Below are 56915 nucleotides of genomic sequence, written 5' to 3'. Positions count from 1 at the left end.
CGTCACCGACCGGCTCTCGCATTTCTTCCTCAGCAGCCTCTGATCCGATGCCGTCCCCAGCGCAGACGGGCTACGCTGCAGCAATGCAACTCAGCGGTGGACCGCTGGCGCTTCTGGGTGAAGTGCGCACCGGCCTGCTCCCGGAGTCGGCGGCACTGAGCCGCGGGTCGGCCGCGGAATTGCTGACCCTCGTACGGGGCAGGCGCGTGCAATCACGGGAACGGCCGGTCAGCTGGGCGCGGTCACCGGTGATCTCCGAAGGCGTCGACTGCCGGCTCGCCACCCCGACGCGCACCCGGGTGCGCGCGGTCGGGACCGTCGCTGCCCACGCCGTGGTCCTGGGCGGGCGGATCTTGCAGAGCTCGGCCACGGCCACCGTCACCGCCGGGCAGGGCACGCACCGGCGCGGCTGGGGGCACTACCTGAGCCGGATCGGCATCGTCGAGATCCTCACCCGGATACCGCCGGACATCGGCGCGCAGCTGGCCGACGGCTTCCTCGGTCCCGGCGACGCGGCGACGGCCACCCTGGACCCGGGCGCGATCGCGGCCCGGCTGCACATGCGGGTCCGCACCGATCCGATGCTGAATCAGAAGCCGCCGATCCAGACCAGCGCGTCGCGGCTGCGCTGGGCCGCGCGGGTGGACCGCGAGCAGGCGCCGAGCATGTCGTTCGTGCTGCTCGACGAGGAGACGCGGCTGGCCTCGGTCGTGGTCGGCGACGAGGCGGAACTGGCGGCGGTGCAGGGCTTCTGTGAGGACCTGGCCATGCACGACTGGCTGTTGACGGTGCTCACCGAGGTGATCGACGAGGCCGAGATGGCCGAGCTGTCGCGTAGCTCGCCCGCCCAGGTGCTCACCCCACTGCTGGAACACCTCGTGCACCTGTGGCTGCCCGGTGCGTTCACCCCCGCCCCGCTGCGTGGCCTGTGGACGGGGTTGGAAGCCGATCCCGGCTTCACCGTGCAGTGGAATTCCCGGATCGGGCAGCTGCGCGACCGGGTCGCGGTGGCGACCCTCGGGGCGCTGACCCGCAGCCAGTCGCGGTGGTGATCACAGCCGGAACAACTGGCGCACCAGCAGCGCGAAGAACACCGAGGTCGACACGATGCCGGCGTAGGACTCCACGATCAGGGTGGCCTGCGCGAACGATCCCAGCTTCGGCAGATCGTCGGTGCCTACCGGATTCAGGAAGTTCAGCAGTCCCACCCGCACGGCGGTGTTGACGCCGATCCCGGTGCTCGACAGATAGAAGACCCCGACGAACAGCGCGATCTCCACCGCGATCCAGGCCAGCAGCAGGAACGGCCGATAGCCGTAGCCGCACAGCAGATCCGAGGTCATCCCGGGCAGCCGCCGCCAGCGCGGACTGCGCGCCCTGGTCTTGGCGCGGGCCATGTTCAGGCCGCAGCGGTCCTGGCCACGCGGGTTCTCGGTGGTGGTGTGCAGGCGGTAGGCCTGCCGGTAGGCGAGCGCGGCGTGCGCGGGCAGCTTGTGCGCCGAGAGTTGTGCGCCGAGTTCCTCGTACACCTCGGCCAGCAGGATGGACTGGGTGCGGCTCAGGCGCAGCGGACCGCGGAATTCGACCTCGGCGGCGAACAGCGCGGTGAGCACGGTCTCGCAGGACAGCTCGCGCCCGGCGTTGTCGAGCATGTCCGGATCGGCGTCGCGGTAGAGATGGGCGAAGACCAGGCTGTCGCCGACCCGCCGGGTCGAGGGCGGCACGTAGTCGGCCAGGAACTGCTCGACGCGATGGTTGAGCTCGTCGAGCAGGGTGTATTCGCCCGCGGGTCCGGGCGCGCGCAGGAAATCGGCGACGACCTCGGCGAAAGCGCCCGCGTGCCTGCGGATCAGGGTGGTCTTGGAGGCGACGAAGTCGCCGAGCCGATCGTGTTCGGCGTAGTCGGTCATCCCTCGTCGACCGGCCCACGGTCCTTGTACCACCGGCGATCGGTGGGATCGGCGTTCGGCCAATCGGGAACGATGCGGTGCACCAAAAGATCTCGCGGTTCCCCCACCCCGAAATACTGGTCCTCGTAGCCCGCCCAGACGAAGCCGGAATTCTTGTACAGCGTCGCCGCGGGCACGTTCGACGGGCGAACCGTGATGAAGACGGCATCGACCTGCGACGAACGACATTGCGCGACAGCGAGATCGAGCAGCGACCGGCCCAGTCCCCGGCCCTGATAATTCGCCGAGACGGCCAGGCCGATCAGCCAGGCGGAATCCGGTCCGACGGCCACCATCGCGTACCCGCAGAGCGAACCATCCACATCGGCCACCAGCCAATGTGATCCGTGGATATCGAACAATTGCCGAATGGCGAAATAGGGGTAGGCCAGTGGCCTGAACTCGCTCGATTCGAGCTCGGCGATGGCGGCCAGATCATCGACCGTTGCGGATCGGAATCGTAACTCTGCCTGCTCGTTCGAGATGTTCAATACCGCTCACCTCTGCCGCCCCGGTGCAAGTCTGGACTCCAGGGTAAGCGCAGATCGGTGATCGCGGCCACAACCACGGACGAAAAGTGTTGTCACACAGCCGAAAGCCACGTTCGGTGAGGGGAGCCGAACGTGGCTTTCGGGGTCGCGCTGGGTGGATCAGACGCTGGCGTAGGCCAGCGAGGGCGCCCGGTCGGTGGCGAAGCTGGTGCGCAGGTAGCACCACCAGGTGACCGCCGCCATCACCAGGAACACCACGGCGTAGGCCCAGAAGGCGGGGGCCATGGTCTTGAGGTGGACGTTGGACAGGCGCAGCGCCTGCTGGACGACGAAGCCACCCGCGGCGCCGACCGCGCCGATGACACCGATGGCGGCGCCGGCCTGACGCTTGGCCGAGATGGCGGCTTCGGCGATGTCGATGCCGTGCTCGGCGGCGTACTTCTTGGAGGTGGCGTTGAAGATCGACGGGATCATCCGGTAGGTGGAACCGTTGCCGATGCCGGCCAGGACGAACAGCGCCAGGAAGGCGACCAGGTAGAGCGGGAAGCTCTTCAGGTCCACCGCGAGGACGATGAACGCGACCGAGATCGACATGCCGCCGAAGACGTAGACGGTGATCTTGGCGCCACCGCCGACCTTGTCGGCGACCCAGCCACCGAACGGACGGCTGAACGAACCGACCAGCGCGCCGAGGAAGGCGAGGTTACCGAGGGTGGTGATCCAGCTGATCTTGGCCAGGTCCGGGAAGGTGGCCTTGATCAGGGTCGGGAAGGCGAAGGAGAAGCCGATGAACGAACCGAAGGTGCCGATGTAGAGGAAGGCCATGATCCAGGTGTGGCGGTTGGTCAGGGCCAGCTTGTAGGACTTGCCGTCGGACTTCGCCTCGGCGATGGAGTCCATGAAGTACAGCGCGCCCACGGTGGCGACGGCGATGAACGGCAGCCAGAACAGCACCGCCAGGGTGATGCCGAAGCGGTAGCCGCCCGCGTCCTTGGCCATCACGTGGGTGCCGAAGGTGATCAGCAGCGGCACGATCAGCTGGGTCTGCGCGACGCCGAGGTTGCCACCGGCGGCGTTGAGGCCCAGCGCGGCGCCCTTCTTGCCCTCGGGGAAGAAGAACGAGATGTTGGCCATCGAGGACGAGAAGTTACCGCCACCGACACCGGCCAGCGAGGCCAGCACGAGGAAGACCCACATCGGCGTTCCGGGCTGGTTGACGAAGTAGAGGATGCCCAGGGTCGGGATGAACAGCATCGCCGCGCTGAAGGCGGTGAAGGCGCGACCACCGAACTTCGGGACGGCGAAGGTGTAGGGGATGCGCAGGGCGGCGCCGACCAGGGTCGGGATGGAGGTCAGCAGCAGGGCGTTGCTGACCGCGGTCGGGTTGCCCTTGCCCAGTCCGGCCAGGAAGTCGAAGCCGGCCGCGCCCATGGCGGTGACGATGGAGCCCCAGATCACCCAGATGCTGAAGCCCAGGTTCTCGGCGAAGACCGAGAACCAGAGGTTCTTGCGGGCGGTCTGCTTGCCGCCGGCTTCCCAGAACGCCGGATTGTCAGGATTCCACTGGGTCAGCCAGCGACCCTTCTTCTGATATTCGAAGGACGGGGATTCCGTCTCCTGGCCGGTGGCGGCGATTGCGGTCATCGGCTTCCTCTCGATCGGGCTCGATAGAGGCGCATCGGATTTCGTGGCGTTCGATGCGCTTCTTGCGGGGTCGAGATAAAGGTAGAAGCCGGTTGTTGCGTGACAATGGCCTCAGGTGACGTTCCAGCCAACTCACGCTCACCGTGGAAAACGCGGACCGGTGACCGGCCGGAAACCTGGATGTAGGACAGCCGCCGTTCGCTGTACTCAGCGATCGGGGTACTCGGCGATCAGCGAGCCGAGGAAACAACGGGTCGCCTGCATCGCCTTGTCGGCGTCACCGTCGATCACGGCCTGCACGAGTTCGGCGTGCTCGGTGTCGTAGGCGTCGTCGGAGCGGGCGGTGCGCGCGTGGATCACCTGCTCGATGATCGGCAGCAGCGAATCGTAGAACTCCAGGTATACCGCGTTGTGGCTCGCGACGACGATCGCGCGGTGCAGTTCCACGTCGGCGGCGATGGCGACCGGGTCGGGTTCGGTCCAGTTGCGGTTGCTGCGCTCGGCGAGCAGTCGGCGCAGGGTGGCGATGTCGGCGTCGTCGCGGCGGCGTGCGGCCAGGCCGGCGGCGGTGGTGTCGAGCGCCTGGCGGAGTTCGAGGATGTCGCGCTCCTCGGCGTCGGCGAAGAACTTGCCCAGGGTGCCGCCGACCTCGGAGGTGGCGATCACATAGGTGCCCGAGCCCTGCCTGCGTTCGAGCATGCCCGCGTGCACGAGGGCCTGGACGCCTTCGCGGACGGTGTTTCGCCCGGTCCCGGTGAGCTCGGTGAGTTCCGGTTCCGTGGGAATTCGCTGGCCCACGGGCCAACGGCCGGAACGGATCTCGGCCCGAAGCTGCTCGGTGACCTGAGCGATGAGGCTGGTTCGCCGGACGGGTTGCACGTCAGCCAGGGTACTCACCCGCCGCCCCGCGAATATCGGCCAGACTCAGGTGCGTGCAGATCTGGGGCCGCGGCAAGCCTTGGGTGCGGGGTCGGGTGAGCCCGTCCCCGTTGAGTTATCCATGTTCTCGCGTTGGAGATCGCTCACAGTCCCTTGGCGTTAGTCATCGGGTCATCCTATGATTTGTCGGTGACCGCGACCCTCCCCGATGCCCGAACTCTGCCCGATTCCGGTACGCGCAGTCGTACCCGCGCGCTGATCGAAGGCCGCCTGCTCGTGCTGGCGGCCATTGTCATGTCCGCGCTGACGTTGCGGGCCGCGGTCACCGCGTTCAGCCCGCTGGCGGAGGAGATCGGCGCCGATATCGGGTATGGGACCGCGATCGTCGGCGTGTTCGGCATGCTGCCGACCGCGATGTTCGCCATCGCCGGGCTGGTGACGCCGCTGCTGGTGCGACGGTTCGGGCTGGAGCGCACGGTGCTCATCGCGATGCTGCTGGCCGGGACGGGGTCGCTCACCCGCGTGTTCTCCGCGGGCACGGGCGAGCTGCTGGCCTTCTCCGGTGTGGTGCTGCTCGGGATGGGTATCGGCAATGTGGTGATCCCGCCGCTGGTGAAGCGGTATTTCGCCGATCAGCTGGCCGCGATCAGCTCCTTGTACATCGTGATGGTGCAGTTGAGCACCGTCGTCCCCGCGTTCGTCGCGGTGCCGCTGGCGGAAGACCACGGGTGGCGGATCTCGATGGGTGTGTGGGCGCTGGTCGGCTTCGCCGCCGCGGTGCCGTGGGTGTTCGTCCTGCGCGACCGCAAGGGCCGCGACCGGCACGACGTCACCGCCCTGCCCGTCGATTCGGCGACGGACATCGGCAGGATCTGGCGTTCGCCGGTGGCCTGGGGGATGGCCGCGATGTTCGGCATGACCTCGCTGACCACTTACGCCATGTTCGCCTGGCTGCCCAAGATCCTGTCCGACGCGGGGGCGAGCGCCGGTTTCGGCGGCAGCATGGTCGGCCTGTTCGCGCTGATGGGCCTGATCCCCGCGCTCGGTGCGCCGACCGTGGTCTCGCGGATGCGCAATCCGTTCCCCGTCGTGGTGGCCTGCATGGTGCTGTTCGTCGTCGCCTTCGCCGGTCTGCTGATCGCGCCCATGGGCGCGCCGGTGCTGTGGGTGGTGCTGCTGGGCCTCGGCCCGAGCACCTTCCCGATGGCGCTGACCCTGATCAACCTGCGCACCCGCACCCCGCGGGGCTCGGCGGCGCTGTCCGGGTTCACTCAGGGCGTCGGGTACGCCGTCGCCTGTGTCGGTCCGTTGCTGTTCGGCATGCTGCACACCTGGACCGGCGGCTGGCCGGCCCCGTTCGCCCTGCTCCTGGTCGCCCTCGGCGTGCTGCTGGCTGGTGCCTGGCAGGCCTGCAAACCGCGGATGCTCGAAGACACCTGGAATTGAGCCGAGAAAATCTCACCGCTCGAGTTGCACGCGTGTGCGTCGAGAGTAATGCTGTGTAGGTCACACCCTCACGGGTGATTCCGACGATTTCTGGCCGCTTCCTTACCTGCGGAAATCGTTGTGTCACACGCCGGAAACAAACGGGCTGATCTCACCTACCCGAAGCGCGGTAGGTGAGAAACCGTTGATTCGCGCGACATTTCCCGCAGCATTCCGGCAATACCCATTTCCTACCGTTGGGCCATCGCACTTTTGGGAGGCCCAACTTGAGCACGCTGAAGCGTAACCACGACATCGAGCACTGGGATGCCGAAGATGTCGCGGCCTGGGAGGCCGGCGGCAAGGACATTGCCAAGCGCAACCTGATCTGGTCGGTCTTCGCCGAGCACATCGGGTTCTCGGTGTGGTCGATCTGGTCGGTGATGGTGCTGTTCATGCCCGCCGACAAGTTCGGCATCGACCCGGCGGGCAAGTTCTTCCTGGTCGCCATGCCGACCCTGGTCGGTGGGTTCCTGCGGATCCCCTACACCGTGGCCACCGCTCGCTTCGGCGGTCGCAACTGGACGATCTTCAGCGCGCTGCTGCTGGTGGTCCCGCTGCTGCTGACGCTGTACTTCGTCACCCAGCCGGGCACCTCGTACACGACCTTCCTGGTCGTCGCCGCGTTCGCCGGTGTCGGCGGCGGCAACTTCGCCTCGTCGATGACCAACATCAACGCCTTCTATCCGCAGCGGCTCAAGGGCTGGGCGCTGGGCATGAACGCGGGCGGCGGCAACGTCGGTGTCCCGGTGATCCAGCTGCTCGGTCTGTTGGTGCTGGTCACCCTCGGCGGCGACTACGCCTACCTCATCTGCGCGATCTACCTGGTCCTCGTCGCTCTCACCGCGGTCGGCGCGGCGTTGTACATGGACAACCTGACCAACCAGAAGGCCGACCTGTCCTCCATGGGCACGGCCCTGCGGGTGCCGCAGTCCTGGGCGATCGCCTTCCTGTACATCGGCACCTTCGGTTCGTTCATCGGCTACAGCTTCGCCTTCGGCCAGGTCCTGCAGATCAGCTTCAAAGCCGGTGGCGACACCGCCGCCCAGGCCGCCGTGCACGCCGCCTCGATCGCCTTCATCGGCCCGCTGCTGGGTTCGCTGGCTCGCCCCTACGGCGGCAAGATGGCCGACCGGATCGGCGGCAGCAAGGTCGCGCTCGGCACCTTCGGCGCCATGATGGCCGCCGCGCTGATCGTGATCTCCGCTTCGACCATGGCCGACCGCAACAACGGCGTCGCCTCCGGCGCCACCATGGCCTTCCTGGTCGTCGGCTTCATCGCCCTGTTCGTGCTCTCCGGTTTCGGCAACGGCGCCGTCACCAAGATCATCCCGTCGGTGTTCGAGGCCAAGTCCAAGAGCCTGCCGCTCCCGCGTGCCGAGCAGGCCGCGTGGTCGCAGAACGCCGGCGGCGCCCTGATCGGCTTCGTCGGCGCGATCGGCTCCCTGGGCGGCGTCGGCATCAACATGGTGCTGCGCTCGTCCTACTCCGCCACCGCCTCGGCCACCACCGCGTTCTGGGTGTTCCTCGCCTTCTACGTGGTCTGCGCGGCCGTCACCTGGACGGTGTTCCTGCGCCGTCCCCGCCTGTCCGTGCCTACCGACTCCGATGTCGTGGTCGAGGCCGAGTCCCTGGTCCTCGAGGCCGAAACCAACGCTTCGTCGGCCAAGACGTCGGCTCGCTGACTACCGACCACTACCAAGGAGGTCACTCTCATGAACAGCACTCGCAAGACAGTGGTCGTGGTCGGCCACGGCATGGTCGGTCACCGCTTCGTCGAGGCCCTGCGCTCGCGCGACGAGGCAGGCGAATGGCAGATCGTCATCCTCTCCGAGGAGAAGCTGCCCGCCTACGACCGCGTCGGCCTGTCCTACTACGTCGGCAGCTGGAAGGCCGAGGAGCTGGCGCTGCCGGGTAACACCTACGACGGCGACGCCCTGGTCGAGCTGCGGCTGGGCCAGCGCGGCGAAGCCATCGACACCGCGGCCAAGACCGTCACCAGCTCCAACGGCGACGTCATCGCCTACGACGCGCTGGTCATGGCGACCGGTTCCTACCCGTTCGTCCCGCCGGTGCCCGGCCACGATCTGCCCGAGTGCTTCGTCTACCGCACCATCGACGACCTCGACGGCATCCGCGCCGCCGCCGAAGCCGCCGGTCCCGGCGCGCACGGCGTCGTCGTCGGTGGCGGTCTGCTCGGCCTGGAAGCCGCCAACGCGCTGCGGCTGATGGGCATGACCCCGCACGTGATCGAGTACAACGACCGCCTGATGCCCGCCCAGGTCGACGCCGGTGGTGGCGCGATCCTGGAGAAGCTGGTCAGCGACATCGGCCTCAACGTGCACACCGGCGTCGGCACCGCCAAGATCGTCTCGATCGAGGAGGAGGGGGCGAACAACGTCACCCTGCACCTGTCGGACGAGTCCGAGATCCACGCCTCGCTGGTGGTGTTCTCGGCCGGTATCCGACCGCACGACGCCCTGGCCAAGGCCGCGGGCCTCGAGATCGGCGCCCGCGGCGGCATCCTGACCGACCTCGCCCTGCAGACCTCGGACCCGAGCGTCTACGCCATCGGTGAGTGCGCCGCGATCGAGGGCATCTGCTACGGCCTGGTCGCCCCCGGCTACACCACCGCCGAGATCGTCGCCGACCGGCTGCTCGGCGGCGCCGGCGAGTTCCCCGGCGCCGACATGTCGACCAAGCTCAAGCTCATGGGCGTCGACGTCGCCTCCTTCGGTGACGCGCACGGCACCACCGAGGGCGCGCTCGAGGTCGTGCTGCACGACGCGGCCAAGGGCACCTACGCCAAGCTGGTCGTCTCCGACGACGCGCAGACCCTGCTCGGCGGCATCCTCGTCGGCGACGCCAGCCAGTACGCGGCCCTGCGTCCGCTGGTCGGCCGTCCGCTGCCCGCCGACGCCGCCGCGCTGATCTCGCCGGCCGGCGCCGAACTGGGCGCCGACGCGCTGCCCGACGACGCCCAGATCTGCTCCTGCAACAACGTCAGCAAGGGCGCGATCTGCGGCGCCATCGCCGAGGGCGCCTGCGACATCCCCGGCATCAAGAGCTGCACCAACGCCGGCACCTCCTGCGGTGGCTGCGTGCCGATGATCAAGAAGCTGCTCGAGCAGTCCGGCGTGGAGATGTCCAAGGCGCTGTGCGAACACTTCACCCAGTCGCGCGCCGAGCTGTTCCAGGTCGTGCAGGTCACCGGCATCCGCACCTTCTCCGAGCTGATCGCCAAGCACGGCAAGGGCACCGGCTGCGATATCTGCAAGCCGACCGTCGCCTCGATCCTGGCCTCGACCTCGAGCGATCACATCCTCGACGGCGAGCAGGCCGCGCTGCAGGACACCAACGACCACTTCCTGGCCAACATGCAGAAGAACGGCACCTACTCGGTGGTGCCGCGGATGCCCGGTGGTGAGGTCACCGCCGAGCAGCTGATCGTCATCGGTGAGGTCGCCAAGGAGTTCGACCTCTACGTCAAGGTCACCGGTGGTCAGCGCATCGACCTGTTCGGCGCGACCGTGGAGCAGCTGCCGCTGATCTGGAAGCGCCTGGTCGACGCGGGCATGGAGTCGGGCCACGCGTACGGCAAGTCGCTGCGCACCGTCAAGAGCTGCGTCGGTTCCACCTGGTGCCGCTACGGCCAGCAGGACTCGGTCGGCATGGCCGTGCTGCTGGAGAAGCGCTACCGCGGCCTGCGCTCGCCGCACAAGCTGAAGCTGGCCGTCTCGGGCTGCGCCCGGGAGTGCGCCGAGGCCCGCGGCAAGGACGTCGGCGTGATCGCCACCGAGCACGGCTGGAACCTCTACGTCGGCGGCAACGGCGGCCTGACTCCCAAGCACGCGGTGCTGCTGGCCGGCGACCTCGACGACGAGACGCTGATCCGCTACATCGACCGCTACCTGATGTTCTACATCCGCACCGCCGACCGCTTGCAGCGCACCGCGCCCTGGCAGGAGGCGCTCGAGGGCGGCATCGACTACCTCAAGGCCGTCGTGTGCGAGGACAGCCTGGGCATCGCCGACGACCTGGAGGCCGCGATGGCCAAGCACGTCGAAGGCTACAAGGACGAGTGGGCGGCCGTGCTCGAGGACGAGAACAAGCTCTCGCGCTTCGTCTCGTTCGTCAACGCCCCTGGCGAAGCCGACCCGACCATCTCGTTCGACGACAGCGGCGAGCGCAAGGTGCCTGTGCTTCTCGGCCTGCCCGGCATGCCCGCCGGTGTTGGCTCCGACACAGCAGCGGCCGGGAAATAAGCGCTTAACCCTGCGGAAACAGGGCGCCTGTACCAATAGGTAAGGCGTTCGGAGGAGGAACCGATGACCGTTATCGACACACCCACCATCACCACGGAGACGGCGACCTGGACACAGGCGTGCCGACTCGACTTCCTGATCCCGGGCCGCGGCGTTGCTGTCCTGCTCAAGGGTGGCAAGCAGGCCGCCCTGTTCCTACTCACGGACGGCACCCTCGCCGCCGTCGGCAACATCGATCCGTTCGGCCGGGCCGCGGTGATGTCGCGCGGCATCGTCGGTGATCGCGGTGGCATTCCGGTCGTCGCCTCGCCCCTGCTCAAGCAGGCTTTCTCGCTGATCGACGGTCGTTGTCTGGACGACCCGACCAAGTCCCTCCCGGTCTACGCCGTGCAACTCGACGGTGGCGTCGTCGCGGTATCCAACGAGCCGGTGCAGGTCGCGGCCCTCGAATCCTCGGACGGCTGATTTCATGACTGCTCCCACCGACAGTGGCCCCGGCCTGGCCGGCTTCACCATCGGCGTGACCGCCGCGCGCCGCGCCGAGGAATTCGGCACCTTGCTCACCCGCAAGGGCGCGACCGTGGTCTCCGCCCCCGCCATCCGCATCATCCCGCTGGCCGACGACACCGAGCTCGAGCGCGTCACCGAGCTGCTGATCGCCGATCCGCCGCAGATCACCGTCGCCACCACCGGCATCGGTTTCCGCGGCTGGATGGAAGCGGCCGAGGGCTGGGGTCTGGCCGAGACGCTGCGTGACACGCTCGCCTCGACCCGGATGCTGGCCCGCGGCCCCAAGGCCAAGGGCGCGATCCGCGCCGCCGAACTGCGCGAGGAATGGTCGCCCGCCTCGGAGTCCTCGGCCGAGGTGCTCGATCACCTGCTCGCCGAGGGCGTCGAAGGCGTCCGCATCGCGGTGCAGCTGCACGGCGCGACCACCGAGTGGGAGCCGGTTCCCGACTTCTGCGAGGTGCTGCGCTGCGCGGGCGCCGACGTGGTCCCGGTCCCGGTGTACCGCTGGGAGCCGCCCGCCGATCGCGGCCCGATGGACGCCATGATCGAGTCGATCATCTCCGGCAGCCTGGACTGTGTCACCTTCACCAGCGCCCCGGCCGTGGCCTCGCTGCTGATGCGGGCCAAGGAGACCGGCCTGCTCGAGTCCGTGCTGCACGCGCTGCGCGGGCGCGTGCTCGCGGCCTGCGTCGGCCCGATCACCGCCGCTCCGCTGGAGGAGCTCGGCGTGCCGACCACCATGCCGGGCCGTGCGCGGCTCGGCGCGCTGGCCCGCCACGTCGCCGAGGAGCTGCCGCGCCGGGCGAGCCGGATCTACGCGGCCGGTCACCTGATCAGCGTGCGTGGTGGCTGCGTCGTCGTCGACGGTGAGGTGCGTCAGCTGGCGCCCGCGCCGATGGCGTTGATGCGGTCGCTGGCCCGTCAGCCCGGCCGGGTCGTCTCCCGCGAGGACCTGCTCTCGGCCCTGCCCGGCGGCGGCGACGACACCCACGCCGTGGAGACCGCGATCGCCCGGCTGCGCGCCGGTCTGGGCACGCCCAAGGCGATCCAGACCGTGGTCAAGCGTGGCTACCGGCTGGCGCTCGATGCCGCGGACTGCTCGGACACCCCGGCGGCCCGCCCGCCGGTGCAGCCGCCGCACCAGGCCGGAATCGGCACGCCCGCCCGGTCGCCGCGCCCGGCGCAACCGATCGGAGTCTGGTGAGCACCGCGCGGCCGGATGAGCCGGCCCTGGTGCTGGTCGCGCACGGCACCCGCAGCGCGCGCGGTGTGGAGATGATCGCCGCGCTCGCCGACGCGGTGGCCGCCGAACTCGGCGCCGCGGTTTCGGGGCGCGGCGCCGAGGGTGCGGACTCCGACGGCGCGGCGCCCAACGCGGCGCTGCGGACCGCCTTCGTCGACGTGCTCGGCCCGTCACCGTCGGAGGTCCTGCGCGACCTCGACGGTCCGGCCGTCGTCGTGCCCGCCTTCCTCGCCTCGGGCTACCACGTCTACCAGGACGTGCCGCGCGAAGTCGCCGAGAGCGGACACGCCGAGGTCGCGGTCACCGCGGCCATGGGCCCCGATCCGGCGCTCACCAGGATCATGGCGGTGCGGCTGCGGGCCGCCGGCTGGCGTCCCGGTGACGCGGTGGTCTTCGCCGCCGCGGGATCTTCGGACGCGCGAGCCCGCCAGGACGTCCGCCGGGCGGCGGGCATGCTGGCCGAACAACTCGGCGTGCCGGTGCGGATCGCCTACGTCGCGACCGGGGCGCCGCGGGTGCCCGAGGTCGTCGCCGAACTGCGGGAAGCGGGTGCGGGGCGGGTCTTCGTCGCCTCCTATCTGCTGGCCCACGGCCTGTTCCACCAGCGCCTGCACGACGCGGGCGCCGACGGGGTGGCCGAGCCGATCGGTGTCCATCCCGCGGTGGTCCGCCTGATCGCGGACCGATACCGCACGGCCGCACGGGAACTCGTCCGCGCCCGGGTGCGCTGACCGAGTTGTCCGCGTCCGCGCCGAGGTCCGCCGCCGCTGTGCGCGACGGCCTCGCGCGGGTGCGCGGACCTCGTCGGACGCGCGTCGCCGCTGCCCGGTGAGTACGGGCTCCGGCGGCTAGAGTTGGGCCCGACTTCACAGCGAGGGGGCACCGTGCAGGATTCGTCGGCGGACCACGAGGATCCGCGACCGCACCAGGACGAGCTGACGTCGTATCCCGACGCGATTCCGCAGGCACCGGCCAACCAGAGCGCGGCGGTGCCACCGTCCCCGAGTGGCGTCGGGGGGCCCACGCCGTATCCGCCCCCGGTGGTACCCCCGAGTTCCGGGGCACCGTACCCGCCCCCGCCGAATGCGGCGAGCGCTCCCTCCCCGAATCCGGCTGCGCACCAGCCATATCCACACGCCACGGGTCACCCGGGCGGGCCCTACCCGCAGGCCGGGCCCGGCGCCGGCCCCGCGATCTATCCGTCGGCGGTGCCGGGCGGGCAGTCGCCCTATCCGCCGGCGACCCCCTTTCCAACGGCAGCGCCGGTCGGCGCGGGCCCGAAAGTGGTTCCGCAGAATGTGCAGATCGCGTTCTACGTGATGCTGGCCGGCGCGGTGGTCACCCTCCTCAGTGCCGCCTACCTGCTGACCACGATCGACCGGATCCGCTCGGACGCGCTCGACGCCTCGGGCGGGGTCTTCCGCGGCGACGACCTCGACGTCGTCGTGTACGCGGGGCTCGCGGGCGGGATCCTGGTCTCGCTGGTGACGGCGGGGCTGTGGGTGTGGATGGCCTTCGCCTGCCGCGCGGGCAAGAACTGGGCCCGTATCACCGGCACGGTGTTCTTCGGCCTCAATGTGTTGTCCTCGGCTGTCAGCGTGATCAGCGTGTTCGCCACCGGATCCCGGACCGACCTGCAATCGATGGCCTTCACCGTGGTGACCGTGATCATCGGCCTCGCCGCGGTGATCCTGCTCTGGAACCCCCGCTCCGCCGCCTTCTTCGCCCCGGCCCCACCGCCGGGATACCAGCCCTACCCGCCTACCGGGCCCTGGTGAAGTTCGCCCGGTAGGTGCTCGGGGGGACGCCGAGCTGGCGGATCATGTGCTGCCGCAACGATTCCGCCGACCCGATCCCGCTGTGCCTGGCCACCTGCTCGATCGGCAGCGACGTCGATTCCAGCAGCTCCCTGGCCCGGTGCAGGCGCTGGTGCACCAGCCATTTCTGCGGGCTGAGCCCGGTCTCCTCGTGGAAGCGCCGGGTCAGCGTGCGCACACTCGTGGTGGCGTGCTCGGCGAGTTCGCGCAGCGACAGGGGAGTGTCGAGCCGGGTCAGTGCCCAGGCACGGGTGGCCGAGAGCGAGAGGTCGTCGTCGGGCGGCAGCGCGGTGTCGACGAACTGGGCCTGCCCGCCGGGACGCACCGGCGTCACCACGGCGGCCCGAGCCGCCTCGTTGGCGACGGTGGCGCCGTAGTCCTGGCGAATCAGGTGCAGGCACAGGTCGATTCCCGCGGCGGCGCCTGCCGAGGTGGTGACCGGGCCGTCCGCGACGAACAGCGCGTCGGTGCGCACCCGGACGCCCGGATGCGCGTCTGCCAGTTCGTCGGCCAGCGCCCAGTGCGTGGTGGCGGCCCGCCCGTCGAGCAGTCCGGCCTGGGCCAGGACGAAAGCGCCGCTACAGATCGAGGTGACCAGGGTGCCCCGGTCGACGGCGGCGCGCAGCGCGGCCAGGATGGCCGGTTCGGCGTCGGTCCGGGCGCCGGTGCTGGGCACGATCACGGTGTCGGCCGACTCGAGGACGTCTAGCCCGTGCGGGATCACCACGTCGAACCCGCCCGAGTTCGCGAGCACCACACCGGGTTCGGCGGTGCACACCAGCACGCGATAGCCGGGCGCGCCGTCGATCGTCACCGATTCCATCAGCGATCCCGGCATGGCCAGATCGAACGACTTCACCGGGGGAACCGCGACGACGGCGACAGTCTTCATGGCCTGATCCTTGGGATAGCTGGCATTCCGGCCACTAGTCTAGCCCGCTCCCGCCCGGCAGCGTTGACAGTGCACCCGGCGAACAGCGCCGAATCGCCTGAAATACATTGCTGGAAAAGAGAATTCACATGACCAAGCATGTCGTGATCGGTCGCGGGGCGACCGCGTCCGCCACTGCGCTGCGCCTCGCCGAGTCCGGCGACCGCGTGACGATGATCAGCCGCGGCGGCCTCGGTCCCGACCACCCCGGCATCGACCGCGTCGCCCTCGACGCCACTGACACCACCGCGCTGATCGCGCACGCCACCGGTGCCGTGACCGTGTTCAACCTCGCCATGCCCGGTTATCACACGTGGCCGGAAACCGTTCCGCCCCTGTTCGGTTCGATCAGGTCCGCCGCCGAGGCCACCGGCGCGAACCTGGTGATGATGGGCAATCTCTACGGCTACGGACCCGTCGACGGCATCGTCGACGAGGCGACACCGCTGGCCGCCGCCGGCAGCAAGGGCGAGGTCAGGGCCAGGATGTGGATCGAGGCGCTGGCCGCGCACGAGGCGGGCAGGCTGCGGGTCACCGAGGTGCGGGCGGGCCAGTTCCTCGGCGCGGGCGCGGTCTCGGTCTTCTCCCTGCTGGTGCAGCCCGCGGTGCTCGCGGGCGCACCGGCGAAGGTGCCGCAGGCGCTGGACCTGGCGCATTCGTTCACCGCGATCGACGACGCCGCCACGGCGCTGGTCGCCGTCGCCCGCGACGACCGCGCGTGGGGTCGTGCCTGGCACGCGCCGATGATCACCACCACCGTGCGCACGGTCGCGGGCCGGCTGGCGGCATTGGCCGGTGCGCCCGAGCCCGACCTCGCCGTGCTGGCGGACGCCGAGATGGCCGAACTGGCGCAGGGTGATCCGTTCTGGGGCGAACTCTTCGAGACCGCGCACATGTCGCACCGGGAGTTCGTTGCCGACGATTCCGCACTGCGCACCACCTTCGGCGTCACCGCCTCCGCGCTCGACGAGGTGCTGCGCGCGGTCCTGCCCGAGGGTGCGACAGCGGGGATGCTCTAGGTTTGCCGACGCCGTGCGCGACGGCGGACACGAGCCCGTCAATGCCGGATATCGGCCGTTCGGTAGGGCATGCTCGGGGTATGCGTCGGCTCCTGTGCGGTGTGCTCGTGCTGCTCGGCTGTGGGTTCGTGATCGCGCCGCGCGCGGTGGCGGAGGCTGGGATCATCGACGTCCGGCCGCTCGGTGGCAGGCAATACGAAGTGGTCGTGTATTCGGCGGCGATGAACCGCCCGATCACGCTGTGGCTGTCGCATCCCGGCGCGGGAGCGCCCGCCCTGTATCTGTTGAACGCGGTCGACGGCGGGGAGAGCGGCGGGCCCTGGATGCGCCGCACCGACGTGGTGGACTTCTTCGCCGACAAGCCGGTCAATGTGGTGGTCCCGATCGGCGGCCGGGCCAGCATGTACACCGACTGGCAGCGCGACGACGCGATCCTGGGCCGCAACAAGTGGACGACCTTCCTCACCGGCGAACTCCCACCGCTGCTCGATCAGCGCTTCGGCATGACCGGCGCCAACGCGGTCGCCGGGCTGTCGATGTCGGCCACCTCGGCGCTGAACCTGGCCATCGCCGCGCCCGGCCTCTACCGCGCGGTCGGCGCGTTCAGCGGGTGCACTCAGACCGCGAACCCCTTGGCGCAGGCGCTGGTTCGCGCCCAGCTGGCGACCTTCGCCGCGGACGCCACCAACATGTGGGGCGGCCCGATCGACCCGGCCTGGATCGGCAACGACCCGGTCGTGCAGGCCGAACGCCTGCGCGGCACCGCGATCTACCTGTCCGCCGGCAACGGCATCCCGGGTCAGCACGAGGCGATCAACGATCCGAGCATCGCGGGCAATCTCGGCGTGCTGGTCGACCGGCTGCTGGTCGGCGGCACGATGGAGGCCGTCGCGGGCAGCTGCACCGGCCCGATGGCGGCCCGGCTGGCCCAGCTCGGCATCCCCGCCGACGTGCGTTTCCGGACCGCGGGCACCCACGCCTGGCCGTATTGGCAGGACGACGTGCACGATTCGTGGCCGATGTTCGCCGCCGCCCTCGGCCTCTGAAAACTGTCGGTGCCCCGGCGCACACTGGGTCCATGGCCTATGACGAGGAACTCGCCGAGCGCATCCGGGAGATCGTCTACCCCGGACCGGATCTGGTCGAGCAACCGATGTTCGGTGGACTCGCGTTCCTGGTCGGCGGCAATATGGCCGTCGCCGCCAGCGGCAAGGGCGGGCTGCTGGTGCGGGTCGACCGGGCCGAGGGGGAGTCGCTCGTCGACGGGCTGTCGGTGTCGCCGATGGTGATGGGCGGGCGGGAGATGGTGGGCTGGCTGCGGGTCGACACCGCCGCCGTCGCCGACGACGCGGTGTTGCGCGAGTGGGTCGAGCGCGGCGTGAACTACGCCAGAACCCTGCCGCGAAAAAAGTAGAGAGAACTTCGATGGATGTGTCGAGACCGCGTGCTCGGCTCCGACCAGTGGGTGACAGCAAGCCCGCGCATCACCCTCCCGAAGGAGCACATCATGTCCGTCAACACCTTCCTCTGGTTCGATACCGACGCCGAAGCGGCCGGTGAGCTCTACGCCGCGACGGTGCCGAATTCGCGCGTCGTCGAGGTCACCCGGCAGGCCGACAGCTCGGCCTTCATCGTCACCCTCGATCTCGACGGTCAGGCCGTCACGCTGATGAACGGCGGACCGGCGCATCCGCACACCGACGCCGCCTCGCTGCAGGTCGTCGTGGACACCCAGGACGAGGTCGACCGGCTGTGGGACACCCTGTCCGAGGGCGGCGAGCCCGGCCCGTGTGGCTGGCTGAAAGACCGTTTCGGGCTGTCCTGGCAGGTCGTGCCTTCGGTGCTGCCGAAGCTGATGAGCGGCGACACCGACCGGGTCATCGCGGTCGGCACCGCGCTGCGGTCGATGTCCAAGCTCGACATCGCCGCTCTGCAACAGGCCTACGACCAGGCCTGAGGCCCGATACGTCGACGGCCGCCGCGGATCGGTAGTCCGCGGCGGCCGTCGAGGCGTGTCGGGTCGGGTCAGCCCGCCGAGCCGGTCAGCAGACCGCCCAGGTCGGCCGAGCCGGTGCCGGTGCCGCCGCCGGGCGTCGTCGGCTTCGTGGTGACCTCGACGGTGACGGTCTTGGAGCTGATCAGTTCCTGCACGGCCTTGATCTCGTGCGAACCGGGGGTCGTCGGGGTCCAGGTGATGGTGGCCTTGCCGTCGGAGACCGAGACCGGCTCGCCGATCTGGGTGCCGTTGTCGGTGAAGGTCACCTTGAACGGGAACGACGTCGCGGTGACATCGGCGGTGACGGTGTAGGCCGTGCCGACGTAGTGGGTGCTGCCGCTGACGGTGACACCCTGGACGAGTGCCGAGGCCTGCGGCGCCACCAGGACGCCTGCCGCGGCGACCGCGGTGAAAGCTGTGAGTCCGAAGCCGGCCCGCCGAGCCTGGTTGGTCTGCATGGTTGTTCTCCTGTATCGCGCTGTCCCACCGCTGTGGGTGTGGCGACACTATCGACCCGGTCGCCGCGCTGTCCGGGAAACAGAAAAACGACTGTTTAAAATTGTCGCGACCGCTTCGTCACAGGTGACGCCGGAATCATCCCGTGCGGATGAGGCGATCGCGGCGGCTGTCGTCGAGACTGGACACATGCCGACGTCGGATGCGGTTCGCTACCAGTTCGTCATCGAGGGCGAACTCACGGAACGTGCTGTCGCCGCGTTCCCGGAGCTTCGGCGTAGCGCCCATTCGCCGACCGGAACCACCACCCTCTACGGCGAGCTGGCCGACAACACCGCCATGCGCGGCGTGCTCGCCCGCATCGATGTCCTCGGGCTCACCCTGCTCGGAATGTCTCGCCTGCCCGATTGATCGTGAGGTTGCCGAACGATAGCCGGTTGCGGCAAACCCTCACGATGACGTCGATCTCATAACGAGCGCGTCGACGCCGCACCACCGGCGAACGCGCTGGTCGCGTTTGGCCTACCGTCGAACCTGCTGGTGGATCGACCCCGCGGGGAGATGACGAGCTGAGGAGTGTGGTGGTGGCAACCTCGTACCGCGCGTTAGCTGACGACGTCTCGGCGGTCGGTGTCCAGATTCCCGAGCTGTCCTTCGCCTCCGTGCGCTCCGGCGACCTCGCCGCCCGGCTCGACCGCGCGCACGCCGCGGGCGGGCACACGGTGCTGGTGTCCGGCCCGGCGGGCAGCGGCAAGACCGTCGCCCTGGTCGACTGGGTGACCCGGTCACGCAAGGCTCGCGCGGCCACCGTCGGCTGGCTCACCGTCACCGCGCGCCTGGCGGACAGCGGCGAGCTGCTCCCCACGATCGCGCGGCTCCTGCACCGCCCCGCCGACGCCGTCGACACGACCCTGCGCACCCCGGCCGACCAGGCCGCCGACCTGGTCGACGCGCTGGCCGCGCGGGCCGAGCACGCCGTCCTGGTGCTCGACGACGCCCACCTGATCACCGACCCGCTGCAGCTGGCGGGCCTGGAGTACCTGCTCGCGCACCTGCCCGGCACGGTCACCGTGCTGCTGGCGGGCCGGTTCGATCCGCCATTGCGCTGGCACGCGCTGGAGCTGGGGGGCAGGCTGACCCGGATCGGTGTGGGCGAACTGGCGCTCTCGCCCGAGCGGATCGTCCAGCTGTTCGCCCAGCACGGCTGCCGGCTCGACGACGACGAGCTCGCCACGGTGCACTCGCTGACCCGCGGCTGGGCCGCGCTGGTCCGGATCGCCGCGATCTACGTGGCCGCCAACGGCGAGGATCGCGATACCGCGCTCACCACGCTGGCCCGGCCGTCACACGCGGTCGCGGATTTCCTGGTCGCGGAGCTGATGCAGTCGCTGCCCACGTCGACCCTGGATTTCCTGCTGGTCACCGCGATTCCCACCCGGTTCTGCCTGCCGCTGGCGGAGGAGCTGGCCGGTGAGAACGCGGCCCGGATCGTCGACGAACTGCTGCGGGCCAACTTCCCCATGCAGACCGTGGCCGACGCGGGTCAGCTCTGGCACAGCTACCACCCGCTGCTGCGGGCGTATCTGCTGGCCGAGGCCGCGCACTCGCGGGCCGACCGCCTGCCCACCGTGCACCGTCGCGTCGCCGAGTGGTTCGGGGCGGCCGCGCTGCCGGGCCCCGCGCTCGAGCACGTCCTGGCCGAACCGGGCGCGCCCGGCCTGGTGTCGTTCCTGCGGGACTGGGGCCCGCGCATGGTCCTCGACGGCGCGGGCCAGCAGGTGCTCGCCGCCATGGAGTATCTGCCGGATGCGACCGAGGACACCTTCGTGCGGCTGCTACGCGCGGCGGTCGCGGTGGAGGCGGGCGAGATCGCCGCCGCCGAGGTCTATCTCGAGGCCGCGCATCTCGGGTCCGAGCAGGTCTCGCGGCTGGTTCCCGATGCCTGGACGGTCTCACTGGACCGGGCGGTCAGCGCGGGGCTGGCTGTGCTGGTGGGGGATTCGGCCTCGATGAGCTGGCCGCTGCCCGCGGTGACCGGCCAACCCGACCTGGATTGCTACGCCGCGCTGCACTGCGGTACCGCCGAGGTCACCGGCGGCGCGATCGACAGCGGCATCGCCGCGTTGCGGCACGCCATCGTGCACGCGGAGGAAGTGGGGCTCGGCAGCGTCGCGGTGCGGGCCCGGACCGCGGTCGCGGTCGCCGCCGGGTACGCGGGCCGGGTCGGAGACCTGCGAGCCCTGGCCGCCGCCGCGCGCGACTGCGCCGATCGCTACGACCTGGCGCAGGCCCCCGAAGGCGTGTTCGCCCGGCTGATCGAGGCCTACGGTGCGTACCAGCAAGGCGAGGCCGTGCAACTGCCACTGCCCGGTCAGCCCGGTGGGCCGGCGGCGGAGGCGAGCGCCCCGGCGCCCGCCCGGCAGGCCGCCGTGATCACCGGCGTGCTGATGTTCGACGCGGCCCCCGATCGCGCGGCCGCCGCGACCCTGCTCTGTACCCAGACCCACCGCCTGCTCGACGACTCCCCGGCGGCCTTCGGCATCGGCACGCTGGTCACCGATGTGCTGTGGGTGCTGCTGCGTCTACAGGCCAAGACCGACGCCCAGCACCTGGTCGATCACGCGACCCGGGTGTTCGGGTCGACCCCGCAGCTGGCCGTCGCCGAGGCGGCCCTGGCCGTCTACACCCATCGGCCCAGCGCGGCGCTGACCATCCTCGAGCCGCTGCTCGGCGGAGCCCCGCGGCTGACGGCGGGCGCCCTGGTCACCGCCAGGCTGCTGGAGGGCGTCGCCGCCGACCGGCTGGACCGGCCGCGCAAGGCCGAGGACGCGTTCGAGCAGGCACTCGCCCTCGCGTGCGGCGAACGGCTGATCCGCCCGTTCCTCGACGTGCCCGGCGCGGCCGAGACCCTCGACCGCCTGGGCGGGCGGTTCGGACGCTTCGACGCCTTCGTCGACCTGGTCCGTTCGCATCGCGCGCCCGCCACCGACGCGCCGCAGCTCACCGAGACCGAGCTGGCGGTGCTGCGCCAGCTCCCGTCCGGCATGACCGCGATCAATATCGCCGCGAACATGGGCGTCTCGGTGAACACCGTGAAGACCCACCTGCGCGGCATCTACCAGAAGCTCGGCGTCAACGCCCGCGCCGACGCGATCGGCAGCGCCCGCCGCGTCGGCCTGATCTGATACCGCCCGAACTCACCCACAACGGGTGATTTCCCGCCCGTCCCGCGCGGATACGGTCGCGGGACCGCCAGGATTCCGACGAGGCAAGGGTGGACCATGGGCACGTATCCGGACTTCGGGAACACGACCGACTTCGACAACGCCAATCGGGGCTTGATCGACAAGCTCGACCCGCCGGTCATCACCGCGGCGGACGGCCGGGTGGTGTGGGATATCGGCGCCTACGATTTCCTCGACGACCGGTGCCCGCCGACGGCCGACCCGAGCCTGTGGCGCCAGAGCCAGTTGTGCAACATCCAGGGCCTTTTCGAGGTCACCGAGGGCATCTACCAGGTGCGCAACTTCGACCTGTCGAACATGACGATCGTCGAGGGCGACCGGGGCGTGATCGTCATCGACCCGCTCATCTCCGCCGAGACCGCGGCCGCCGCACTCGCGATCTATCGCAAGCATCGCGGTGACCGCCCGGTCACCGGCCTGATCTACACGCATTCGCACGCCGACCACTTCGGCGGCGCGCGCGGCGTCGTGCCCGACGGGCATCCGAAGGTGCCGATCATCGCCCCGGAGGGCTTCCTCGAGCACGCCGTCAGCGAGAACGTCTACGCGGGCAACGCGATGACCCGGCGCGCGATCTTCATGTACGGCACCGGCCTGGCCAAGGCTCCCGACGGCCAGCTCGGCTGCGGCCTGGGGATGACTACCTCCACCGGCACGGTCACCCTGATCCCGCCGACCGTGGACATCACCCGCACCGGCCAGGAGGAAGTGGTCGACGGCGTCCGCATCCTCTTCCAGCTCACTCCCGGTACCGAGGCGCCCGCCGAGATGAACTTCCTGTTCCCGGACCGCCGCGCCCTGTGCATGGCCGAGAACGCCACCCACAACATGCACAACGTGCTCACCCTGCGCGGCGCACTCGTCCGCGACTCGCGGATCTGGTCGAGCTATCTGGACGAGGCCATCGCCCTTTTCGCCGACCGGGCCGATGTCGCCTTCGCCTCCCACCACTGGCCGACCTGGGGCGCCGACAATTGGACCGCATGGCTGGCCGGTCAGCGCGACATGTACGCCTACCTGCACGATCAGACCCTGCGCCTGCTCAACCAGGGTCTCAACGGCCCGGAGATCGCGGAGGTCCTCACCTTCCCGCCCGGCTTGGACGGCATCTGGGCCAACCGCGGCTACTACGGCTCGCTCAGCCACAACGTGAAAGCGATCTACCAGCGCTATCTCGGCTGGTTCGACGGCAATCCGGCGCATCTGTGGGAGCACACCGAGGTGGAGCAGGCCAAGCGCTACGTTGCCGACTACGGCGGTGTCGAGGCGGTCGTGGCCAAGGGGCGGGCGTACGCGGCCGAGGGCGACCACCGGTTCGCGGCGACGCTGCTCAATCACGCCGTCTTCGCCGACCCGGGCAACACGGCGGCCAAGGAAGCGCTGGCCGAGGTCTATCAGACCCTCGGCTACGGCAGCGAGAACGGGACCTGGCGCAACTTCTTCCTGGTCGGCGCGACCGAGCTGCGCAACGGCCCGACCCCGGTCACCCTCGACACCGCCGATCCGCAGATGCTGGCGGCGCTGACGATCGACATGATCATCGACTCGATCGCGATCCGGGTCGACGGCCTGCGCGCCGCCGAATCGGACTTCGTGCTGGACCTGAACCTGACCGACAGCGGCACGGTCACCCGGCTGACCATGTCCAACGGCGCGCTCACCCACCGGACCGCCTCCGAGTACGCGCCCTTGCGCGGTCCCGCCGACCTCACCCTGACGCTGACCAAGGCGCAACTGCTGGCCGGGCTCGGTGGCCAGGGCTTCGCAGGCGTCACGGTCGACGGCGACCAGTCGGTCCTGAAAGCCCTGGTCGGCGTGATCGAGACCCCCGACCCGCGGTTCCCGATCGTCACACCCTGAGACCCAGCTCGGGGTTCATGAACAGCGCCCCCGGCCGCCCAGGGCCGGGGCGCTGTCGCGCGGGGTCTCAGCCGAGCAGCTGTGCCTTCGCGGCGGCGAACTCGGCATCGGAGAGCGCACCGGCCGAATGCAGGTCGCTCAGCTCCTTCAACTTCCCGACCAGATCGACCGGTGCGGCGGGTGGTGGCGGTGGTGGCGGCGCGGCATACGCCGGGGGCGGCGGTGCGGCGGCCGCCGGTGGCGGGGCGGCGGTCTGCTGCTCGGCCGAGCGTTTCCTGGCCGCCCGGTTGTTCACGGCGTTGGAGGTGGCGGTCGCGGTGCCTGCGACGACCGCGGTGCGGGCGATCGTGCCCAGGAGTCCCGGCCGTCCGGCGCGGCCCCTTCGTAGTGGCATGCTGGTTCCTCCTCAGCCGGTCGTCGCCGCGGAGACCGCGGACTCGACGACATCGCGCGGCACCTGAACGTGCAGCGTCACCTCACCCCTGGCGTCGCGTACCGCGGCCGCCAGCCGCGCGGCCCAGGTCTGTTCGAAGACCAGGATCACCGCGGTGCTGCCGGGCGCCATCGAGGTGCGCACGACTTCCACGTCGGCCGCGCTGACCAGGTCGATGTCGGCGGCGGTGAGCCCGGTGAGACCCACCTCGACCAGGTCGTCGTCGATCTCCGATTCGGTGATCGTGCCCGCTTCGTCCATCGTCAGCACGATCAGATCGAGCAGCGTCACCAGGCCGTTTCCGACCACCTCGGCGAGCGCGTCGGCGACGGTCGCGTCGACGGCGGTGCCGGGGAAGGTGAGCACGAGGAAATCGACCGGGCCCAGCGCAGGTGTTGATCCCATGGCCTGATCGTGCGCCGATCCGGCGGCGTCCACCTCACCCGAATCGGGTGAACCGGGGTGGCGCCCGGAGTTCTAGCGTGGACGCTATGAATGGCATCGTCGTCGTGATCGTCGGAGCGCTGCTGTGCTTCTACGGGATCCGCTCGGTCCACCTGGGCATCCTGGCGATCGGCTTCGGCCTCGGCTGGATGATCGCCGACCTGTTCAACGCCTCGCTGGCGTGGCTGGTGCTGGTCGGCTTGATCGGCGCGGTGTCGTCGTGGGTGGTGACCTCGCTGGTGTTCCGCTTCGCGTCGTATTTCATCGGCGGCCTGACCGGCGCGATGATCGGCACCAAGTTGGCGACGGTCCTGCAGCCGGGCGACAAGAACGTCGCGCTGAGCATGATCGTCGCGCTGGCCATGTGCGTGGCAGGCGCGTTCCTGGCCGAGAAGTTCCGCGCCCGCGCGCTGCTGTGGCTGACCTCGATCGGCGGCGCCAGCATGGTGGTCAGCGGCCTGGGCCGGATGAGCGATTCGCTGGCGTTCCTGCGCGATCCCGAGCCCGGCTGGCAGCAGGTGACCTCCGTGCTGGCCTGGATCGGGCTGGCGCTGCTCGGCTGGATCACCCAGCGGCACCTGTTCGCCGAGAAGCTCGGGATCCAGCACCTGGCCGGCGGCGACGACGAGATCGATCAGAGCAAACGCAACGGTGGCTGGCCCACCCGCTAGCGCCTACTCGGCCGGCGCCTGCAGCGCGGGGAACCAGACGTCGGTGAGCACGGTGGCGGCCTTCTCGGCCGTGACGTCGATGACGCCCTGCATGGCCCACCGGGTGAAGAACCGCTCCAGCTGGGCGACGAGCAGTTCGATCCGCAGCCTGGCCTCGTCGCGGCGCTGTTCGGGCCAGCGGGCGAGGTAGGCGGGCATGCTGTCGGCCAGCGTCATGATCCCCTCGCGGGCGACCGCGCGGAACTCCGGTTCGAGCGCGGTGGCCTCGTCCCAGGCCGGGAGCATGTCCTTGTTGGTGAGGAACCAGTAGATCGCGCGGGTCATCCACTCCTCGAACGCCGCCCTGGAGCCGGTGGTGAGCACCCGGTCCAGGTCGGCGTAGAACTCCCGGACGCTGGTCAGCGTGCCCTCGTTGGCGATCGCCCGCAGCACCTCGCTCTTGCTCGTGAAGTGCAGGTAGAACGTGGCCCGGCTACAGCCGACGGCGGCGACGATGTCGTCGACCCGGACCGCGGAGTAACCCTCGGTCTCGAACAGTGAGCGCGCGGTTTCCACGATCTTGTTCCTGGTGAGGCGCTTCTGTTCCTCGCGCAGGGAGCCGCGGCGCGCAGCGGGTTCGGTCGGCATGCGTCTCATCTTAGACGATCCGCCCATTCACTAGACACCATGTCTAGCGAGCCGCTACGCTGTGGTTCACGTCACTCGGCGCGGTCATCGGTGACCGCGCTGTTCAGGAGTTGTGCATGAATACACGCGAATTGCCCCGGGTCTGCGTCATCGGCGCCGGACCCTCGGGGATCACCGTCGCCAAAAGGCTGGCCGAGAACGGAATTCCGTTCGACTGCTACGAGGCGTCCGACGAAGTCGGCGGCAACTGGTACTACAAGAACCCCAACGGGATGTCGGCCTGCTATCAGAGTCTGCACATCGACACCTCGAAGTACCGCCTGCAGTTCGAGGACTTCCCGGCGCCCGAGGAATGGCCGCACTTCCCGCACCATTCCCAGCTGCTGCAGTACTTCAAGGACTACGTCGACCATTTCGAGCTGCGCGACCACATCCGGTTCAACACCCTGGTCACCGCCGCCGAGCGCGACGACGCCGGGCTCTGGCGGGTGACCACCGCGGCGGGCGACACCGAGGTCTACGACGCGCTGATCGTGTGCAACGGCCACCACTGGAATCCCCGATTCCCCGACTATCCGGGCGAATTCGACGGCGTGCTGATGCACAGCCACGCCTACAACGACCCGTTCGATCCGGTCGACATGCGCGGCAAGCGGGTCGTGGTGGTGGGGATGGGCAATTCCGGGCTCGATATCGCCTCGGAACTGTCCCAGCGATTCATCGCGGAGAAGCTGTTCGTCTCGGCTCGCCGCGGTGTCTGGGTACTGCCCAAATACGTGAACGGCGAAGTCGGCGACCGGCGTTCGATGCCGTCCTGGATTCCGGCGAAGGTGGCGCTGAAACTCAAGCAGCGATTCGTCCGCAAGAATCGCGGCGACATGCGCAACTACGGCCTGCCGGCACCCGACCACGAGCCCTTCGAGGCGCACCCGTCGGCGAGCGAGGAATTCCTGCACCGGGCCGGCTGCGGCGACGTGGAATGCAAGCCCGCGATCACCCGCTTGGACGGCGACACCGTACATTTCGCCGACGGCAGCAGCGAACAGATCGACGTGATCGTGTGCGCCACCGGCTATCACATCAGTTTCCCGTTCCTCACCGACGCCGCGCTGGTCCCCGACGCCGCCAACCGGTTCCCGTTGTTCCAGATGATGCACAAGCCCGGCGTGGACAATCTGTTCTATCTCGGCCTGGCCCAGCCGATGCCGACGCTGGTGAACTTCGCCGAGCAGCAGAGCAAGCTGGTCGCCGCGTACCTGACCGGCCGCTACCACCTGCCGCCGCGCGCGGAGATCGATACGGTGTTGCGCGAGCAGGAATCCCGGCGCACCGGTCGCTACTACGACTCGCCCCGGCACACCATCCAGATCGAATTCGAGCCGTATGTGCGCGCGATGACCAAGGAGATGGCGCGCGGTGCGAAACGCGCCGCCGCGGCGGGCAATACGCTGCCGGTGCCCGCGCGCGCGACCACCGGGGTCCTCCGATGAGCGCCGCCGGCTTCTGTCGCGACGAATTCGCCGGTGTGCGCGCCGCTTTCGACGAGGAGCTCGACGCGGGCTCCGAAGTCGGCGCGGCACTGTGTGTCACCGTGGACGGTGATCCGGTCCTGGATCTCTGGGGCGGCTACCGCGATCCGGACAGGACCATGCCGTGGGGTGCCGACACCTTGGTCAACGTCTTCTCGGTGACCAAGACGATGACCGCCCTGTGCGCGCTGCTGCTGGTCGACCGCGGCGAGCTCGACCTCGACGCGCGGGTGGCCGCCTACTGGCCGGAGTTCGCGGCCAATGGCAAGGACGCCATCCTGGTCCGGCACCTGCTCTCGCACACCTCGGGTGTGTCCGGCTGGGAGAAGCCGATCGAGCTGTCCGACATCTACGACACCGAGGCCGCCGCCGCCCGGCTGGCGACCCAGGCGCCCTGGTGGGAGCCCGGCACCGCGTCGGGCTATCACGCCATCAACTACGGCCATCTCATCGGTGAGCTGGTGCGCCGCATCACCGGTCGCTCGCTGGGTCGCTTCTTCGCCGAGGAACTGGCGGGCCCGCTGGGCGCCGACTTCCACATCGGCACCGGCCCCGAGCACGCCGACCGGATCGCCACCCTGATCCCGCCGGAGCTGCCCGAGTTCGACCTGTCGACCCTCGACCAGGACAGCGTGCTGATCAAGACGCTCACCAGTCCCTGGCTCGAGATCGGCGAGACGGCGACGCCGCAGTGGCGGGCGGCCGAGATCGGCGGCACCAACGGACACGGCAACGCGCGCTCGGTGGCCCGGATCCAGTCGCTGCTCACCACCGCGGGTGAGCTCAGCGGCAGGCGGTTCCTCTCGCCCGCCACCATCGATCTGATCTTCCGCGAGCAGGCCGACGGCATCGACCTGGCGCTGCTGACTCCGCTGCGTTTCGGCATCGGCTACGGGCTGCCCCGGCCGCAGACCTTCCCGCACATTCCCGACGGCCGGGTGTGCTGGTGGGCGGGCTACGGCGGCTCGATGGTCGTCAACGACCTGGATCGCCGGATCACCTTCGCCTACACCATGAATCGGATGGCGACCGGCCTGATCGGCTCCGATCGCTGCGACCGGTACCTGAAGGCCACCTTCGACGCGGTGGGGGAGCTGCGATGACGATGCGCGCCATGCAGCTGACCGCGCCCGGCACCCTGGAGCTGCGGACGGTGCCGGTGCCCGATCTCGGACCCGACGATCTGCTCCTGCGGGTCGGTGCGGCCGGGATCTGCCACTCGGATTCGTTCGTGCTGAGCCTGCCGTTCCCGATGAGCGAGCAGCCGCTCACCCTCGGTCACGAGATCGCGGGCACCATCGAGGCGGTCGGGTCGCGGGTGGCGGGCCGCCGGGTCGGCGAGCGCGGGCTCGTCTACCTGTGCTGGTCCTGTGGCGAGTGCCGGGAGTGCCTGCACGGCAACGAGAACGTCTGTCTGGCGGCGGGGCGTACGGCCATGCCGCCGTGCCCCGGCCTCGGCCCCGACGGCGGCATGGCCGAGTACGTGCGGATCCCGGTGCGCTCGTTCGTCCCGATCGGCGACATGGATTTCGCGCAGGCTGCCCCGCTGGCCGACGCGGCGCTCACCCCGATGCACGCCATCCGCGGCGCGCTGGATCAGCTGTGGCCGGGCGCGACCGCGGTCGCGATCGGCATCGGCGGCCTCGGCCACGTCGCCGTCCAGCTGCTGAAGGCGCTCACCGAGACCAGGGTGATCGCGGTCGACGTCGATCCCGACAAGCTGGCCCTGGCCACCGCCTGCGGCGCCGACATCGCGCTGACCGCCGGAGACGACACCGCGGCCACCATTCTCGAGCTCACCGGCGGACGCGGCGCCGAGGCGGTGTTCGACTTCGTCGGCGCCGACGCCACGGCCGAGCTGGCCGTGCGAACCGTCGCGCCCAACGGCGCCTACCGGATGGTGGGTCTGGCCGGTGGCATCCCCGGCATCGACTCCGGTCCGGCCGGTGGCCCCGGCCTGCCCTGGGGTGCCACGGTGCGTAAGTCCTACGGCGGCACCAGAAGCGACCTCGTCGACGTCATCGCGCTGGCCGCCGCGGGCAAGGTCCGCGCCGAGGTCGAACGCTTCGACCTCGCCGATGCCCGCACCGCCTTCGACCGGCTCGACGCGGGTGCGATCCGCGGACGCGCCGTCCTCATTCCCTGATGGAGAACAAGACCATGACCGATGTAGTGGACCCACAGGAATTCGTGGCCAAGGTCGCCGCGGGCCTGACCGCGCCCGGCGCGCCCTTCGAACTGACCGTCGAACCGGTGCTCGGCGTGCCGATTCCGGTGCTGGCGCACCGCCGCCGCAGCCTGCGCGAACTGCTCGAACACTCGCTGGGCTGGGGGGAGCGTGACTACCTGATCACCGAGGACCGGCGGCTGTCCTTCACCGAGCACGCCGCGGCGGCGGGCGCGCTGGCCACCGCGCTGGCGACCCGCTACGGCGTCGGCAAGGGCGACCGGGTCGGCATCCTGGCCGCCAACGGCCCGGATTGGGTGATCGCCTTCTGGGCCGCGCAATGCCTGGGCGCCATCCCGGTCGGCTACAACGCCTGGTGGGCGCCGCCGGAGATCGCCTACGGGCTCGAGCACACCGCGCCCACCGTGGTGATCGCCGACGCGAAGCGGGCCGCGCTGCTGGCCGAGACCGGCACCGACATCCCGGTCCTCACCATGGACGACGACCTGCCCGCCCTGATCACCGAGTTCGGCGGCGGCGAGATCCCGAATACGCCGGTGGGCGAAGACGATCCGGCCGTGATCCTCTACACCAGCGGCACCAGCGGCAGGCCCAAGGGCGTGGTGCACTCGCAGCGGAACATGGTGGCCATCAGCGACTATCACCGCTTCACCGACGCGATGCTCGCCGCGTTCGCCGGTCAGCCGCCCAGCGACGCGCCGAGCGATCGCCGCTACCTGGTCACCGCGCCGCTGTTCCACATCGCCAGCCTGCACAACCTGGTCATTCCCCGGCTGGTGACCGGCGCGGCCGCGGTGTTCCCGCACGGCGCGTTCGAGGTCGGCCGGGTGCTGAACCTGGTCGAGCGCGAGCGGGTCACCAACTGGGCCGCCGTGCCGACCATGGCCTCGCGGCTGCTGGATCACGATGTCTCCCAGCACGATCTGTCCTCGCTGGGCGCGCTGTCGCTCAATTCGGCGCCGTCCTCGCCCGCGCTGCTGGCCAGCCTGCGCGAGAAGATCCCGTCCCTGCAGTTCGCGCTGACCACCAGCTACGGGCTCACCGAGAGCGGCACCGCCGCGACGGTGGCCACGCCGCTGGATCTGGTCGCCGACGACGCCTCGGTCGGCAGGCCGATCTTCGGGGTGGCGGTGGAGATCCGCGACGCCGAGGGCGCGGTCGTGCCCGACGGCGAGGAGGGCGAGATCTGCATCCGCAGCCCGTACGTGATGCTCGGCTACTGGAACGACGAGGCCGCGACCGCCAAGGCCATCGACAGTGCACGCTGGCTGCGCTCGGGCGATTTCGGCACTGTCACCGACGGCAGGCTCACCGTGTCCGGCCGGCGCACCGACCTGATCCTGCGCGGCGGCGAGAACGTCTACCCCACCGAGATCGAGAACGTGCTGTCCGAGCATCCCGCCGTCGCCGAGTGCGCGGTCTTCGGCGTCGCCCATCCCGATCTCGGCCAGGAGGTGGCGGCCGTGGTGGTCGCCGAGCCCGGCGCGGTCGAGCCGGACGAACTGCGCGACTTCGTCGCCGCGCGGCTCGCCTACTTCAAGGTGCCCGCCCGATGGCGGTTCACCACCGAAGCCCTGCCGCGCAACGCGACAGGCAAAGTCACCCGACGCGATCTCGCGCTGTAAGAGGGAACGGTTATGTTCGACACCATCATCAAGGGCGGCCGCTGGTTCGACGGCACCGGGGCCGCGTCCGCCATCCGTCACCTCGGCATCAAGGACGGCAAGGTCGCCGAGATCTCGGCGACGCCACTCGACGAGACCGGCTGCGCCCGGGTCGTCGACGCCACCGGCAAGTGGGTCGTGCCCGGCATGATCGACATCCACACCCACTACGACGTCGAGGTACTGCTCGATCCGTCGCTGTCGGAATCGGTGCGCCACGGGGTGACCACCGTGCTGCTCGGTTCGTGCTCGCTGTCGACGGTGCACGTCGACGGCGAGATCGCCGGTGACCTGTTCGGCCGGGTCGAGGCGATTCCGCGCCCCCACGTGGTGCGCGCGGTGGAGGAGACCAAGTCCTGGCACAGCGCGGCCGAATACGCCGCCGCCCTCGACACCTTGCCACTGGGACCCAACGTGGCGAGCTTCATCGGGCACTCCGACATCAGGTCCGCGGTGATGGGCTTGGACCGGGCGACCCGCAAGGACGTCGAGCCCAGTGACATCGAACTCGCCGCGATGGCCACCAAGCTGACCGAGGCGCTCGACGCCGGCTTCGTCGGGATGTCCTCGCAGCGGCTGCTGTTCGACAAACTCGACGGCGAAATGTGCCGCTCACGCACGCTGCCCTCCACGTATTCGACCCGGGCCGAACGCAAGACACTCAACACCATCCTGCGGACTCGCGGTCGCGCACTCCAGGGCGGGCCCGACGTCAACCGGGCCGACACGATGATCGCGATGGCGGCGAGCAGCATCGGCCTGTGGCGCAAGCCGCTGAAGGTGAGCCTGCTCTCCGCCGCCGACATCAAGGCGATTCCCGGTGTGGCCAAGGTGTTTCCGCTGCTGGCCCGCGCGATCAACGCGCTGAAGGGCGACTTCCGGTGGCAGCACCTGCCGGTGCCGTTCGAGGTCTACTCCGACGGCATCGACTTGCCGATCTTCGAGGAATTCGGTTCCGGCGCGGCGGCACTACACCTGTCGAACCACATCGACGAGCAGCGCCACCTCATGCAGGACGAGCAGTACCGGCGCCGGTTCCGCAAGGACTACGACCAGAAGTACGGTCCCCGGGTCTGGCACCGCGATTTCTTCGACGCCGACATCGTCGAGTGCCCCGACCCCACCGTCGTCGGCAAGACCTTCGGCCAGGTCGGCCTCGATCGCGGCGGCGTGCACCCGGTCGACGCCTTCCTCGACCTGGTCGTCGAGCACGGATCGAAGCTGCGCTGGCGCACCACCATCTCCAACCACCGGCCCGCGGTGCTCGATGTCCTCGCCGCCGATCCCGGAATCCAGCTCGGCTTCTCCGACGCGGGCGCGCACCTGCGCAACATGGCCTTCTACAACTTCGGCCTGCGCCTGCTGCGGCGGGTCGCCGACGCGGAGCGCGCGGGCGCCCCGTTCATGACGATCGAGCACGCGGTGCACCGGATCACCGGCGAGCTGGCCGACTGGTACGGGCTCGACGCGGGTCATCTGCGGGTCGGCGACCGCGCCGACGCTGTCGTTATCGACCCGGCCCACCTCGACGACAGCCTCGACGCCTACGCGGAGAATCCGATCCCGGAATTCGACAACCTGCCGCGCATGGTCAACCGCAACGACGAGACCGTGACCGCGGTGTTCGTCGGCGGGCGGTACGTGTTCGGCGCGGGTAGCAAGGATCCCGTGCTCGGCACCGAGCGCGTCGGCCGGTTCCTGCGCGCCGGGTAGCCGGCGCGACCGCCCACCGAATCGCCCGTGGGGCGGGCCGGTGGGCTGTCCGCGTTCCTCGATCTGGGACAGTCGAGGCAAGTCCGGGGTTGTCGACCCCGGGACGCTCCAGCGAGAGGATCGCCATGTCGAACGCGAAACGGATCACCTGGGGCAAGCCACGTCGGCCCAGCGACGCAGATCGCGACGCCCTGCGCGAGGACCTGCTGAGCAAGGCCCGCGCCGTACGCTCCGACGGCTGGTCGGCCCACCGCGAGACCTGGCCCGCGGGCCAGGTAGCCGTCGTCGCCTACCTGCTCGGCGACACCGAGGTCCTCACCGGACTCGACGAGACCGACAAGACCGTCCTGAGCCGCTTCGCCGCCGACCTCTTCGGCTTCACCGGCGGCCGCAAGGACAACGAGAAGGGCCTCGTCGACACCCAGGCCTGGTTCGACGCCGTCCGCGCAACTCTGGGCCCCACTTCGTCCTGAGCTGAGAACAAGCCCACGCCGCGCGTCCACAGCGCGCGCTCCGTGACCGGTGCCGCAGTGCTGGGCATCGACCATCTCGCCGCGACGGCCGCCAACCCCGATGGTCCGTTCGCCGGCGTCGGCCGTGAGGACACGGATGCGTGCTGTACGCCCCCTACGGTGCCGTGGCCTCGGCCAGGTGGAGGGTGATGGGGAACGGCAGGGTCAGGTCGAGGGAGTCATGGTAGATCCCGGTCGGTGCGTACTGACCGGTGGCCGGGTCCAGTTCGAAGACGTAGACGACAGCGCGCCCGTCGACGTTCTCGACGCGCCAGAAGTGCGGGATGCCTGCGTCCGCGTAGAGCACCGGCTTGCGCTTGCGGTCGCGGATGATCGAGTCCGGGGAGACGACCTCGATCGCGAGAAGCACGTCCTGTGGTTCGTAGGTCGTTTGTTCGAGGCCGGTGCTCGCCGCCGCATCGACGATCATGATGTCGGGCTCCGGTCGCTGCCGTGCGGACAGCGTCACGGTCATTTCCCGACGCACGTGGAGATGGCGTGGAGCCTGCGCTTTGAGACTGTCGCGAAGGTAGTCGATGACCAGCATGTGAAACGCCATCTGCGGCTCCCGAAGACGAGGCTCCCGTCGATCAGCTCGGTGTGCGGGGGAAGGCCGGTCAGACGATCCAGATCGGTCCCCTCGCTAGTTGGTGTTCCAGCTGACCGGACCAGTATGGCGCTGGCCCGGGTCAGGGGGTACGAGCGAGCGAATCCGGGCCCTACCAGCGGTCGGGGGTGACCGGGGCGTCCCAGGCCTTGGCGAAGCGGGTCTTGTCCTTGGTGTCGACTTCCTTGCGGCGGTAGACGATGTAGGGGCGGGTGAGGTAGCCGATGGGGGCGCTGAACATGTGCACCAGGCGGGTGTACGGCCAGGCCGCGACCAGGGCCAGCACGACCAGGCCGTGCAGCTGGAAGGTCCACGGGACACCGACCATCAGCCCCGGTTCCGGGTTGATGGTGAACAGGCTGCGGAACCAGGGGGAGACGGTCTCGCGGTAGTTGTAGGTGCCCCAGAGCAGGTTGGAACCCCAGGTGTTGAGCAGACCGGTGACCAGGGCCAGCGTCAGCAGGGTGTACATCATGATGTCGTTGCGGCTGGTCGCCTTGCGCACGGCGGGAACGACGATGCGGCGGTAGCAGAGGATGGCGACACCGGCCACCACCATCAGCCCGGCGACCGAACCCGCGCCCACCGCGACGAGGTGGTAGGCGTGTTCGGAGATACCGAGCGCGCTGGTCCACGACTCGGGGATCAGCAGACCCATCACGTGCCCGCCGAACACCCCGAGCATGCCGAAGTGGAACAGCGGGCTGCCCAGTTGCAGCAGCTTGGACTCGTAGATCTGCGAGGACCGGGTGGTCCAGCCGAACTGGTCGAACCGGTAGCGCCAGATGTGGCCGAGCACGAAGGACGTGGCGGCGATATAGGGCAGGATCAGCCACAGGCCTTCGGGGAGCGGGATGGTGGCGTTCATCGGCGGCCTTCCGTGGCGTCGAACAACGAGGGGTCCATGGCGAAGGGTTCCAGCCCGACTTCCTCCTCGGGCGGCCCCTGCGCGGCGAGCTCGGCGATGCGGCGCCGGTCGGCGGTGGTCACCGGCGGCAGCGTCGTCAGCACCGCGGCGAGCACGCCGCTGTAGGGCGAGTCGTTGTCGCCCAAGGACAGTCGCAGCAGCTCCATGACCGGAACGTGCTCGCCGAGCAGGCGCTCACCGCCGATCGGGTCGACGGTGGCGGCGAACTCCAGCAGTACCGGCAGGTGGTCGGGCAGTTCCTCGTCACCGAGTTCCACCCCCGCCTGCCGGTAGGCGTGCTTGAACCGCAGCAGCGCCATGCCGCGCTTGCGGGTGTCGCCGTAGGCGTAGAAGGTCAGATGCAGGCTGGCCCGGCGGCGCATGTCGAAGGTCTCGACATAGCTCTGCGCCACCTCGATCGAGGGCGTCTCCCGCAGGTAGGTCAGCACCGCGTCGAAGTGCGCCCGCACCTCGGCGGGCAATTCGGCCGCGGCCGTGGACATCTGGTCCAGCAGCGCCAGCGTGGACTCACCGGGGTAGTCCAGCAGCAGCGCGGCCAGCCGCCACACGACCCGCCGATCGTGCTCGGGCATGGCGGTGACCGGCTGGGGTCGCTTGCGGATCGAGAGCAGACTCATTGCGCCGCACCGCTGACCGTGGAGTCGGCCACGGCAGCGCCGTTGCTGCCGTTGCCGTTGCTCCCTGCGTCGGCGCCGTTGCCGTTCGCGGTGGGCGCAAGCTTGTCGCCGCTCGGCACGAGCCCGCTGGTGCTGCGGCCGTCCCAGTTGAGCAGGTTGATCCGGCCCGACTTCTCCTCGGGCGCGGCCTGATTGGTGTCGGCCAGCGAGAACTTCTCCACCACCTGGTCGAACGCGGTCATGCCGGGTCCGCCGTCGGTGTCGAGGCTGCATCCGGTGGCCAGCGAATCCAGTTCGTGCGCACGGGAGGTCGCCCCGGAGGGGATCACGTAGCGGTGCTCGTACTTGGCGATCGCGAGCAGCCGGTACATGGCCTCGATCTCCTCGGGCTCGAGCCCGATCGACGGCGCGATACCGGGCTCGGGCTCCTCGCCGAGGTTGACCGAGCGCATGAACGCGCGCATGCCGGCCAGCCGTTGCAGCGAGGCGCGCACCGGCCCGATCTCCCCGGCGGTGAACAGCTCGGCCAGGTATTCGATCGGGATGCGCAGCGCGTCGATGGCGCCGAACAGGTTGCCCGCGTCCTCACCGTCGTGCCCGGTCTCGCTGAGCACGTCGACCACGGGCGACAGCGGCGGCACGTACCAGACCATCGGCATGGTGCGGTATTCCGGATGCAGTGGCAGCGCCAGCTGGTAGTCCACGATCAGCTTGTAGACCGGCGAATCCTGTGCCGCCTGAATCCATTCCGGCGAGATGCCGGCCTTCTCGGCCTCGGCGATCACGCGCGGGTCGTGCGGGTTGAGGAACACCCCGAGCTGGGACGGGTAGAGGTCCTTGTCGTCGGTCACCGACGCCGCCTCGAGCACCGCGTCGGCGTCGTAGAGCATCACGCCGATGTAGCGCAGCCGCCCGACGCAGGTCTCCGAGCACACGGTCGGGATGCCGACCTCCACGCGCGGGTAGCAGAAGGTGCACTTCTCCGCCTTGCCCGTCTTGTGGTTGAAGTAGATCTTCTTGTACGGGCAGCCGGTGATGCACTGGCGCCAGCCACGGCACTTGTCCTGGTCGACCAGGACGATGCCGTCCTCCTCGCGCTTGTAGATCGCTCCCGACGGGCACGACGCGGCGCACGACGGGTTCAGGCAGTGCTCGCAGATGCGCGGCAGGTAGAACATGAAGGTCTCTTCGAACTCCAGTTTCACCTTGTCCTCGAGCTTGCCGAGCAAGGGGTCCTTGCCGACCGCTTCGGGACCGGAACCGAGGTCGTCGTCCCAGTTGGCGCCCCAGGTGACCTTGGTGTCCTCGCCGGTGATCAGCGACTTCGGCCGCGCGACCGGAGTGGTGTCGGTGGGCGGGGAGGCCAGCAGGTTGTCGTAGTCGTAGCTCCACGGCTCGTAGTAGTCCTCGACCGTGGGCAGGTCCGGGTTGGCGAAGATGTTCATCAGGCGCTTGAACCGCGAGCCCGACTTCAGCGACAGCTTGCCACGCTTGTTCAGCGTCCAGCCGCCCTTCCACTTCTCCTGATCCTGGTACTGACGCGGATAACCCTGTCCCGGACGGGTTTCCACATTGTTGAACCAGACGTACTCGGTGCCGCCGCGGTTGGTCCACGCCTGCTTACAGGTGACGCTGCAGGTGTGGCAGCCGATGCACTTGTCCAGGTTCATGACCATGGCGAGCTGAGCCATTACGCGCATGATTAGTACTCCACGTTCTGGTTGCGTCGGCGAATTGTCGTGACCTCGTCACGCTGGTTTCCGGTGGGGCCGTGGTAGTTCAGCGCGAAGGACTGCTGGGCGTAGCCGCCGATCAGGTGCGACGGCTTGATCAGCACCCGGGTCAGCGCGTTGTGGATACCGCCGCGCTTGCCCTTGGCTTCCTTGGTCGTGGTCTCGGTGCCCTCGATGCGCGGCACGTCCACCGCGCGGTCCTGCGCGTGGTACATGAAGACCGTGCCCTCGGGCATGCGGTGCGAGACGATGGCGCGGGCGACGACGATGCCGTTGCGGTTGATCGCCTCGATCCAATCGTTGTCGGCGACACCGATCTTGGCGGCGTCGCGGTCCGACATCCAGATCGTCTGACCGCCGCGCGAGAGCGTCAGCATGTGCAGGTTGTCCTGGTAGGCCGAGTGGATGGACCACTTGGAGTGCGGCGTCAGGTACCGCACGGTCACCCCGCCACCGGCGACATTGCCGATCGACGGTTCGGCGAACAGCGCGGTCATGTCCAGCGGCGGCCGGAAGATCGGCAGCTGCTCGCCGAGTTCGATCATCCAGTCGTGATCGAGGTAGAAGTGCTGGCGCCCGGTGAGGGTGTGCCACGGCTTGAGCCGCTCGACGTTGATGGTGAACGGCGAGTACCGGCGGCCACCGCTCTCACTGCCCGACCACTCCGGCGAGGTGATCACCGGGACCGGCCTGGCCTGGGTGTCGGCGAAGGTGATCTGCTTGCCCTCGGCCTCGGCCGCGAGGTCGGCCAGCTTGGTGCCGGTGCGGCGCTCGAGCTGGTGGAAGCCCTCGACCGCGAGGCGGCCGTTGGTGGTGCCCGACAGCGCCAGGATGGTCTCGGCGGCGAAGGTGTCCTTGGCCAGCGACGGCCGCCCGGCCGCGATGCCGGAGACGACGGTGCCGTTCTTGCCCGCGAGGTACGCCACCTCTTTGTCCGGGTAGGTGGTGATGCCCTTGGTGGTCACACCCAGGGTGTCGACCAGCGGGCCCAGCGCCGCGAGCTTCTCCGCGATCTTGGTGTAGTCGCGTTCGATCTCGACGATCTTGGGCATGGTCTTGCCCGGAATCGGCTCGCACTCACCGGCTTTCCAGTCCAGCACCTTGCCGCCGGCCTGGGCGAGCGCGTCGGGGGAGTCGTGCTGCAACGGCACCGCGACGATGTCCTTGCGGGTGCCCAGGTGCTTCTCGGCCAGCCAGGAGAAACCGCGCGCGATCCGGTGGAACGCCTCGAAGTCGGTCTTGGCCTCCCACGGCGGGGAGATGGCGGGGGAGAACGCGTGCACGAACGGGTGCATGTCGGTGGAGGACAGGTCGTGCTTCTCGTACCAGGTGGCGGCCGGCAGCACGATATCGGCGAACAGCGTGGTGCTGGTCATGCGGAAGTCCAGCGCCAGCAGCAGATCCAGCTTGCCCTCCGCGCCCTCCTCCCGCCATTCCAGTTCCTGTGGCCGCACGCCGGTGGCGTCGGTGGTCTGCAGGTTGGAGCCGCAGCCGAGCAGGTGCTTCTGGAAGTACTCGTTGCCCTTGCCCGAGGAGCCGAGCAGGTTGGCTCGCCACACGGTGAGCACGCGCGGGAAGTTCTCGGGAGCGTCGGGGTCTTCACAGGCGAACCGCAGGTCACCGGACTTGAGCTGGGAGACGACGTGGTCGGCGGCGGTGGTGCCCGCGGCGGCGGCCTCGTCGCTGAGGTCGAGCGGGTTGCGGTTGAAGGTCGGGTAGCTCGGCATCCAGCCGAGCCTGCTGGCCAGCGCGATGTTGTCGGCGGCGGTGCGGCCCGCGAACTTGCCCTTGCCCAGCGGCGAGGCGAAGGCGTCGGAGGTGAACGGGTCGTAGCGCCATTGGTCGTTGGTCAGGTACCAGAACACGGTGCCCTGCATCTGGCGCGGCGGCCGCTGCCAGTCCGAGGCCGACGCCAGCGTGGCCCAGCCGGTGACGGGACGGCACTTCTCCTGGCCGACATAGTGGGCCCAGCCGCCGCCGTTCTTGCCCTGGCAGCCGGTGAGCAGCGTCAGGGTGAAGAACGCGCGGTAGATCTGATCGGAGTGGAACCAGTGGTTGGTACCCGCGCCCATCAGGATCATCGAGCGACCGCCGGAACGCTCGGCGTTGTCGGCGAACTCGCGACCGATGCGCGCGGCCTGCACGGCGGGCACACCGGTGATGGTCTCCTGCCAGGCCGGGGTGTACGGCGACTCGGCGTCGTCGTAGCCCTTGGCCCACTGGCCGGGCAGACCCTCGCGGCCGAGGCCGTACTGGGCCAGCAGCAGGTCGAACACCGTCGTGACCCGCTTGCCCGCGACGATCTTGGTCGGCACGCCGCGGATGATCGACTCGGCGGAGTCGGTGTCGAAGCGCGGCAGCGCGATCTCGGCGGGCGCGTCGCCCGAGTGGCCGAGCAGGGTGAGCAGCGGGTCGACACCCTCGAGATCGAGGTTCCACTTGCCCGCGTCGCCCTCGCCGAAGCGATGGCCGAGCGAACCGTTGGGCACGACCGGGTTCCCGGCCTGGTCCAGCAGCACCGGCTTGTGCTCGACACCCTCGCCGGTCTGGCCCAGGTCGGCGGCGGTGAGGAACTTGCCGGGCAGCGCGCCGCCCTGGCCGTCCGCCTCGTCGAGGCAGATCAGGAAGGGCAGGTCGGTGTAGGACTTGATGTAGTTCAGAAAGCTCGGCGTCTGCTTCTCGAGGAAGAACTCCTTGAGCACCACGTGGCCCATGGCCATCGCCAGCGCCGCGTCGGTGCCCGGTCGCGCCGCGACCCACTCGTCGGCGAACTTGGTGTTGTCGGCGTAGTCGGGGGAGACCACCACGACCTTCTGGCCGCGGTAACGCGCCTCGGTCATGTAGTGCGCGTCGGGCGTGCGGGTCACCGGGACGTTGGAGCCCCACATGATCAGGTAGCCCGCGTCGAACCAATCGGCCGACTCCGGCACGTCGGTCTGATCGCCGAAGACCTGCGGCGAGGCCACCGGCAGGTCGGCGTACCAGTCGTAGAACGAGAGCATGTAGCCGCCGATGAGCGATACGAACCGGGCGCCGGTGGCGTGGCTGACCATCGACATCGCGGGAATCGGCGAGAAGCCGGCCACGCGGTCGGGTCCGTACTGCTTGATCGTGTAGACGTGCGCGGCCGCGGCGATCTCGGCGGCCTCCCACCACTCGGCCCGGACGAAACCGCCCTTACCGCGCGCGGACTTGTAGGCCTTGGCCTTGGCCGGGTCCTCGACGATCGACTCCCACGCCAGCACCGGGTCCTTGAGCTCGGCCTTGGCCTTGCGGTACAGGTCGAGCAGCGTGCCGCGCACATACGGGTAGCGCACCCGGGCGGGGGAGTAGGTGTACCAGGAGAACGACGCGCCACGCGGACAGCCGCGCGGTTCGTATTCCGGCTTGTCCGAGCCCACCGAGGGGTAGTCGGTCTGCTGCGACTCCCAGGTGATCACGCCGTCCTTGACGTAGATCTTCCAGGAGCACGAACCGGTGCAGTTCACGCCGTGGGTGGAGCGCACCACCTTGTCGTGCGACCAGCGGTCGCGGTAGAACGCGTCGGCGTCGCGACCGCCGACCTTGTACACCGACCGGTTGTCCGGCGAGACCTCACCGCGCTGAAAGTATTTACCGAGGTTCAGCAACGTGTCGCCGATATCGGTGGGCGACGGACCATGAGTGCGCGAATTAACCACGACGCCCCCTTCGAGCTGTGCTTTCGGGCTGATAGGGGCAACTGTAAAGAGACCGGGTGCTCCGGCAAAACGAACTCTTCACATCCTCGGTGACCCCTCGGTGAGCTGTGAGGTCGGCGAAATCTCGTGGTCACGGACGCGGCTCGGGCGGCGGCGCGCGATTCGGGGCCGACCTGGGTCAACGGGCGGCGACCTGGCTGAACGGGAGTCGCGCGGAGCCTGTTCCCGGGCCCGCGGTGATGCTTCGGAAACCGCTGGTTCTCGGGCGGTTTACATTTGTTTACACATCCGGCGGGCTCGCTGAACAGGGAAGATGTGACGGCCCGCACACTGCGCGGGGGTGTCGCGGCAGGGTCGGCGCCCGTGCGGGCGGGGTGGATCGAGGTCGCTCGCGCGTCGACTGGCGTGCGGCGGCGAAGTCTATAGCACTGCTGTACGGAAAGAATTCGAATCCTTTTATTTCGCCTCGGCCCTTGGTGTTTCGTGATCGCGCCCACAGTTGCCGGTCGGTAACTACCCAATAGACAACGCGTCAATATAAAGAAACGGCAACTTTTCCGTTCGGCGATTGGTTCGAGGTTGAAACGTCATCCAGGATGGGGCGGTGCAGACAGGGAGGGTTGGGGTGCTACCGAAGTCATCGTCCGACGGGCCGGCTGGTCCGCCGAAGCCGCCGACACTCGGCGGGTTGCTGCGGCGACTGCGCGACGATCGGCGGATTTCCCGGGAAAAACTGGCTTTCGCGGCCGGTGTCAGCTCGAGCTACATCACGCATCTGGAGAGCGGGGACCGGGACCGGCCGACGCAGGCCGTCGTCGAGGCGTTGGTGCGCTACCTCGACCGGATCACCCCGGTGACCGACATCGAGCGCAGGCATCTGTTCGATCTGGCCGGGCTCGCTCCCGTGGACAATCCGTCGGTCGACGACCTGCGCGCCGAGATCAACGCCGAGATGCGCCGGACGCTGGCCCTCCAGGAGCCGAACCTGGCGGCCTATGTCGACACGCGCTGGAATGTGCTGGCGGGCAACGACTCCTATCATCGCGCGTTCCCCGGCTTGGTCGAGGACGTGAACATCCTGCGCTGGTTCTTCGGCAACCCGCTCTCGCGCAAGGTGATGGTGGAATGGGAGAAGGAGTCGACCCTGACCGTGCACTGGCTGCGCGGTCTGATCGGTCAGCAGGGCGGCGGTGAGTGGGCGGCGGAGCTGCTCGACGAGCTCGCCCAGTATCCGGACTTCCGGCGGATCTGGGACGACGGCGACACCGTCTACGGCCGCGAGCACACCGCCATGCGGCTGTGTGATCTGAACACCGGCGAGTACTACACCGTCGACGTCCAGCTCTTCCGCCTCGACTCGGTGGCCTACCCCGGCCGCATCCAGTACTACCTGGCAGTGCGGGAACCCGACGGCGCCTAGATGCCGGCGACGGCGACCGGTGCCGCGGTGTGTGGTGTGCAGGTGGTGACCAGCTCGATCAGTGCGGCGGCGACGTCGTCGGGGTGGGTCACGGGGGCTCCGTGACCCGCGCCGGGCACCGTCTGCACGCCGCGTGCCCCGGGGAGTCCCGCCGCCAGCCGCGCGCATTTCTCGGCGGTGCTGCTGTGGTCGTATTCGCCGCGCAGGACGAGCGCGGGCACGGTGATCTCGCCGAGCCGCTCCAGCACGGAATCCCGATCGATCAGGCACCGGGCCGCCGGATGCAGGGCCGTGCGATCGTGGGTCAGCCAGCGGGTGATCCACCAGCGCCAGATATCCGGGCGATCGCCCCCGATCAATTGGGGCGCCAATTCTTCGGCCAGTGGCACCAATTCCGCGGTGCCGCACCATTCGTCGAAGAATTCTTCGTAGTAGGTTTCGTCGGCCCGGGTGCACGCGCCCGCCTCGGTGTCGAGCAGGGCGAGTCCGCTGACCCGTCCCGGCGCGAGCAGCGCCATCCGTAAGGCGGCGTATCCGCCCTGGCTCATTCCGCCGACCACCGCGGTTTCGACGCCGACCGCGTCGAGCACGCGCAGACCGTCCTCGGCCAGGTCCCAGTAGTCGAAGCGCGGGTCGGCGCCGTAGCCGGTCCGGCCGTGACCGCGGGCGTCCCAGGCGATGACGTTGATGCCGTTGTGCGCCAATATGGTTCGAATCGGATCGAACATGGATTCGTCCATCAGGAATCCGTGGGCGAGCAGCAGGGTGGGCCCGCGAACCGCGCCGGTACGGAAATGGATGTTCACCGAGTCGGAGTGCACATAAGGCATGTTCGAAACATACAAGTGCTGACGACCATTTCGCCCCGCCGTCAGAAATGTGGTCACCGCCGGTTCTGTGAATTCACTGGCGAGTGTATGTACCTCGAGGGGGTGTGCCGATTTACCGCCTGCTATGGACACATGTGTTCACGGCCGATTGGATCGAAGGACAACGACGTACGGCTCGATCAGAGAATTTCGGGGAGTGAACTGATGAGGGTGACGGAGTACGGAAATCACGCACATATATGGCTTGCCGCCGCGGGCGACGGGCTCTCGGACACCTTCGCGGTGTGCGGTGCGGAAGGCAGGGCCATCTGGTACGGCCCCTATCTCGACGCCGATGTCGACCATCCACGCGGTGACCGCCACGCCGCGGCCATGGGTGCCGCGGGCCGCGCGATCTGGCTGGCCGGCCGGGCCCGCGACGATACGGGCGTCGACAAGGCGACCCTGCACCTGTCGGTCAGCGACGACGAGCTCGACGCCGTCACGCTGGCCTGCACCGCATCGATGGCCGGTCTGGCCCTCGATCTCCTTGTCACCGAGGACAATCCAGCCCAGGACTGGTGCCATGCCTTCGGCAGGCTCGACTGGAACTCGGGCCCACTGACCAGCCTGGTCGATCCCGCCGAGCCGCCGAGCGCGCCGGTGCTCCGCTCGATCACCGGCGGCCTCGAACAGCAGTCCGAACCACAGGAAGGGCCTGTCATGCACGAAAACGCCACGGATCACTGGTCGGAACTGCGCTCGGCGTTGGAGGGGCTGCTGCTGCACGACGCGATCGGCATGGACGCCAAGATGCGCCACGCCGTCTCCGCCGTCGTCCACCTCACCGTCGACACCCCGCACGGCCCACCCGAGGACGCCGAGGAGTTCCTCGGCCGCTTCGACGCCTCCTGGCTGGTGGCGTCCTGGCTCGGCCACGACACCGAGCTCTCCCTGATCGCCACCCTCGCCGCGGGCGAGATCCCGGCCCTGTCCTGGTGCGAACTGATGTTCACCACCACCCTGGCCCCGTGGTCGACCAGCCCCGTCGCCGTGCACGCCCGCCGGGTATTCACCACGGTGCAGCGCGGAAAGCTGGGTGCGGTCCGGGCGCACGTCAGCTGACCGCGCCCGGGCCGATCGGTCAGACCGCCGCGCCGACCTCGACCTCGGCGAACGACCCGACCCAGCGATGCGGCGGGCGCGGCGGGTTGGGTTCGCCCGCGCGGTGCACGCCGACGGCCCGCCATCCGGCGGCCACGGCGGCATCGAGTTCGTCCGGGTGGTCGGACAGGAACAGGATCTGCGCGGCCGGGACGCCGATGCGCTCGGCGATGACGTCGTAGGACGCGGCCTCGCGCTTGGGGCCGGCGCTGACCAGATCGAAGTGATCGGTGATCAAGCCGGACAGGTCGCCGGACTCGGCGAAGGCGAACCAATCCCGTTGGTTGCGTTCGGAACCCGACGAGTACACGTACAGGTCGAGCCCGGCCGCGTGCCAGGCCGACAGCGCGGGCACCACATCGGCGAAGAACCGCCCGTGCAGCGCGCCCGCCCGGAACCCCTGGGCGCAGATCGCGCCCTGCGCGGCCTTGAGCGGCTCGGCCTTGACATCGGAACGCAACCAGCCGATGAGGATCTCGGCGATCCGGTCGGTGCCGGCGCCGGGCTCACCGGCCAGCTCCCTGGTCTGGGCGAGCACGGATTCCGCGGCGCCGGCAGCGTTCTCGGCCAGCCAGGCGGGCAGCCGCTGCTCGGTGTAGCCGTAGAGGTCGTTGCGCACCGAATCGGTGGGGCTGGTGGTGCCCTCGATGTCGAGGACGACGGCGCGGGTCACGACGCGGCGAGCAGTTCGTCCAGCGTCGGGAAGCCCGCGCTGATCTTGTCGCCGGTGAAGTCGCCGATCCAGCCGTCGGCCTCCTCGAAGAAGCGGATGGCGATGAAGTCGGGCCGGGTGCCCATGTCGAACCAGTGCAGGGTGCCCGCGGGGACCGAGAGCAGATCGCCGGCCTCGCAGACCGTCGCCAGCACGGCGTCGCCGAGGTGCAGGTAGAAGCAGCCGCGACCGGCGGCGAAGAAGCGCACCTCGTCCTCGGCGTGGCGGTGCTCGTCGAGGAACTTCGCGCGCGCGCCCGCCGCCGTGGCGGGCCATTCCGGGTTGTCGTCGTCGGGGTGGATCCGGGCGACGTCGATGTGCTCGTAGCGGCCCGCCGCGTTGAGTTCGCCGATCTGCGGAGCGTAGTGGGCGAGCAGGGTGTCGGAGTCGGTGTTCGCGGCGTCGGCCAGCACGTCCCAGCGTGAGAAGGCGATGCCGTGCTTGTCCAGCTCGGCGGCGATCTCGGCGGTATCGGTGGTGCGTACGCGCACGTCGGCGGCGTTGTCGGCGGCCATCACTTGCAGCAGGGTCATTGTCTATCCGATCTCGAGCGGCGTGGCGTCGGTGCGCCCCGTGCGGGCGATCAACTCGCACAGGGCTTCCAGGCATTCGGCGCGATCGCGCGCCTGGGCAAGAGTGTCACCCCAGGTGGTGATCCCGTGCCCGGTGATGAAAAGAATCGGTGGGGCGCCGGGGTTATCGCGCAGATAGGTCTCGATGTCGGCGCCGATGCGCGCGACCTCGGGCCAGTTCGGGAACACCGGGACCGCCACCGCGGCCGGGTCGGCCAGGCCGAAGCCCTTGAGCAGCTCGTATCCGGTGATCGACAGCGTACTCACCGCGTCACCGGGCCGCGCGGCGGTGGTCGCCAGCGCGGTCGCGAACGGCGAGTGCACGTGCACGACGGCCCCGGCCGCGCGGGTGCGGTAGACGGCGGTGTGAATGCTGGTCTCCGCGGACGGTTTCCGGCTCTGGCCCGGGCGCGGCGTCGTGTCGGCCACGGCGACCAGGACCATATCCCGTTCGGTCAGTTCGCCTTTGGACAGCCCGCTCGCGGTGATCAGCGCGTCCTCGTCGAGCCGCACCGAGATATTGCCCGCGGTGCCCGGCATCCAGCCGCGCTCGTAGAGCTGGCGCGCGGTGGCCGCGATCGCCGTGCCCTGGGCGGCATGCGGCTGCGAAATCCCGTAGACCACACCGTTTTCGGTGACGACGGCGGTCACCAGATCGGCGGGGGTCACGTCGAAGGCGGGGTTGAACACGGCGGTACCCGCGGGTGCTGTCGCCACTGCGCCGAACCCGGTGACCTCGGCGGCGGCCCGCTGCTCGACCACGATCTGCGCGCCGGTCGCCATCGCGGTGTCACGGGTGGACTCCGGGGCGACCACGATGAACGGGATGCCGTGGTGGCGGGCGGCCAAAGCCAGGGTGAAGGTGCCGATCTTGTTGGCGACGTCACCGTTGGCCGTGATCCGGTCGGCCCCGACGAGCACGGCGTCGACCTGCCCGGTGGCCATCGCCCAGGCGGCGGCGGAATCGATGGTCAGCCGGTGCGGGATGCCCGCCTCGGCCAGCTCCCACGCGGTGAGCCGGGCGCCCTGCAGCAGCGGCCGGGTCTCGTCGACGATCACGTCCGCGACCGCGTCGCGCTCGTGCAGCACCCGCAGCGCGCCGATCGCGGTGCCGACGGCACTGGTGGCCAGGCGGCCGGTGTTGCAGTGTGTGAGCAGCCGCAGCGGCCCGTCGCCACACAGGCGCTGCACCAGGTCGGCGGCGTGGGTGGCGGCGGCCAGGTTCACCCGGCCGTCCTCGGCGAGCAGGTCGAGGGTCTCGGCCAGCACCGCGTCGGCGCCGTCGGCGATCCGCCCGCGCACCCGCTCGACCGCCCAGGCCAGGTTGACCGCGGTCGGCCTGGCCGCCGCGATCCGATCGGCCTCGGCCTGCACGGCGGCCTCGTCCACCACCCCGCCCGCGGTGTGCGCCCTGGTCGCGATGACCACGCCGAACGCCCCCGCGATCCCGATCGCCGGGGCGCCGCGAATGGCCAGCGTGGTGATCGCGTCGATGATCTCGTCGACGGTACCCAGGCGCAGCTGCCGCGCCTCGTGCGGCAGCCCGCGCTGGTCGATGGTGAGCAGCGCTCCGTCGTCCCAGGTGAGCGAGCTGTCGTCCATCGGTGTCCTTACTTCGGGTCGGTCATCGTGCCTGATAAACGGTATCCGACCTGGTCCGGGCACGAAGCCCGGGCCCGGTCGCCCCGGTCACTCGGCGACGTATTCCGCCTCGCGCTCCACGGCGTCGATCGTGGCCTGCGGTACCTGGATCGGACCGGGGGTGTAGGTGATCGCCCGCAGCGACCCCGTGTACCGGAACGGCCCACGGCGCTCGCGCAGCTCCCCGTCGACCGGACCGCGCGCGTCGACGCCGACCGAGATGCCGGTCCACGGCGCCATCCCGACCAGCTGCACCTGATCGGTGAGCTCGGCGACCACCACCCCGTCGACCTCGACCACGAAGTCCCAGCGCAGGTGCGGCCGGATCGCCGCGCGCACGGTGATCTCCCCGGCCCCGCCCGGTAGCGCGGCCGCCACCGACGCGTAGCGGCCGTAGCTGTTGACGCCGAACACCACCTCGTCGTTCTCGACATAGAGCAGGTAGCCGCCCAGCGGGTCGCCGTGCGCGACGAGCACGCCTTCGTCGCCCGGCCGGAAGCCGGTGACCGTGGGACTGTCCCCGGCGGGCGTCGGCGACTCCGCCCGGCGACCGGTGAGCTCGGCGGTGATGGTGAAATCGCGGTAGGCGATCAGGCGCTGTGAGCGGTAGCGCTCCAGGGTCGGCGTGCCGGGCAGCAGCCGCACCGGTGCGGCGAACCGGGCTTCCTCGGGACGACGCCGGAACAGGTCGGCGCGGGTGAGCAGCGGGAATACGGTATTCGCCCAGGCCGATTCGTCCCAGGCCGCGGCCAGCTCGGCGGCCTTGTCCGGGTATTGCGCCGAGAGATCGTGCAGCTCGGTCGGATCGGCGCGCACATCGAACAGCTGCCAGTGCGGCGCGTCCAGATCGGCCCCGGTCTCGTATAGCGACAGCAGCTTCCACCCATCGCGATAGAATCCGCGATGCCCGGTCATCTCCGAGTACTGCTCGGTGTGGCGGGTCGGCGCGGCCGGATCGCGCAGCAGCTCGGCTGCCGAGACACCGTCGAACTCTTTGGCGGGCAGCCCGTTACGCACCGACGGCCGCTCCAGTCCGGCCAGCTCGAGCAGGGTCGGGGCCAGATCGGTGACATAGGCGTACTCGTGCCGGATGCCGGTGTCGGCGCCGGTGCGCGGCAGGCCCTTCGGCCACGACACCACCAGCGGCACCCGCACGCCACCGGCGAAGGTCTGGCCCTTGTAGAAGCGGAACGGCGTGTTGGACGCCTGACCCCAGCCGCGCGGGTAGTGCACACCCAGCTCGGCGGTGCCGATCAGGTCCTCGTCGTGCGGGACGTCGCCGACCCAGTCCGGATCGTCGATATGGGCGAACTCGGCGAAGTACGAGCGGGTGCCCTCGGGGCCGCCCTCGGCGGTGCCGCCGTTGTCGGAGGTGAACACGATGATGGTGTTGTCGAGTTCGCCCAGGTCCTCGAGCAGATCGACGATGCGGCCCAGGCTCTGGTCGATGCTGTCGACCATGCCCGCGTACACCTCCATGTATTTGGCGTAGCGCCTGCGCTCGTCGTCGGAGAGCGAATCCCATTCCGCGGCTTCGTAACCGGGCTCGGTATTGCGCGGCTTCTGCTGCGTGCCGGGCGGGAACAGGCCCTGGGCCAGCTGTTCGGCGAAACGCTGGCGGCGCAGTTCGTCCCAGCCCTCGGCGTAGCGGCCGCGATACTTCGCCTGATCCTCGGCCTTGGCCTGCAGTGGTCCGTGCATCGCCACGTGCGCGAAGTACAGGAAGAACGGCTTGGTGGCATCGTGGGCGCGCAGGTCCTTGAGGTAGGCCAGCGCCTTGTCGGTGAGATCGTCGGTGAGGTAGTAGCCCTGCGGGTACTCCTCGATATCGACCACCGAACTGTCGGAGACCAGCTGATTCGGGTAGTAGAACGAATTCAGCCCCTCCAGCGATCCGTAGTAGCGGTCGAAACCCCGTTGCGTCGGCCAGGAATCGCGATGCGCCGACGGATTCATCGTGGCGTCCCGTACGAGATGCCATTTCCCCACGGCGTAGGTCGCGTATCCGTTACCGCGCAGGATCTCCGGCAGCGTGAGCACGTCGTCGGCCAGTTCCAGGCGCAGTCCGGGATAGCCGGGATCGGCATTGGCGACGAAGCCGAAACCCGCGCGGTGGGAATTGATTCCGGTCAGCAAGGCCGCGCGCGAGGGTGAGCACAGCGGCGTGGTGTGGTAATTCGACAGGCGCACGCCCTGCGCGGCCAGCCGGTCCAGCGTCGGCGTCTCGATCTCGGAGCCGAACGGGCCGATATCGCTGTAGCCCATATCGTCGACGAGCACGACGACGATATTGGGCGCGCCGGCGGGCGCGGTCGGGGGAGAGGTCCATTCCGGGGTCGAATCGGCCGAGGTGCGACCGGCCGAACCACCGAAGGATTCGTAGCCGCGAGCGTGGGGTGGAACAGGCATTCTGGCAGTAAAGGTGACATATTCCCTGGTCACCAGGGTTATATGCATCTTGCGCGGAATCGGTGACCCCTGCGGCGCAACTTGTTAGCGTCACTGCCGTGCCCACGAATCAGCCCTCTCGCTGCTGTTCGTGTCGCGTCCTGCGTGGCTGACGTACGTCTGCTGACGTACGCGGCCGAACGAGCCGATGTGTCCCCTTTCCCCGGTGCGCTCCTGTGCTGCGCGCCGTTCGGCCCGCAGCGCGGGTCGACGTGTCTTCGAGGAATCCCACGATGAGCTTTACCCCCGGCGGCCTCGATCGCCGTAACTTCCTGCGCGCAGGCGGCATCGCCGCGGCGGCCATCTTCGGTGGCGCGGCGCTGGCGGCCTGCACCTCGGCCGTCTCGGAGCAGAAGGCCGGCGGTGACAACGCGACTCCCGTGCGCGGCGGCACCCTGAAGGTGGGTATCCGCGAGGACCTGGTGCCCGCCAACCTGCTGACCAACACCGCCGCGACGCCGGTCGTCATCGGCCTGGTCTACGAATCGCTGATCCGCTACCCGAACGACACGCTGGAACCGCAGCCGCTGCTGGCGAAGTCGTGGCAGCTCGCCGCCGACGGCCGCTCGATCGCGCTCGACCTGCGCGACGACGTGAAGTTCCACTCCGGCAGGCCGTTCACCGCCGAGGACGTGGAGTTCTCCATCCGCACCTACGCCGACGCCAAGTGGTCGGCCCAGCTGCGTAGCACCGCCAGCGCGGTCACCGGCTTCGACATCGTCTCGCCCACCCGCATCGTGTTGCAGCTGGCCCATCCGCTGAGCAACATCTACGACCTGCTCGACACCGTGCCCATCCTGGACAGCGAGACCATCGACAAGCTGGGCACCGGCGACACCTATATCGGCACCGGGCCGTTCAAATACGTCCAGCGCGTACCGAATTCGCAGATCGTCTTCGAGAAGAACCCGAACTACTGGGTCCCCGAGCGCCCCTACCTCGACCGCGTCGAGGTCTCGATCATCCAGGACCCGCAGGCGCTGCTGAACGCGCTCAAGTCCGGGCAGATCGCGGTGGCCAGGGAACTCGGCTACCGCGACGCCGAGAACCTCGCCGAGGCGGGCGGCTACCGGGTGCTCGACCTCGAGGGCGCGGAACTGCAGGCCTACGTCGGCGTCAACGTCACCGAACCGGCGCTGGCCGATGTGCGGGTGCGCCAAGCCATCGCCTACGCCCTGGACCGTGAGCGGATCATCGCCGAGGTCTTCCGCGGCGCGGGCTATCCGCTGAACGTGCCGTGGCCCAAGACCTCGCCCGCCTTCGACGAGTCGCGCAACACCAAGTACAGCCGCGATGTCGCCAAGGCCAAGGATCTGCTCACCCAGGCGGGCAAGCCGCCGAAGCTGCCGCTCACCTTCGCGCCCGGCTACGAGGAGACGGCCCAGATCGTGCAGGCCAACCTCGCCGAGGTCGGTATCGAGGTGACCCTGGACCCGGTCGACGCCGCCACCTTCGTCAAGCAGCTCACCGGTCAGCAGTTCCGTGGCCTGTGGGTGACCGATCACTCGTGGGCGCAGTTCGTGCCGTCGACGCTGACCGTGAGCGCCTACCCGTTCAACGCCCGCCGCAACGCTTCCCGCTACGAATCGCCCGCCTACACCGCGGCGGCCGACGCGGCCTGGCAGCTGCCCCAGGGTACCGGCCCGGACGCGGTGCGCGCCTTCCACACCGTCAGCGACCAACTGCTGGAAGGACTGTTCCTGATCGAGATCGGCGTGCGTTTCCAGCAGTACGCCACGGCGAACAAGGTGCACGAGCTCGCCTGGACCAAGCGCCGTGAGCCCGTGCTCACCGACACCTTCCTGTCATGACCCGCTATCTGCTGCACCGGCTGCCGTCGGCACTGCTCGTGCTGTTCGGCGCCTCGGTGCTGATCTTCCTGCTGCTGCGCCTGGTGCCCGGTGATCCGGCCACGATCCTGGCGGGCAACGACGCGACGCCGCAATCGATCGCGGCGATCCGCCATCAGCTGGGCCTGGACCGGTCCATCCCGGTGCAGTACCTGAACTGGCTCGCTGACCTGTTCACCCTCGATCTCGGGCGTTCCTACATCATCGGCGGGCAGATCACCGATCTGGTCGGCCGCGGTCTCACCAACACCCTGGTCCTGACGGTGACCGCGCTGATCCTGGCCGTCGTGGCGAGTCTGGCGGTCTCGCTGGCGTCGGTGCTGTGGCCGAGCCGGTGGCTGAGCGCCGTTGTCGCCGCGGCCAATACGGTCGCGGTGGCCCTGCCGACCTTCGTCGTCGGGCCGCTGCTGGTGCTGGTCTTCGCGGTCGCGGTCCCGGTGCTGCCCGCCGGTGGTGTGCCGCCGGACGGCTTCATCGCCCGGCCCGATATCGCCGTGCAGTATCTGCTGCTGCCCGCGATCTGCCTCGCGCTGCCGGTGGCGGCGGCGCTGACCCGGTTCCTCACCGAGTCGCTGCGCACCGAACTCACGAAACCGTATGTGCTGACCGCGCGTTCACTCGGCGTCCCGCACCGCGAGATCGTCACCCGAGGCGCGCTGCGCAACGCGCTGCCGACCCTGCTCACCGTGCTCGGCCTGCAGACCGGGCAGTTGCTCGGCGGTGCCGTGCTGGTGGAGGCGGCCTTCGTCTGGCCGGGCATCGGCCAGCTCATCGAACAGGGCATCAGTCGTCGCGACTACCCGCTGGTGCAGGTGCTGTTGCTGCTGTCGGTGGCGGTGTTCGTGGTGATCCAGCTGGTGACCGATATCGCGCACGCCTGGCTGGATCCCCGCATCCGGATCGGAGGACGGTCATGACCGCGACCATCGAGAAACCGGCTGCCGCCCACGAGGAGTCGCCTCGTCGCGCCGGTGCGCTCGCGGCGCTGGGCACGGGGCAGGGGCTCGCCGGTGTCGCGCTGATCGCGGTGATCGCGCTGGCGGGTGTGTTCGCCGGTGTGCTCAGTTCCTACGACCCGCTCGCCCAGATCCCCGGCGCCAATCTGCTCGGCCCGAGCGGGGAGCACTGGCTCGGCACCGATCACCTGAATCGGGATGTCGCGGCGCGGGTGCTCGCAGGCATCCGCGTCGACCTGCTGATCGTGCTGCTCGCGGTGCCGATCGGCGCGCTGATCGGGTCGCTGGCCGGGCTCGCCGCCACCGTGAATCCCTGGGCCGATGTCACCGTGCAGCGGGTGTTCGACCTGATCCTGGCGTTCCCGGCGCTGATCTTCGCGATCGCGCTCGCCGCCGTCACCGGACCCGGCTGGCACGCGGTCGTCATCGTCATCATCGCCACCGAGATCCCGATCTTCGGTCGCCAGATCCGCACCGCCGTCCTGGCGGTGCGCGAGCAGCCGTTCGTCGAGGCGTCCGAGGTGATCGGCGCCGACACCTGGTGGACGCTGCGTAAGCATGTGCTGCCCAACGTGATCGAACCGCTCGGCGTGCAGCTGGCGCTGTCGCTGTCGCTGGCGGTGTTCATCGAGGGCGCGATGAGCTTCATCGGCATCGGGGTGCGTCCGCCGGAACCCTCGCTCGGCTCGCTGATCGGCGAGTCCATCGCCAACCTCGACGCCAACCCGTGGATGGCGATCGGCCCGCTGACCGTCGTGGCCGGGCTGACGCTCGGCTTCCTGTTGATCGCCCAGGCACTGGGCCGGGCAAGGAGGCTGGCATGACCGACGAGCTGGTGCTCGATATCGACGGCTTGACTGTCGGTTTCGGCGATCGAACCGTGGTCGACCGGGTGAGCCTGCGGGTCCGCCGCGGCGAGGTCGTCGCCCTCGTCGGCGAATCCGGCTCCGGGAAGTCGATCACCGCGCGGTCGGTGCTCGGCCTGCTGCCCGGCACCGCGCACGCCACGGGTTCCCTCCGGCTGGCGGGCACCGAGGTCATCGACGCGTCCGAGACGGCCCTGCGAGAACTGCGCGGCACCAAGGCCGCCATGGTGTTCCAGGAGCCGCAGACCGCGCTCAACCCGGTGCAGAAGATCGGTACCCAGATCTGGCAGGCGCTGCGAGCCCACGGCGTCACCGACACGGCCGCCGCCAAGGCCCGCGCGGTCGAACTGCTTGCCGCCGTGGACATCCCGGAGCCGGCGAAGCGGCTGGACTGGTATCCCCACCAGCTCTCCGGCGGGCAGAAGCAGCGCGTGGTGATCGCGCTGGCCCTGTCCGGCGACCCGGACCTGCTCATCGCCGACGAGCCCACCACCGCGCTCGACGTCACCGTCCAGGCGGAGATCCTCGACCTGCTGCGGACCCTGCGGCGCGAGCGGGGCACGGCGATCCTGTTCATCACCCACAACCTCGGCGTGGTCGCCGAGATCGCTGACCGGGTCGTGGTGATGCGGGCCGGGCAGGTCGTCGAAGAACAGACGGTGTTCGGGCTGTTCGGCGCACCGGAGGCGGAGTACACGCGGACCTTGCTGGCGGCGGTGCCGCGGCTGCCCGCGGTGTCCGAGCGTGGGGCCGGGGCCCGTCCGGGTGAGATCGTCGGCGCCGCGAGTGAAGTCGACGCGGCGCAGCCCGATCCCGCCGGAGTGAGCGGTACCGCGAGTGACGGCGACGCCGAGCGCGCCGAGATCGACGGCGACGAGCGTGCTGCGGGTGATGGGGACGAGCGTGCTGCGGGCGACGGTGGCGAGCGTAGTGCGGGCGATGGCGTCGGTGCTGCGGGTGGCGATGTCGTGGGATCGGCTGCGGGTGAGGGCGTGAACTCCGCGGACGATGGTTCGTCCGAGGGAGCGACGGCCGGTGATGCCGAGGAGCCGGAACCGGCTGCCCGCCGGATCCTGCGGCGCGTCGTCGTGCGCGGTCCGGCTGTTGTCGCCGAGAAGGGCGGCGGTACCGACGAACCCGACTATCGCGACGTGTTGCGCATCGACGACCTGTCGGTGACGTACCCGGGACGCCACGGCGCGGCACCTTTCCCCGCGCTGCGCGACATCGCGCTGACGCTGGGCCCGCGCGAGGTGCTGGGCTTGGTCGGCGAATCCGGCTCGGGCAAGAGCACACTGGGCCGCACCGCGCTCGGACTGGTGCCCGCGACATCGGGCACCGTGGAACTGCAGGGTGTCTCCCTGGCCGGGCTGTCACGACGCGAACTACGGGGCCTGCGCAAGAACGTCGCGCTGGTGCATCAGGACGTGAGCGCCTCGCTCGACCCGCGGCGCAGCGTCGCCGACGCGATCGCGGAACCGCTGCAGGTGCATCGCGCCGCCTCGGGCGCGCTGCTGCGGGCCAAGATCGGGGACCTGCTCGAATCGGTGCGGCTACCACGGGATTACGCGCAGCGGCGGCCGGGCGAGCTCTCGGGCGGTCAGCGTCAGCGGGTGGCACTGGCCCGTGCGCTGGCGCTGGCGCCACGGCTACTGGTGGCCGACGAACCGACCAGCGCGCTCGATGTCTCGGTGCAGGCCCAGGTGCTCGACCTCTTCGCCGACCTGAGCGCCGAATACGGCTTCGCCAGCCTGTTCATCAGCCACGATCTGGCGGTAGTGCACCAGGTCGCCGACCGGGTGGTGGTGTTGCGGCAGGGCCGGATCGTCGAAACCGGCGAGGTCGGTGCCGTCTTCGCCGCACCGGCCCAGGAGTACACCCGCCGCCTGCTCGACGCGGTGCCGGCTCCCGACCCGTCGACGGCTCGCCGTGGCCGGGACGGATCCGCGGCGAGCGCGCTCCAGCGCATCGGGGCCTGACGTGGACGAGCCGCCGGAAGGGGAACCGGCGGCTCGTCGACACACGTGGATCAGCGATGGTCGGGGCGGCGCGGTTCACGCCGATCGTCCTGACCTGCTCGCGTCATACCTTGCGAGTTCTCGCCCATCTGCTCCTGCCGCTGTTGCTGCTGCTGCCGCGGCATCTGCTTGGGCATTTTCTTAGGCGTTTTCTTGGACTTGTCAGCCATCTCCACACGGTCCTTTCCGAGGGATAGTGTTTCGCCTAACGCGCCAACGATAGCCAGCGCAAATGCACTTCGGTAGAGGTGTGCGCAAAATGATGGTCCGACCAGGGGAATTCCCGGCGTGTCGATTGTTCGGGAGAATTCTCGAACATTATTTGCCGACGCATTAATCGTGGCAATTCGCCGCCTGGACGGCGGTTTTCCGGTCAATTTTCTTCGGCACGGTAACGACGTTGCGCGCGCAGCAGCATCTGGCGAATTCCCGCGATCATCCGGGTGCGGTCCAACGGCTCGGCGATGATCGGATCGCCCGTCCTGGCGTAGTAGCGCCCGTCCGGGAAGTCCATCCACCAGAACGTGCGCTCCGGTGTCGACGGGCGAGCGTCCACCGCGCCCCCGGCGTAGGCGGCGATCTCGCCGTGTCCCGAACGTGGCCGCCGGAACACCCGGGAGATCTGATCCGCCGCGCTGACCGCGCCCCTGCGGTACTCGAAATGCTCGTCCTCGTCGGCGATCCGCGCGCGCGGGATCTCGATCGGCGCGAGCCTGCCCGGCCCGCGCTCCGGCAGCGCCGCCACCGCGGTCTCGGCGACCTCGTCGATACCGCACCAGGTGAGGACCACGTCGCCGCCGGTGTCGTCGCCGCCGTCCGGCTCCTGGGTCAGCGTGGCGCCCGACGCACCCCGGATCGCGCCGTGGAATCGAATGATCTGCGGACTATCCTGTCCCGCATATCCTTTCGACTCCAGCCGGGCATCGGGATGCAGCAGGGTATCGATGGCGCGCTCGACCATCGGGTCGTACTTGTCGAGCAGCGAGCGCACGGCCAGCTCCTGGTCGCGTTTCAACTCGTCGAAATCGCTGATGCGCGTACGGAATCGCAGCGGATACGGCAGTCGGTCCCGGCCGTAGGCGGCCCACAGGATCTCGAACTCCTGCCCGGTGAACCTACTGCTGGGCACTGTCGTTGTCCGCTCCGATCACCGGCGGCACCGTCCTGATGTCGCCGAGCCCGGTGAGGATCTCCCCGTTCTCCTGATTGACGAGATAGTCGGGGGCGGTGTGGGTTTCGTCGTCGTTCTGCCCACCGCGGCCCGCGCCCGCGCCCATGCCGCCCATCCCCGGCATACCCGCGCGGCCCGCGGCGCCCGCCGCC

50 protein-coding genes and 1 pseudogene (1 of these 51 running past the window's edge) are annotated in these 56915 nt (G+C 69.4%); 29 read left to right on the top strand and 22 right to left on the bottom strand.

The window, feature by feature from the left end; translation table 11 throughout:
• Positions 1-43, top strand: partial view of an SCO2522 family protein gene (locus ATM97_RS11815; protein WP_308248449.1) — the 3' portion only. Its footprint begins 965 nt before the window's first position; the window shows 43 of its 1008 coding nt (coding positions 966-1008); its start codon lies beyond the left edge, outside the window; it ends in the stop codon at positions 41-43.
• Between the two features lie 40 nt (positions 44-83).
• On the top strand, positions 84-1052 hold the full coding sequence (locus ATM97_RS11810) for an SCO2521 family protein (RefSeq protein ID WP_218718032.1): 969 nt from the start codon (positions 84-86) through the stop codon (positions 1050-1052).
• Here ATM97_RS11810 and ATM97_RS11805 read toward each other — a convergent pair whose 3' ends face one another.
• From ATM97_RS11805 to ATM97_RS11790, 4 genes are all read right to left on the bottom strand, one after another.
• Positions 1053-1910, bottom strand: a complete 858-nt coding sequence (locus tag ATM97_RS11805; protein ID WP_218718031.1) for a hypothetical protein — start codon at positions 1908-1910, stop codon at positions 1053-1055.
• Positions 1907-2440 (bottom strand): GNAT family N-acetyltransferase, encoded by a 534-nt coding sequence (locus tag ATM97_RS11800; RefSeq protein WP_218718030.1) that lies wholly within the window; start codon positions 2438-2440, stop codon positions 1907-1909. Before ATM97_RS11800 ends, ATM97_RS11805 begins: the two co-directional genes overlap by 4 nt.
• 159 nt (positions 2441-2599) lie before the next feature.
• Complete coding sequence (locus ATM97_RS11795; protein WP_218718029.1) at positions 2600-4084, bottom strand: MFS transporter; 1485 nt, start codon at positions 4082-4084, stop codon at positions 2600-2602.
• A gap of 207 nt (positions 4085-4291) precedes the next feature.
• Entirely contained in the window at positions 4292-4963 is a 672-nt protein-coding gene (locus tag ATM97_RS11790) for a FadR/GntR family transcriptional regulator (RefSeq protein WP_218718028.1), read from the bottom strand.
• Positions 4964-5152: 189 nt separating this feature from the next.
• Here ATM97_RS11790 and ATM97_RS11785 point away from each other — a divergent pair, with 189 nt between their 5' ends.
• From ATM97_RS11785 to ATM97_RS11755, 7 genes are all read left to right on the top strand, one after another.
• Positions 5153-6409, top strand: coding sequence for an MFS transporter (locus ATM97_RS11785; protein ID WP_218718027.1), 1257 nt, complete (start codon positions 5153-5155; stop codon positions 6407-6409).
• Between the two features lie 266 nt (positions 6410-6675).
• Complete coding sequence (locus ATM97_RS11780; protein ID WP_218718026.1) at positions 6676-8133, top strand: NarK/NasA family nitrate transporter; 1458 nt, start codon at positions 6676-6678, stop codon at positions 8131-8133.
• Positions 8134-8163: 30 nt separating this feature from the next.
• A complete protein-coding gene (gene nirB, locus ATM97_RS11775; protein ID WP_218718025.1) occupies positions 8164-10713 on the top strand; it encodes a nitrite reductase large subunit NirB in 2550 nt (849 codons plus the stop codon).
• Positions 10714-10776: 63 nt separating this feature from the next.
• Positions 10777-11178 (top strand): nitrite reductase small subunit NirD, encoded by a 402-nt coding sequence (nirD, locus tag ATM97_RS11770; RefSeq protein ID WP_218718024.1) that lies wholly within the window; start codon positions 10777-10779, stop codon positions 11176-11178.
• Positions 11179-11182: 4 nt separating this feature from the next.
• The gene (locus ATM97_RS11765; RefSeq protein ID WP_218718023.1) at positions 11183-12427 is read left to right on the top strand and encodes a uroporphyrinogen-III synthase; all 1245 of its coding nucleotides are present in this window, start codon (positions 11183-11185) and stop codon (positions 12425-12427) included.
• Between the two features lie 71 nt (positions 12428-12498).
• Complete coding sequence (locus tag ATM97_RS11760; protein WP_218718044.1) at positions 12499-13197, top strand: sirohydrochlorin chelatase; 699 nt, start codon at positions 12499-12501, stop codon at positions 13195-13197.
• Between the two features lie 552 nt (positions 13198-13749).
• Positions 13750-14244: a hypothetical protein gene (locus ATM97_RS11755; RefSeq protein ID WP_218718022.1), complete on the top strand. Its 495-nt coding sequence runs from the start codon at positions 13750-13752 to the stop codon at positions 14242-14244.
• On the opposite strand, the gene ATM97_RS11750 is transcribed toward ATM97_RS11755, so the two are convergent.
• On the bottom strand, positions 14228-15175 hold the full coding sequence (locus ATM97_RS11750) for a GlxA family transcriptional regulator (RefSeq protein WP_218718021.1): 948 nt from the start codon (positions 15173-15175) through the stop codon (positions 14228-14230). The two genes, ATM97_RS11755 and ATM97_RS11750, sit on opposite strands and share 17 nt — an antisense overlap.
• A 128-nt stretch (positions 15176-15303) precedes the next feature.
• On the opposite strand from ATM97_RS11750, the gene ATM97_RS11745 reads away from it, so the two are divergent.
• The 4 genes from ATM97_RS11745 (at position 15304) to ATM97_RS11730 (ending at position 18190) form a co-directional block, all read left to right on the top strand.
• Positions 15304-16233 (top strand): NAD-dependent epimerase, encoded by a 930-nt coding sequence (locus ATM97_RS11745; protein ID WP_218718020.1) that lies wholly within the window; start codon positions 15304-15306, stop codon positions 16231-16233.
• Positions 16234-16313: 80 nt separating this feature from the next.
• On the top strand, positions 16314-17279 hold the full coding sequence (locus ATM97_RS11740) for an alpha/beta hydrolase family protein (protein WP_218718019.1): 966 nt from the start codon (positions 16314-16316) through the stop codon (positions 17277-17279).
• 32 nt (positions 17280-17311) lie between these two features.
• Complete coding sequence (locus tag ATM97_RS11735; protein ID WP_218718018.1) at positions 17312-17647, top strand: TfoX/Sxy family protein; 336 nt, start codon at positions 17312-17314, stop codon at positions 17645-17647.
• Positions 17648-17740: 93 nt separating this feature from the next.
• Positions 17741-18190 (top strand): VOC family protein, encoded by a 450-nt coding sequence (locus ATM97_RS11730; RefSeq protein ID WP_218718017.1) that lies wholly within the window; start codon positions 17741-17743, stop codon positions 18188-18190.
• Positions 18191-18258: 68 nt separating this feature from the next.
• On the opposite strand, the gene ATM97_RS11725 is transcribed toward ATM97_RS11730, so the two are convergent.
• A complete protein-coding gene (locus ATM97_RS11725) occupies positions 18259-18687 on the bottom strand; it encodes an Ig-like domain-containing protein (protein ID WP_218718016.1) in 429 nt (142 codons plus the stop codon).
• 187 nt (positions 18688-18874) lie between these two features.
• Between ATM97_RS11725 and ATM97_RS11720 the strand changes: the two genes are divergently transcribed.
• The 3 genes from ATM97_RS11720 (at position 18875) to ATM97_RS11710 (ending at position 23790) form a co-directional block, all read left to right on the top strand.
• On the top strand, positions 18875-19096 hold the full coding sequence (locus tag ATM97_RS11720) for a hypothetical protein (protein WP_218718015.1): 222 nt from the start codon (positions 18875-18877) through the stop codon (positions 19094-19096).
• A gap of 173 nt (positions 19097-19269) precedes the next feature.
• Complete coding sequence (locus tag ATM97_RS34875) at positions 19270-21870, top strand: LuxR C-terminal-related transcriptional regulator (protein WP_218718014.1); 2601 nt, start codon at positions 19270-19272, stop codon at positions 21868-21870.
• 96 nt (positions 21871-21966) lie between these two features.
• Entirely contained in the window at positions 21967-23790 is a 1824-nt protein-coding gene (locus ATM97_RS11710; RefSeq protein ID WP_218718013.1) for an alkyl/aryl-sulfatase, read from the top strand.
• Positions 23791-23857: 67 nt separating this feature from the next.
• Here ATM97_RS11710 and ATM97_RS11705 read toward each other — a convergent pair whose 3' ends face one another.
• Together ATM97_RS11705 and ATM97_RS11700 are read right to left on the bottom strand one after the other, a co-directional pair.
• Positions 23858-24184, bottom strand: coding sequence for an SHOCT domain-containing protein (locus ATM97_RS11705; RefSeq protein ID WP_218718012.1), 327 nt, complete (start codon positions 24182-24184; stop codon positions 23858-23860).
• 12 nt (positions 24185-24196) lie between these two features.
• Complete coding sequence (locus tag ATM97_RS11700) at positions 24197-24628, bottom strand: DUF6325 family protein (RefSeq protein WP_218718011.1); 432 nt, start codon at positions 24626-24628, stop codon at positions 24197-24199.
• An 86-nt stretch (positions 24629-24714) separates the two neighbouring features.
• On the opposite strand from ATM97_RS11700, the gene ATM97_RS11695 reads away from it, so the two are divergent.
• Complete coding sequence (locus ATM97_RS11695; RefSeq protein ID WP_218718010.1) at positions 24715-25338, top strand: TMEM198/TM7SF3 family protein; 624 nt, start codon at positions 24715-24717, stop codon at positions 25336-25338.
• Positions 25339-25341: 3 nt separating this feature from the next.
• On the opposite strand, the gene ATM97_RS11690 is transcribed toward ATM97_RS11695, so the two are convergent.
• The gene (locus ATM97_RS11690; protein WP_218718009.1) at positions 25342-25965 is read right to left on the bottom strand and encodes a TetR/AcrR family transcriptional regulator; all 624 of its coding nucleotides are present in this window, start codon (positions 25963-25965) and stop codon (positions 25342-25344) included.
• Positions 25966-26081: 116 nt separating this feature from the next.
• Here ATM97_RS11690 and ATM97_RS11685 point away from each other — a divergent pair, with 116 nt between their 5' ends.
• From ATM97_RS11685 to ATM97_RS11660, 6 genes are all read left to right on the top strand, one after another.
• Positions 26082-27455: an NAD(P)/FAD-dependent oxidoreductase gene (locus ATM97_RS11685; protein WP_218718008.1), complete on the top strand. Its 1374-nt coding sequence runs from the start codon at positions 26082-26084 to the stop codon at positions 27453-27455.
• Complete coding sequence (locus ATM97_RS11680) at positions 27452-28597, top strand: serine hydrolase (RefSeq protein WP_218718007.1); 1146 nt, start codon at positions 27452-27454, stop codon at positions 28595-28597. Before ATM97_RS11685 ends, ATM97_RS11680 begins: the two co-directional genes overlap by 4 nt.
• A 2-nt stretch (positions 28598-28599) precedes the next feature.
• Positions 28600-29640 (top strand): NAD(P)-dependent alcohol dehydrogenase, encoded by a 1041-nt coding sequence (locus ATM97_RS11675; RefSeq protein ID WP_218718043.1) that lies wholly within the window; start codon positions 28600-28602, stop codon positions 29638-29640.
• Positions 29641-29654: 14 nt separating this feature from the next.
• Positions 29655-31307, top strand: a complete 1653-nt coding sequence (locus ATM97_RS11670; protein WP_218718006.1) for a class I adenylate-forming enzyme family protein — start codon at positions 29655-29657, stop codon at positions 31305-31307.
• Between the two features lie 12 nt (positions 31308-31319).
• Positions 31320-33059 carry an amidohydrolase family protein gene (locus tag ATM97_RS11665; protein WP_218718005.1) on the top strand — a complete coding sequence of 580 codons (1740 nt, stop codon included), beginning with the start codon at positions 31320-31322 and terminating at the stop codon, positions 33057-33059.
• A 125-nt stretch (positions 33060-33184) separates the two neighbouring features.
• Complete coding sequence (locus ATM97_RS11660) at positions 33185-33532, top strand: hypothetical protein (protein WP_218718004.1); 348 nt, start codon at positions 33185-33187, stop codon at positions 33530-33532.
• 154 nt (positions 33533-33686) lie between these two features.
• Here the strand turns inward: ATM97_RS11660 and ATM97_RS11655 are convergent, their stop codons facing one another.
• The 5 genes from ATM97_RS11655 to ATM97_RS11635 all read right to left on the bottom strand — a co-directional run bounded on the left by ATM97_RS11655 (position 33687) and on the right by ATM97_RS11635 (position 41136).
• Complete coding sequence (locus tag ATM97_RS11655; protein WP_255587585.1) at positions 33687-34130, bottom strand: Uma2 family endonuclease; 444 nt, start codon at positions 34128-34130, stop codon at positions 33687-33689.
• Between the two features lie 160 nt (positions 34131-34290).
• Positions 34291-35046, bottom strand: a complete 756-nt coding sequence (gene narI / locus ATM97_RS11650) for a respiratory nitrate reductase subunit gamma (protein WP_218718003.1) — start codon at positions 35044-35046, stop codon at positions 34291-34293.
• The gene (gene narJ, locus ATM97_RS11645) at positions 35043-35723 is read right to left on the bottom strand and encodes a nitrate reductase molybdenum cofactor assembly chaperone (protein WP_218718002.1); all 681 of its coding nucleotides are present in this window, start codon (positions 35721-35723) and stop codon (positions 35043-35045) included. Before narJ ends, narI begins: the two co-directional genes overlap by 4 nt.
• Positions 35720-37414, bottom strand: coding sequence for a nitrate reductase subunit beta (gene narH / locus ATM97_RS11640; RefSeq protein ID WP_218718001.1), 1695 nt, complete (start codon positions 37412-37414; stop codon positions 35720-35722). Before narH ends, narJ begins: the two co-directional genes overlap by 4 nt.
• Before the next feature lie 11 nt (positions 37415-37425).
• Positions 37426-41136, bottom strand: a complete 3711-nt coding sequence (locus ATM97_RS11635; protein ID WP_218718000.1) for a nitrate reductase subunit alpha — start codon at positions 41134-41136, stop codon at positions 37426-37428.
• Between the two features lie 688 nt (positions 41137-41824).
• On the opposite strand from ATM97_RS11635, the gene ATM97_RS11630 reads away from it, so the two are divergent.
• Positions 41825-42556 carry a helix-turn-helix transcriptional regulator gene (locus ATM97_RS11630; protein ID WP_218717999.1) on the top strand — a complete coding sequence of 244 codons (732 nt, stop codon included), beginning with the start codon at positions 41825-41827 and terminating at the stop codon, positions 42554-42556.
• Here ATM97_RS11630 and ATM97_RS11625 read toward each other — a convergent pair.
• Complete coding sequence (locus tag ATM97_RS11625; RefSeq protein WP_218717998.1) at positions 42553-43386, bottom strand: alpha/beta fold hydrolase; 834 nt, start codon at positions 43384-43386, stop codon at positions 42553-42555. The two genes, ATM97_RS11630 and ATM97_RS11625, sit on opposite strands and share 4 nt — an antisense overlap.
• Before the next feature lie 204 nt (positions 43387-43590).
• On the opposite strand from ATM97_RS11625, the gene ATM97_RS11620 reads away from it, so the two are divergent.
• The gene (locus ATM97_RS11620) at positions 43591-44490 is read left to right on the top strand and encodes a hypothetical protein (RefSeq protein ID WP_218717997.1); all 900 of its coding nucleotides are present in this window, start codon (positions 43591-43593) and stop codon (positions 44488-44490) included.
• Between the two features lie 19 nt (positions 44491-44509).
• Here ATM97_RS11620 and mtnC read toward each other — a convergent pair whose 3' ends face one another.
• The 4 genes from mtnC to ATM97_RS11600 form a co-directional block, all read right to left on the bottom strand.
• Positions 44510-45202: an acireductone synthase gene (mtnC, locus tag ATM97_RS11615; RefSeq protein WP_218717996.1), complete on the bottom strand. Its 693-nt coding sequence runs from the start codon at positions 45200-45202 to the stop codon at positions 44510-44512.
• A complete protein-coding gene (locus tag ATM97_RS11610) occupies positions 45199-45774 on the bottom strand; it encodes an acireductone dioxygenase (protein ID WP_218717995.1) in 576 nt (191 codons plus the stop codon). The genes mtnC and ATM97_RS11610 overlap by 4 nt, the downstream gene beginning before the upstream one ends.
• Positions 45775-45777: 3 nt before the next feature.
• Complete coding sequence (mtnA, locus tag ATM97_RS11605; protein ID WP_218717994.1) at positions 45778-47415, bottom strand: S-methyl-5-thioribose-1-phosphate isomerase; 1638 nt, start codon at positions 47413-47415, stop codon at positions 45778-45780.
• 87 nt (positions 47416-47502) lie between these two features.
• Positions 47503-49863: an arylsulfatase gene (locus ATM97_RS11600; RefSeq protein WP_218717993.1), complete on the bottom strand. Its 2361-nt coding sequence runs from the start codon at positions 49861-49863 to the stop codon at positions 47503-47505.
• Between the two features lie 272 nt (positions 49864-50135).
• On the opposite strand from ATM97_RS11600, the gene ATM97_RS11595 reads away from it, so the two are divergent.
• Genes ATM97_RS11595 through ATM97_RS11580 form a run of 4 tightly spaced genes read left to right on the top strand, consistent with a single transcriptional unit; the run spans position 50136 to position 55553 of the window.
• Complete coding sequence (locus ATM97_RS11595) at positions 50136-51713, top strand: ABC transporter substrate-binding protein (RefSeq protein ID WP_218717992.1); 1578 nt, start codon at positions 50136-50138, stop codon at positions 51711-51713.
• On the top strand, positions 51710-52669 hold the full coding sequence (locus ATM97_RS11590; protein ID WP_218717991.1) for an ABC transporter permease: 960 nt from the start codon (positions 51710-51712) through the stop codon (positions 52667-52669). Before ATM97_RS11595 ends, ATM97_RS11590 begins: the two co-directional genes overlap by 4 nt.
• Entirely contained in the window at positions 52666-53532 is an 867-nt protein-coding gene (locus ATM97_RS11585; protein WP_218717990.1) for an ABC transporter permease, read from the top strand. Before ATM97_RS11590 ends, ATM97_RS11585 begins: the two co-directional genes overlap by 4 nt.
• Positions 53529-55553: an ABC transporter ATP-binding protein gene (locus ATM97_RS11580; RefSeq protein WP_255587584.1), complete on the top strand. Its 2025-nt coding sequence runs from the start codon at positions 53529-53531 to the stop codon at positions 55551-55553. Before ATM97_RS11585 ends, ATM97_RS11580 begins: the two co-directional genes overlap by 4 nt.
• A gap of 50 nt (positions 55554-55603) precedes the next feature.
• Here ATM97_RS11580 and ATM97_RS11575 read toward each other — a convergent pair whose 3' ends face one another.
• The 3 genes and pseudogenes from ATM97_RS11575 to ATM97_RS11565 all read right to left on the bottom strand — a co-directional run.
• A complete protein-coding gene (locus tag ATM97_RS11575; protein ID WP_218717989.1) occupies positions 55604-55762 on the bottom strand; it encodes a hypothetical protein in 159 nt (52 codons plus the stop codon).
• A gap of 203 nt (positions 55763-55965) precedes the next feature.
• Positions 55966-56721 (bottom strand): ESX secretion-associated protein EspG, encoded by a 756-nt coding sequence (locus ATM97_RS11570; RefSeq protein ID WP_218717988.1) that lies wholly within the window; start codon positions 56719-56721, stop codon positions 55966-55968.
• Positions 56708-56915 (bottom strand): annotated as a pseudogene (locus ATM97_RS11565) (hypothetical protein); the annotation flags it as partial. The pseudogene ATM97_RS11565 and the gene ATM97_RS11570, both read right to left, overlap by 14 nt.

Origin of the sequence: Nocardia sp. MH4 (assembly GCF_019266065.1) — a bacterium.
Lineage (GTDB): Bacteria > Actinomycetota > Actinomycetes > Mycobacteriales > Mycobacteriaceae > Nocardia > Nocardia canadensis.
This window is presented reverse-complemented; position numbering and strand designations above follow the sequence as displayed.

What these genes read in the sequence shown, in the direction of transcription:
- ATM97_RS11720 (WP_218718015.1), top strand. Translation starts at nt 18,875, where the DNA reads ATGCCGACGTCGGATGCGGTTCGCTACCAGTTCGTCATCGAGGGCGAA.
- ATM97_RS11805 (WP_218718031.1), bottom strand. Translation starts at nt 1,910, where the DNA reads ATGACCGACTACGCCGAACACGATCGGCTCGGCGACTTCGTCGCCTCC.
- ATM97_RS11795 (WP_218718029.1), bottom strand. Translation starts at nt 4,084, where the DNA reads ATGACCGCAATCGCCGCCACCGGCCAGGAGACGGAATCCCCGTCCTTC.
- ATM97_RS11740 (WP_218718019.1), top strand. Translation starts at nt 16,314, where the DNA reads ATGCGTCGGCTCCTGTGCGGTGTGCTCGTGCTGCTCGGCTGTGGGTTC.
- ATM97_RS11765 (WP_218718023.1), top strand. Translation starts at nt 11,183, where the DNA reads ATGACTGCTCCCACCGACAGTGGCCCCGGCCTGGCCGGCTTCACCATC.
- ATM97_RS11810 (WP_218718032.1), top strand. Translation starts at nt 84, where the DNA reads ATGCAACTCAGCGGTGGACCGCTGGCGCTTCTGGGTGAAGTGCGCACC.
- ATM97_RS11735 (WP_218718018.1), top strand. Translation starts at nt 17,312, where the DNA reads ATGGCCTATGACGAGGAACTCGCCGAGCGCATCCGGGAGATCGTCTAC.
- ATM97_RS11655 (WP_255587585.1), bottom strand. Translation starts at nt 34,130, where the DNA reads ATGGCGTTTCACATGCTGGTCATCGACTACCTTCGCGACAGTCTCAAA.
- ATM97_RS11725 (WP_218718016.1), bottom strand. Translation starts at nt 18,687, where the DNA reads ATGCAGACCAACCAGGCTCGGCGGGCCGGCTTCGGACTCACAGCTTTC.
- ATM97_RS11695 (WP_218718010.1), top strand. Translation starts at nt 24,715, where the DNA reads ATGAATGGCATCGTCGTCGTGATCGTCGGAGCGCTGCTGTGCTTCTAC.
- ATM97_RS11600 (WP_218717993.1), bottom strand. Translation starts at nt 49,863, where the DNA reads ATGCCTGTTCCACCCCACGCTCGCGGCTACGAATCCTTCGGTGGTTCG.
- ATM97_RS11690 (WP_218718009.1), bottom strand. Translation starts at nt 25,965, where the DNA reads ATGCCGACCGAACCCGCTGCGCGCCGCGGCTCCCTGCGCGAGGAACAG.
- ATM97_RS11705 (WP_218718012.1), bottom strand. Translation starts at nt 24,184, where the DNA reads ATGCCACTACGAAGGGGCCGCGCCGGACGGCCGGGACTCCTGGGCACG.
- ATM97_RS11685 (WP_218718008.1), top strand. Translation starts at nt 26,082, where the DNA reads ATGAATACACGCGAATTGCCCCGGGTCTGCGTCATCGGCGCCGGACCC.
- ATM97_RS11585 (WP_218717990.1), top strand. Translation starts at nt 52,666, where the DNA reads ATGACCGCGACCATCGAGAAACCGGCTGCCGCCCACGAGGAGTCGCCT.
- ATM97_RS11660 (WP_218718004.1), top strand. Translation starts at nt 33,185, where the DNA reads ATGTCGAACGCGAAACGGATCACCTGGGGCAAGCCACGTCGGCCCAGC.
- ATM97_RS11670 (WP_218718006.1), top strand. Translation starts at nt 29,655, where the DNA reads ATGACCGATGTAGTGGACCCACAGGAATTCGTGGCCAAGGTCGCCGCG.
- narI (WP_218718003.1), bottom strand. Translation starts at nt 35,046, where the DNA reads ATGAACGCCACCATCCCGCTCCCCGAAGGCCTGTGGCTGATCCTGCCC.
- ATM97_RS11625 (WP_218717998.1), bottom strand. Translation starts at nt 43,386, where the DNA reads ATGCCTTATGTGCACTCCGACTCGGTGAACATCCATTTCCGTACCGGC.
- ATM97_RS11595 (WP_218717992.1), top strand. Translation starts at nt 50,136, where the DNA reads ATGAGCTTTACCCCCGGCGGCCTCGATCGCCGTAACTTCCTGCGCGCA.
- nirB (WP_218718025.1), top strand. Translation starts at nt 8,164, where the DNA reads ATGAACAGCACTCGCAAGACAGTGGTCGTGGTCGGCCACGGCATGGTC.
- ATM97_RS11580 (WP_255587584.1), top strand. Translation starts at nt 53,529, where the DNA reads ATGACCGACGAGCTGGTGCTCGATATCGACGGCTTGACTGTCGGTTTC.
- ATM97_RS11665 (WP_218718005.1), top strand. Translation starts at nt 31,320, where the DNA reads ATGTTCGACACCATCATCAAGGGCGGCCGCTGGTTCGACGGCACCGGG.
- ATM97_RS11745 (WP_218718020.1), top strand. Translation starts at nt 15,304, where the DNA reads ATGACCAAGCATGTCGTGATCGGTCGCGGGGCGACCGCGTCCGCCACT.
- ATM97_RS11675 (WP_218718043.1), top strand. Translation starts at nt 28,600, where the DNA reads ATGCGCGCCATGCAGCTGACCGCGCCCGGCACCCTGGAGCTGCGGACG.
- ATM97_RS11620 (WP_218717997.1), top strand. Translation starts at nt 43,591, where the DNA reads ATGAGGGTGACGGAGTACGGAAATCACGCACATATATGGCTTGCCGCC.
- ATM97_RS11700 (WP_218718011.1), bottom strand. Translation starts at nt 24,628, where the DNA reads ATGGGATCAACACCTGCGCTGGGCCCGGTCGATTTCCTCGTGCTCACC.
- ATM97_RS11730 (WP_218718017.1), top strand. Translation starts at nt 17,741, where the DNA reads ATGTCCGTCAACACCTTCCTCTGGTTCGATACCGACGCCGAAGCGGCC.
- ATM97_RS11710 (WP_218718013.1), top strand. Translation starts at nt 21,967, where the DNA reads ATGGGCACGTATCCGGACTTCGGGAACACGACCGACTTCGACAACGCC.
- ATM97_RS11575 (WP_218717989.1), bottom strand. Translation starts at nt 55,762, where the DNA reads ATGGCTGACAAGTCCAAGAAAACGCCTAAGAAAATGCCCAAGCAGATG.
- ATM97_RS11680 (WP_218718007.1), top strand. Translation starts at nt 27,452, where the DNA reads ATGAGCGCCGCCGGCTTCTGTCGCGACGAATTCGCCGGTGTGCGCGCC.
- ATM97_RS11590 (WP_218717991.1), top strand. Translation starts at nt 51,710, where the DNA reads ATGACCCGCTATCTGCTGCACCGGCTGCCGTCGGCACTGCTCGTGCTG.
- narH (WP_218718001.1), bottom strand. Translation starts at nt 37,414, where the DNA reads ATGGCTCAGCTCGCCATGGTCATGAACCTGGACAAGTGCATCGGCTGC.
- ATM97_RS11750 (WP_218718021.1), bottom strand. Translation starts at nt 15,175, where the DNA reads ATGAAGACTGTCGCCGTCGTCGCGGTTCCCCCGGTGAAGTCGTTCGAT.
- ATM97_RS11610 (WP_218717995.1), bottom strand. Translation starts at nt 45,774, where the DNA reads ATGACCCTGCTGCAAGTGATGGCCGCCGACAACGCCGCCGACGTGCGC.
- nirD (WP_218718024.1), top strand. Translation starts at nt 10,777, where the DNA reads ATGACCGTTATCGACACACCCACCATCACCACGGAGACGGCGACCTGG.
- mtnA (WP_218717994.1), bottom strand. Translation starts at nt 47,415, where the DNA reads ATGGACGACAGCTCGCTCACCTGGGACGACGGAGCGCTGCTCACCATC.
- ATM97_RS11760 (WP_218718044.1), top strand. Translation starts at nt 12,499, where the DNA reads ATGATCGCCGCGCTCGCCGACGCGGTGGCCGCCGAACTCGGCGCCGCG.
- narJ (WP_218718002.1), bottom strand. Translation starts at nt 35,723, where the DNA reads ATGAGTCTGCTCTCGATCCGCAAGCGACCCCAGCCGGTCACCGCCATG.